Source organism: Streptomyces sp. NPDC038213, from assembly GCF_055600495.1.
In genome coordinates, this window is the sequence record NZ_JBVJYM010000023.1 from 64,543 (window position 1) to 117,867 (window position 53,325).

Consider the following 53,325-nt stretch of genomic DNA (forward strand, 5'->3'; position numbering starts at 1 on the left):
CAGGCCGGAACGAGGGCCTGGTCCCGTGTGGCGGACAGGGCGCGGGCGAAGCGGTCCAGGAAGGCGTCCAGTTCGGCGTCCGCCACGGTCAGCGGCGGGGCGAGCCGGATGACGTCCGGCGTCACGGCGTTCACGAGCAGTCCGTGGTCCTGGGCCGCCTGCTGCACCCGCGCCGCGTGCGGCCCGTCGAGGACCACGCCGAGCAGCAGTCCGGCCCCGCGGACCCCGCGCACCAGCGGGTGGCCGAGGGCCTCCAGGCCGCGGCGCAGCCGCTCGCCCGCCAGGGCGGCGCGGTCGAGGAGCCCGTCCCGCTCGATGGTGTCGAGTACGGCGAGGGCGCCCGCGCAGACCACGGGGTTGCCGCTGAAGGTGGAGCCGTGGGTGCCGGGGGTCAGCAGGTCCGCGGCCGCGCCGAAGGCGAGGGTGGCGCCGATGGGCAGTCCGCCGCCCAGGCCCTTGGCGAGGGTGACCACGTCGGCCTCGACCCCCTCGGCCTCGGCGGCGAACCAGCGGCCGGTGCGCCCGATGCCGGTCTGGATCTCGTCGAGGACCAGGAGGGTGCCCGTGCGCGCGGTGATCTCGCGGGCGGCGCGCAGGTAGCCGGCGGGCGGGACGACCACCCCGTTCTCGCCCTGGACCGGCTCCAGGACCAGCAGGGCGGTGTCCGTGGTGACGGCGGCCCGGAGGGCGGCCTCGTCCCCGTACGGCACGTGGGTGACCCCGCCCGGCAGCGGCAGGAAGGGGCGCTGTTTGGCGGGCTGTCCGGTGAGGGCGAGGGCGCCCATGGTGCGGCCGTGGAAACCGCCGGAGGCGGAGACCGTGTGGGGGCGGCCGGTCAGCCTGCCGATCTTGAACGCGGCCTCGTTGGCCTCCGCCCCGGAGTTGGAGAAGTACACCCTGCCGTCCGGGCGGCCGGAGAGGTGGAGGAGGCGTTCGGCGAGGCGCACGGTGGGCTCGGCGGTGAACAGGTTCGAGACGTGGCCCAGGGAGGCGGCCTGCTCGGACACGGCCCGTACGAGGGCGGGGTGCGCGTGCCCGAGGGAGTTGACGGCGATACCGCCGAGGAAGTCGAGGTACTCGGTGCCCTCCGCGTCCCAGACGCGGGTGCCGCTGCCGCGGACCAGGGGGAGCCGGGGGGTGCCGAAGTTGTCCATCATGACGCCCTGCCAGCGGCGGGTCAGGGCGGTGTTGCCGTTCCCGCCCGCGGGGGCGGGGGCGTGGGTGGCCGTGGTCCGGGCGCCGGGGCCGGGGGCCACGGGCCGGGGCGTCCCGGGGGTGGGGGTCGCGGGTGCGTGCGTCGCGCAGGTGGGCGCCGCGGGGGTGGGGGCCGCGGGGGTGTCCGCGCTGTGGCCCGTGCCTTGGGTCATGCCGTCGCTCCCTCGGGGCCGGCCGGGTGGTCGGGCACGACCTCCGTGCCGGCGCATTCGTCGGTGAAGATCTGCAGCAGGACGGAGTGCTCGACCCGGCCGTCGATGACGCGGGCGGAGGGCACCCCGTGGGTCACGGCGTGCAGGCAGCCCGCCATTTTGGGGATCATTCCGGAGGACAGCCGGGGGATGAGATCGGCCAGTTCGGCGGCGGTCATCCGGGGGATGACCTCCTCGCTGTGCGGCCAGTCCGCGTACACGCCCTCGACGTCGGTGAGGATCAGCAGCGCCTCGGCGCCGAGGGCGGCGGCGAGGGCCGCGGCGGCCGTGTCGGCGTTGACGTTCAGCACCCCGCCGGCGGCGGCGTCCTTGGCGTCCCCGGGCCGGGCGATGGAGGAGATCACGGGGATGCGCCCGTCCTCGATGAGGGCCCGCACCACCCCGGTGTCCACCTCCGTGACCTCGCCGACGCGCCCGATGTCCACGGTCCTGCCGCCGGATTCGGCGTACCGCTTGGCGGCGGTCATCAGGCGGGCGTCCTCGCCGGTCATGCCGACGGCGTGCGGGCCGTGCTCGTTGAGCAGCCCGACGAGTTCGCGCTGCACCTGCCCGGCGAGGACCATGCGGACCACGTCCATGGTCTCGTCGGTGGTGACGCGCAGGCCCGCCTCGAACCGGGACTCCAGGCCGAGCCGTTCGAGCTGGGCGCTGATCTGGGGGCCGCCGCCGTGCACCACGACGGGGTTGATCCCGGCGTGCCGCAGGAAGAGGACGTCCCGGGCGAAGGCGGCCTTGAGCCCGTCGTCGACCATGGCGTTGCCGCCGAACTTGATGACGACGGTCTTGCCGCGGTGGCGGGCGAGCCAGGGCAGCGCCTCGACCAGGGCGCGGACCTTGTGGAGGGCCGGGAGGGCCGGGGGTGCGGCCGCGGGAGCGCTCATGAGGCGTACTCGCTGTTCTCGTGGACGTACTCGGCGGTCAGGTCGTTGGCCCAGATGACGGCGGAGCAGGTGCCCTCGGCGAGGTCCGCGGTGATGCCGACCTCGCGGGGGGTCATGTCGACGAGCTCGCGGTCCTCCCCCACCGACCCGTCCTTGCAGACCCAGATCCCGTTGATGGCCACGTTGAGCCGGTCGGGGTCGAAGGCGGCGGAGGTGGTGCCGATGGCGGACAGGACCCGGCCCCAGTTGGGGTCCTCGCCGTGGACCGCGCACTTGAGGAGGTTGTTGCGGGCGATCGAGCGGCCGACCTCGACGGCGTCCTCCTCGGACGCGGCGTTCACGACCTCGATGCGGATCTCCTTGCTGGCGCCCTCGGCGTCGCCGATGAGCTGCCGGGCGAGGTCCGCGCAGACCGCCTCGACGGCCGCCGCGAACTCGCCGTACTCCGGGACCGTTCCCGAGGCGCCCGAGGCCAGCAGCAGCACGGTGTCGTTGGTGGACATGCAGCCGTCGGAGTCCACCCGGTCGAACGTGACCCGCGTAGCGTCCCGCAGGGCCTTGTCCAGGGCGGCGGAGTCCAGGTCGGCGTCGGTGGTGAGGACCACCAGCATGGTGGCCAGGCCCGGGGCGAGCATCCCCGCGCCCTTGGCCATCCCGCCCACCGTCCAGCCGTCCCCGCCCGCCACCGCCGTCTTGTGCACGGTGTCCGTGGTCTTGATCGCCACCGCCGCCGCCTCACCGCCGTCCTCCGACAGCGCCGCCACGGCCGCACCGATCCCCGGCAGCAGCCTGTCCATCGGCAGCAGTACGCCGATCAGGCCGGTCGACGCCACGGCGACCTGCTCCGGGCCGGTGCCGAGCAGCTGCGCCGCCCGCTGCGCGGTCGCCTCGGTGTCCTGGTGGCCGCGGGGGCCCGTACAGGCGTTGGCCCCGCCGGAGTTGAGGACCACCGCGCGCAGACCGCCGTCCGCGAGGACCTGCCGGGACCAGCGGACCGGGGCGGCCTGCACGCGGTTGGAGGTGAAGACGCCCGCGGCGGCGGAGCGCGGCCCGTTGTTGACGACGAGCGCCAGGTCCGGGCTGCCGTTCTGTTTGATCCCGGCGGCGATGCCCGCCGCCGTGAACCCTCGTGCCTCGGTGACGCTCACTGCAACTCCTCGTTGGCCGTCTTCACGGTGCGACTCCGGTGGTGGGAAGCCCCAGGTCCTCCGGGAGGCCGAGGGCGGCGTTCATGCTCTGGACGGCCCCGCCCGCGGTGCCCTTGGCGAGGTTGTCGATGGCGCTGATCGCGATGATCCGGCCGGCCGACTCGTCGAGGGCCACCTGCACCTGCGCGGAGTTGGACCCGTAGACCGCCCCGGTCGCGGGCCACTGGCCCGCGGGCAGCAGCCGTACGAAGGCCTCGTCGGCGTAGGCCTTCTCGTAGGCGGCCCGCAGCTCCTCGGCCCCGGTGCCCGGCAGGGCCGCGGCGGAGCAGGTGGCGAGGATGCCCCGGGGCATGGGGGCGAGGGTCGGGGTGAAGGAGACGGAGACGGGGCGGCCGGCGACGGCGCCGAGGTGCTGCGCCATCTCGGGCGTGTGCCGGTGGCCGCCGCCGACCCCGTACGGCCGCATGGAGCCCATGACCTCGCTGCCCAGCAGGTCCGCACGGGCGGCCTTGCCGGCGCCCGAGGTGCCGGAGGCCGCGACCACCACCGCCTCCGGCCCGGCCAGTCCGGCCGCGTACGCGGGGAACAGGGCGAGCAGGACGGCGGTGGGGTAGCAGCCGGGCACGGCGATCCGGCGGGTGCCGGCCAGCGCGGCGCGGGCGCCGGGGAGTTCGGGCAGCCCGTACGGCCAGGTGCCGGCGTGCGGGGAGCCGTAGAACCGCTCCCAGTCCGCCGCCCGCGCCAGGCGGAAGTCCGCGCCGCAGTCGACGACGAGCACCTCCTCGCCGAGCTGTTCGGCGACGGCGGCGGACTGGCCGTGCGGCAGCGCGAGGAAGACCACGTCGTGGCCGCGCAGGGCCTCGGCGGTGGTGGCCACCACCTCCCGGCCGGCCAGCGGGGCGAGGTGCGGCTGCAGGGTGCCGAGGCGGCGGCCCGCGCTGGAATGCCCGGTCAGCGTGCCGATCTCCACCCCGGGGTGGCCCAGCAGCAGCCGCAGGATCTCACCCCCCGCGTATCCGCTCGCTCCCGCCACTGCGGCTCGCACCGTCATGAACCCTCCCGTTGACAGACGTGTCGTTCCCGCGCGGCCCGGGGCCCGGCGGCCGGCCGCGCACCCCCTGCGGGGCCCGGCTCAGCGGGCGCGCCGGGTCTCCGCGGCCTCGCAGTACTCGGCGTTGAGGATGGACATGATGTGCTCCACCCCCCAGTCCGAGTTGTAGTTGACGGTCAGCTGGTGCTTGCCGTCCCCGGTGACCGCGACCAGGGAGAACCAGCCCACGGTGCCCCCGTCGCGGTACCAGATGGTGGTGCCGCAGCCCAGGGTCAGCTTCTCGATGCCCAGGCCGTACGAGGAGGCCGGGAAGTCCGGGTTGACCAGGGTGGTCTTCAGGGCCGCCTGCTGGGCGGCCGGCAGCAGCCTGCCGCGCAGCAGGGCGCCGTAGAACTTGTTGATGTCGGCCGCGTTGGAGATGACGTCGGCGTTGCCCCAGGTCTGCGAGCCGTGCACCTCGGTGACGTCGTCGATGCGGTCCGGCTGGGTGAAGTAGAAGAGCTTGGAGTAGGCGCGGCTGGTCGGGCCGGGCAGCTGGGTGCCGTTGCCCGCGTGCGTGGTCGAGGTCAGGCCGAGCGGCACGATGATGCGCTGGCGGACCTCGTCCTCGTACGGGCGGCCCGCGACCTTCTCCAGGACCAGCGCCGCCACGACGTCGTTGGTGTTGGAGAAGCCGTGCCGGACCCCGGGCGTGAACTGCGGGCCCTGGGTGAGCGCCACCTGCACGCGCTGGAGGCGGGGCAGGGCGGTGTACCGGTTCTGGAGGTAGCCGTCGCCCAGGACGTACGTGTTGACGTACGCCGAGTCGGCCAGGTACTCGGGCAGGCCGCTGCTGTGGTTGAGCAGCTGGCGCACGGTGACCGCGCTGCCGCTGTTGCCGTTGCCGGTGATCAGGCCGGGCAGGTGCTGCTCCACCGTGTCGTCGAGGTCGAGCCTGCCCTCGGCCTCCATCTGGAGGAGGACGGTCGCCACGAAGGTGCTGGTGAGGTGGCCGACGCGGAAGCGGTCGTGCTTGCCGCGCGGGGTGTTCGTGACCCGGTTGCCGACGCCCGCGGCGGTCTTCCAGACCCCGCGGTGGTCGCGGGCCTCGGCGGTGATGCCGGGTACGCCTGCGGCGACGGCGGCCGTGATGGCGCTGCGCGTGGCCTGGTGGGTCCACGGCGCGGCCTCGGTCTCCGGGACGGTGTCCCGGACCGCCGCGTGGGCGGGTACCGCGCACAGGGTGGCCGTGAACGCCACGGCCGCCAGCGCTGCCAGCGCGGCTCTCGGTCTCTTCCGCATCGTCATTCCCCGTTCCTGAAGTGGTCTGAAACTGGCTGGGAGCGCGGTCCCCCGGGGTATCCGCAGTGCGCACCGGCCCCGCCGCCGGCGGCGGTACGGCCGCCCGGCCCGGGGCCCGGGTCGCCCGGCTCGGGTGCGGGCAGGACGAGGGGGCCCGCGGGGCAGGGGGGCCGCGCCGCGGCGGGTCGCTCCGGACCCGGGGCGGGGCCCCGGCCGGGTCGTGCGGAGAGGGGTGCGCTCCGTGCACGGCGGCGGCACCCGCGGCCGTACGGCGTCCCGTCGACGGTACACCCGGGCCCGTCGCCCGGACCCCCGGCGGCCCGGCCGCCGCGGTGCGGCGGGACGTCCGGCCGAACGGCTGCCCGGGGTTCACCGATGATGCCACCGGACGGCGCCGCCGAGCAGGGGCCCGCCCGCAGGAAGAGCGCCGCACGATCGCTCGAACGCTCCTCCGGTGTCGTTCCAGCCCCCGCCGCGAGACTCCTCGCCGGATATGTGCACCCTTCTCATGGAGGCATGATGGCGCGTCAGGCCGCTCACACAGCGGGGTCCCCCGGCGGCTCGGCAACCGCTCTCCCGCCGCAGACCCCGCCCCGGCTGCCGCGGACGGCAGCGGGCGCCCCGGCCGCACCGCGCCGGGGCCAGGGCCAGGTGCTGACGACCAAGGTGGGCCTCCAGATGCCGACCGCCATGGCCTACGACGAGTGGGAGCGGGCCGGGCGCCAGCTCGCCGGGGTCCTCGACTCCTCCTGCTGGTGGCTGGGCGACTGGCTGGTCTACGGCAAGGACCACTACACCGACCGCTACCAGCGGGGCATCCGCGCGGTCGGCCTCTCGTACCAGACCCTGCGCAACTACGCCTGGGTCGCACGGCGGTTCGGCCTGGACCGGCGGCGGCCCGCACTGAGCTTCCAGCACCATGCGGAGCTGGCCTCGCTGCCCCCCGAGGAGCAGGACGTCTGGCTCGGGCGCGCCGAACAGCTGCAGTGGACGACCAAGCAGCTGCGCGGCGCCCTGCGCGCGACCCGCCGCAGCGAGGAGCCGGAGCCGGTGTCCGCGGCGGCGCCCAGCCGACGGCTGGAGGTGGCCGGCAGCCGCCTGGAGTGGTGGCACAAGGCCGCCGAGCGGGCCGGTGTCGGCTTCGAGGAGTGGGTGACCAGCGCGCTCGACAGCGCGGCGGCCGATGCCCTGGAGCAGCCGGAGCCGGCGGACGGCCCGGTTCAGGTGCCGGTTCAGATGCCGCTTCAGGTGCCGGAGCTGCCGCTGGCCGTCAGCGCCTGACCGACCGTCAGTCTTGTTTCAGAAGGGCCTCCTTGCGGTGCGCAGGCCCGCGGCTGCTCAGGCTCCGGTCACGGCCGGCTCACGGGCCGGCTCCAGCCGCCCCATCAGTCCGGCGGTCTCGCGCTTGTACGTGCACTCGCTGGCCCCGAAGGTCTCCCGGACCCGCTCGCGCACCTCGCAGGGCTGCTCCTGGCTGAGCTTGAACATCCCCTCCGCGCCGGTCACGGTGAGCCGGAAGGCCCCGGCGGCGGGCACGATCTTGCGGAAGTAGCCGAGGGACTCGGTCATGTCCCAGCCGTTGCCGAACCGCCCCTCGAAGGCGCGGACGGTGGACTCCACCACGCTCAGCGTGTCCTCCTCGGAGCCGAGCTTCTCCACCGTGCCGCGGACGTGCACGGCGGTGAAGTTCCAGGTGGGGGCGGCCGGCGACTTCTGGTAGACGGTCGGCGAGACGTACGAGTGCGGTCCGGTGAAGGTGAGCAGCAGGACGCTGCCCGTCTCCAGGGCCTTCCAGTGCGGGTTCGCCTTGTTCATGTGGCCGAGCAGCGTGGCCCCGGTGAGGTCCCCGGTCCAGTCGGCGGAGGTCTCCGGGTCGAAGATGACCGGCAGGTGGGTGGCGAAGGGGCCGGTCTCGGGGGTGCCGTTGCCGGCGGCCAGGGCGAGCGGGTTGCCGCGGACCACGTCCACCATCCAGGAGCTGTCGGGCTCGCGGTAAAAGCTGGGCACGAACATGCGGATTCACCTTTCGGTCTTTTCCCAGGGCCTGGCTCCGACTCCGGGCTGTACGGGCGCATTCGCCCCCGGCTCCAGAGGGGTTCGAGCCGGACCCGTGGGGTTCTCGAGAATCCGGGCCGACCATACCGACGTCCTGCCGACGGGACAACGATTGCGGATTCCGAGCGCCCCGAGCGGTTCTCAAATGGCCTTCGGGTCGTCTTCATGCCGTCTTCGAGTTGCCTTTGAGACCCTTTCCGCAGCACACTGCAGAGCGGTCTCTCGGGCCACCGGCCGAGTTTTCCAGACGCAATCGGGAGAATTTTCTATGGGCATAACGGGCAGGCGCAGCCAAGAGATCTACGACGTGGTCGGCATCGGGTTCGGCCCGTCCAACCTGTCACTCGCGATCGCTCTGTCGGAGCACGGCGAGAGCACCCCGCAGCATCCGGTCAGGGCCCACTTCTTCGAGAAGCAGGCCTCGTTCGGCTGGCACCGCAACATGCTGCTGCCGTCGACGACGATGCAGATTTCCTTCCTCAAGGACCTGGTGACCTTCAGGAACCCGCTGTCCCGGTTCAGCTTCGTCTCGTTCCTGCACGCCTCCGACCGGCTGGTGCAGTTCGTGAACAACCAGGACTTCTTCCCGACCCGCCAGGAGTTCCACCAGTACCTGGAGTGGGCGGCCGGCGGGCTCTCGGAGCTGGTGTCGTACGGCACCGAGGTGACCGCGATCCGGCCGGTGGCGGAGGACGGCGGGACCGGCGCCCCCGACCTCCTGGAGATCGACGTGCGGTCCGCGGACGGCACGACCAGCACGGTCGCCGCGCGCAACGTGGCCATCTCCACCGGGCTGGTGCCGCGCCTGCCGGAGGGCATGGGCGGCCACGAGCGGGTCTGGCACAGCTCCGAGTTCCTGGCCAAGTTCAACGCCCAGGACCCGGCCGCCCTGAAGAACGTGATGGTGGTGGGCGCCGGCCAGAGCGCGGCGGAGATCACCCGGTTCTTCTACGACTCGCTGCCGCACGCCCAGGTCAGCGCGGTCATCCCCTCGTACGGCTACTCGGTCGCCGACGACACCCCCTTCGCCAACCAGGTCTTCGACCCGGCGGCGGTGGACGAGTACTACTTCGGCACCGAGCGGGCCCGGGACTCCTTCTGGCGCTACCACCGCAACACCAACTACTCGGTGGTCGACGCCGACGTCATCCGGGCCCTGTACCAGCGCCAGTACGAGGAGCAGGTGCGCGGCACGCAGCGGCTGCACTTCCGCAACCTCACGCGCGTCGACGGGGTCAAGAGCGCCGGGGACGAGACCCGCGTGGTGCTGCGCTCGCTGCTCGACGAGACCGTCGAGGAGTCGGCCGTGGACGTCCTGGTGTTCGCCACCGGGTACGACGGCCTGGACCCGGCGCGGCTGCTCGGGGAGTTCGACGCGAACTTCCGGCGCGACGCGGCGGGCAAGCACCAGGTGGAGCGGGACTACCGCCTGGTCAACGCCACCGATATGACCTGCGGGGTCTACCTCCAGGGCGGTACGGAGCACACGCACGGCCTGTCCTCGGCCCTGCTGTCGAACATCGCGGTGCGCAGCGGCGAGATCGCCGACTCGATCGTGCTGCGGCGCACCGGGCGGGAGCTCGGCCGCACCGGCCCCGCGGAGAAGGCCGCCTCGGCCGCCTGAGCCGGCGGCCCGCGGCCGGGCGGCCGCGGGCCGGACGGGGTGGGCCCCGGTGCCGTTCCTCCGGCACCGGGGCCCACCCCGCCGTCATTTCTCATGCGACCTCGGCGGCCGCCCTCCAATTCTGCTGTTCCACGTATCCGACGCAGTTCTCCCTGCTGTCCTCGCCGAATACGATCCGCCAGCCGCCGGGTATCTCGGTGTACGAGGGCCACAGCGAAAGCCGCAGTTCCCCGTCGGCCACCACGTAGAAGTTGACGGAAGTACCGTCGGACGGATTTCTGCCAGTCATCACCACACTCCAATTCAGGCCATCCACTGAAGAAATCCCCTGAAAGAATTCGCCATTTCAAGCGAGTTAACGGGGATCGACTTCCATTGCCCTGCGTCCACGCGCGATGATTGCGGCGCAAGCACAATTGGTCTCCTGCCGGACTCGAGCGCGTGTCCACCGGCCACAGGGGCCCCGGTCCGGCCGGGGCCCTCCACAGAAGGAGTCGTGCCCATGAGCACCAGCTGCCCGATCGGCGGCCCCGTCCCCCGCTCCGCCCCCCGCGGCCTCGTCCGGCTCCGGTTCGCCGACGAAGGCGCACTGGAGCGGGCCGGCGCCGCCTTCGCGGCCGGTCCGGGCGGGGGCCTGGGCGAGTCGTGGACCGATCCCGGGGCGCTGACCCTGCAGATCAGGGGCGAGGCCGGGGTCGAGACCGTGCGCTCGGTGATCGCCGTCCTCGACGCGCAGGCGCTGGCCCCCGAGTCGTTCACGGTCCACTCGAACGAGCTCGACGACGTGTTCGCCTCGTTCAACAGCCTTCCCTGACGGGCCCGTTCGGCCCGGGTACCCGGTCAGGCCAGGTCGTCGCGGGTGATCCGGCGGTGCGCGGCGCGCCAGGTGCCGGCTTCGCGGACCAGGACGTCCTCCATCGCGTACACGTACAGGGCCCGCGGGCCGTCGCCGCCCGCCGGGGCGCAGGCGAGGGCCGAGCAGCGGGTGCGCAGCGTGCCGTCCTCCCGGGGGCGTACGTCGAGCATCCCGACCCAGTGGTCGAGCCGGCCGCCCGTCCGCCGCTGCCGGGCCGCGCCCGCGCGCACGTAGCGGGCGAGCCCGGTGCGGGCGCGCAGCGGGACGGCGGGGCCGGGCGGTTCGAGGAGGGCGTCCTCGGTGAAGGTCTCGGCCCAGCGGGCGGTGTCGTGGGTGTCCAGGATCTCCATCTGGTGCGCGTAGAACCGCTGCACCTCTGCGTACAGGGCGGCGAACTCCGTTCCGCGCAGGGGGCGTTCCGCGGTGCGGACCAGTTCGACGGTCATGCTCTCAGCCTCCGCTTCCGGCCGTGCCCCCGGGGTGGCGGGGCGGCCGAGTGGATCCCGGGGCGCTTGCGGGGACCCCGACTCGGTGCGGACAGTCTCCGGGGGCCGGATCGAGGATCCGTCAAAGACTCCTCAAGCGTTCCTACAGCCGAGCGGCAGGGCAGGTTCCGCTTCCGGTCACGAGGCCCAGGAGCCCGGGGCCCGGAACCGGGGGCGCATCCGCGAGGGGAAGTCCCGGACGCGGGGGGCCGCGGCCTCCCGGGGGGCTGCGGCGGCCTGCTGGGCCTGGTGCAGCCGGGCCGCGAGGAGGACGGCGATGGCGGCCGTCTCCTCCGGCGTGGGGTTGCCCCGGGTGATCCGTACGGTGGCCAGGGACAGCGGCAGCGGGCTGTGCTCGGCGGCGCTCACAGCGGGAGGTTCCCGTGCTTGCGGGCCGGCAGCGGCGCGGCCTTGGCGCGCAGCATGTCGAGGGAGGCGATCAGCTTGGCCCGGGTCTCGGCCGGGTCGATGACGTCGTCCACGAGGCCCCGTTCGGCGGCGTAGTAGGGGTGCATGAGCTCGGCCTGGTACTCCTTGATCTTCTGGGCGCGGGTGGCCTCCGGGTCGTCGGAGGCGGCGATCTCGCGGCGGAAGATGACGTTGGCGGCGCCCTCGGCGCCCATGACGGCCACCTCGTTCGAGGGCCAGGCCAGGGCGATGTCGGCGCCGATGGACCGGGAGTCCATGACGATGTACGCGCCGCCGTAGGCCTTGCGCAGGATCAGGCTGATCCGCGGGACGGTGGCGTTGCAGTACGCGTACAGGAGCTTGGCCCCGTGCCGGATGATGCCGTTGTGCTCCTGGTCCACGCCGGGCAGGAAGCCCGGTACGTCGATCAGGGTGACGAGCGGGATGCCGAAGGCGTCGCAGAACTGCACGAAGCGGGCGGCCTTCTCGGAGGCCTCGATGTTGAGCACGCCGGCGAGGTACGCGGGCTGGTTGGCGACGATGCCGACGACCTGGCCGCCGAGCCGGGCCAGCACGCAGACCACGTTCTGCGCCCAGGCGCCGTGCACCTCGAAGTAGTCGCCGTGGTCGACGACCTCCTCGATGAGGTCGCGGATGTCGTAGCCCTGGGTGGGGCGGGCCGGCACCAGGTCGAGCAGCGCCTCGTTGCGCCGGTCGGCGGGGTCCTCCTCGTCGCCGGCCGGGGGGACCTCCCGGTTGTTGGCGGGGAGCAGGGACAGGAGGTGGCGCACGTCCTCGAGGCAGGTCTCCTCGTCGTCGTACGCGAAGGAGGCCACGCCGGAGGCGGCCGCGTGCGAGTCGGCGCCGCCGAGGTGCTCCATGGTGACGGCCTCGCCGGTGACCGCCTGGACCACGTCGGGCCCGGTGACGAACATCTGGGAGGTGCCGCGGACCATGAACACGAAGTCGGTGAGGGCGGGCGAGTAGGCCGCGCCGCCGGCGCAGGGGCCGAGGATCACGGAGATCTGCGGGATCACGCCGGAGTTGCGGACGTTGCGCTGGAAGATGCCGCCGTACCCGGCGAGGGCGGTGACCCCCTCCTGGATGCGGGCCCCGGCGCCGTCGCACAGGCCGACGATGGGGGCTCCGGCGGCCTCGGCGAGGTCCATCAGCTTGTGGATCTTCTCGGCGTGGGCCTCGCCGAGTGCACCGCCGAAGATCCGGAAGTCGTGCGCGTAGGCGAAGACGGTGCGGCCGTGGACCTTGCCCCAGCCGGTGACGACCCCGTCGGTGTAGGGCTTGCGGTCCTCCAGGCCGAAGCCGCTGGCGCGGTGCCTGCGCAGCCCCTCGACCTCGTTGAACGTGCCCTCGTCGAAGAGGATCGCGATGCGCTCGCGGGCCGTCAGCTTGCCCTTGGCGTGCTGGGCCTCGGTGGCGCGGGCACTGGGTCCGGCCTCGGCCGCCTCGCGGATGGCGGCCAGTTCGGCGGTGCGCTCGCGCAGCGTGGCGCACCGCGTTTCCTCCAGCGGTCGTTCCTCGACGATGGTCATGTGCGGTCCCTTTCGACACAGAGGCACCGGGTCCGGCCGGTGTCGGGGTGCTCAGCATCGGCAGGGCGGCTCAATGCTCGCTGTAGTCCCGCCACTCCTGCCGCTTGAGCCGGTGTCAGCGGATGTCAGCGGGCGTCAGCGGCTCGCGGCGGGGAGCACGAGGCGGCGCGGGGCCGCGCGCCCCCACGGGAAGCCGTGGTGCAGGTGGACGGCGGGCGGCCGTACCCCGTCCACTTCCAGCGCCACCGCGGCCAGCACCTCCGGTACCGGCTCGAACTCCAGGAACCGCCAGCGGGAGGCCTCGTCGTCCTCCGGCGGCTCGAAGCGCAGGACGCCCCGGTCCTCGGCGAGGGTGAAGGAGAAGGAGTCGAAGGGCAGTCCGAGGCCGAGGCCGCGGGCCTTGGAGTAGGCCTCCTTCAGGGTCCACAGCCGCAGGACCCGCTGGTCGCGGGGGCGGCCGGGGGCCAGGCCCGCGATCCAGTCGCGCTCGGCGGGGGCGAAGGTGTTCACGATGGTCGACAGGCCGACGTCGGAGCGGTCGAGGCGCTCCACGTCCACCCCGATCCGGTGCCCGCGGGCGACCCCGAGGAGGTTGTACGTGTTCGAGTGCGAGAGGTTGAAGTCGAGGGCGTCCCCGCCGCGCGGCAGCCCGCCCGCCGGGGTCTGGAGGAAGGGGCGGCCGCGCGAGGAGCGCCAGATGACGGACTCCGCCTCGGGGATTCCGGTCTCCAGGGCGAGGACGCGGCGGACCAGGGCGTGGGCGACGAGGTACTGGCGGCGGTCGCGTTCGAAGAGGAAGCGGCCCGCGATCTCCTGCTCGTTCTCGTCCAGCCAGTGGGTGCACAGGGTGGCGGCGATGGCGGGGGCGAGGTCGTCGTTGGGGCAGAACCACAGGTTCACCGGGGGCGGCCCCTCCCCCACCGGTATCCGCTGCGGCGCGGGCGCCGTGGCCGTCGTGCTCATCCGCCCTCGCCCGTGCCGGGCAGCCACAGGGGCGTGCGCAGGAACACGGAGGGCGGCAGCGGTACGGACACCGCCCCGTGGCCCGGCGCCGCCTCCAGGGCGGCCCAGTCCGCGTCCACCCCGGACAGCCACAGCGCGCGCAGCTGGTGCAGTCTGCGGGCCCCCCAGAGCCCGGCCAGGTAGCCGCGGGTCTCGGGGACCGCGCCCAGGCCGAGCGGGTCGGCGGCGCCGCCGCGCAGGTCGGCGACCCCGCGCATGGCGCCCCCGGCGAGCTCCTCGAGGGAGGCGGCCAGCTCCGCACGGTCGCGGACGACGACCGCGAACCGGCAGTCCATCGGGGCGCGCCCGGTGCGCAGGGCGCGGGCGAGGGCGCCGAGGGGGGCCGCCTCGCGGCCGCCGAGCCAGTCGGCGAGACGGGCGGCGGTGGCGGCCAGGTGGGCGGGGGTGGGCGCGGAGAGCAGGACGAGCTCGCCCTCGGGGGCGGGGGTGGCGGCTGCCGGGGTCGACTCCGGTGCGAAGGGCGGGAGTTGGGTCCCGGCGTGGGCCCGGGCCTGGGCCTGGGTCTGGGTCTGGGTCTGGGTCTGGGCCTGGGTTCGGGGGTGCGGGTCGGCAGGGCGGCGGAGCCCGATGGGGGTGACCTCGGCGAGGCGGAGGCCGTGGTCAGGGGTCTGGGTGGCGGGGGTGGTGGCGGTGCCGGTGGGGTCAGTGGGCCCGGTGAGGTCAGTGGGCCCGGTGGGTCCCGTGGGTCCACCGGACCCCGTGACCGCGGTGGGTCCGGTGGGTCCCGGAGGCGGGAACTCCTCCAGGATCACGTGGGCTTCGACCCCGCCCGCCCCGCGGACGGCCGCCGAGGCCCGCCGGGGGCCCTGCTCCGGGGCCGCCCACGGCTCGGCATCGGGGCGGTCCGCGCCGGGCAGCAGCACGCGGTGGCGCAGCTGGAGGACGGCGCGGGTCAGTACGGCGATGCCGGTGGCCGCTCCGGCCCGCCCGACCGTCGGCTCGGCGTCCGCGGCGCTCTCGCGGAGGGTCACGGTGCCGGGCTCGTACCCGCTGCGCAGCAGCGCGGTCCGCTCGGCGCGGCCGGGCCCGCCGGGTCCGGCCGCCGGGCCGGTGTGGACGGCGGCCGCGCAGACGACGGCGTGCACGGTGTCCCCGTCGGCGAGGGCCCGCCCGAGCGGCTTGAGCAGCAGAGCCCCCGCGCATTCGCCAGCCCCGGGCCGCTGCCCCGCCGGGTGCAGCAGCAGCTGTACGCCGCCCACGAGGGCCGCTTCGCACTCGCCGCGGCGCAGCGCCCCGAGGGCGAGGTCGAGGGCGACCAGCACGGAGGACTCGGCGGTGTCCGCGCTCTGGCTGGGGCCGGTCAGCCCGAGCAGCCCGGAGAGCCGGTTGGGCAGGCTCCAGTGGCCGCGGCGGGGCATGGCGCGGCTGCCGCGGGTCCAGGCCTCGGCGGCCAGCAGGGCGTAGTCCCCCGCGGTGGCGCCGACGAACACGCCGACGCTGCGCGGGGTCCCGTCCGGCGCGGTGAGCGCGTCGAGGCGGCTGCCGGTGCAGCCGGCGTCCTCGAAGGCCTCCCAGGCGGTCTCCAGGAAGATCCGCTCCTGCGGGTCCATCAGGGCGGCCTCGGCGGGCTCGATCCCGAAGAACACCGGGTCGAAGTCCTGTACGCCGTCCAGGTAGTGGCCCGGCTCGCCACCGCCGCCGGGGCGGTCGGCCGGGGGCGGTCCGGCGGTGCCGCGCCCGGCGCGCAGCTGCTGCCACAGGGCCCGCGGGCCGGCGGCCCCGGGGAAGCGGCCGGCGAGCCCGACGACGGCGAAGCGCTCGGACTCCGCGGGGGCGGGCGCGGGCGCGGGTACGGGGGGCCGTACGGACCCGGACGCGGGACCGGACGCGGGACCGGACGGGAGGGCGGGCGGAGACGAGGGCGAGGGCGAGGGGGCCTGCGACCGGCCCCGGAGCGGGGCCGGGCGGCCGCCCGTGCCGCCGCCGCGGGCCGCGAGCAGGGCCGCGGCGCGGTTCCGGTCCAGGGTCCCGTCCTTGAAGCGGGTCAGTATCTCCTTGTCGTCCATCCGGACGCGTTCCTCCCTCGGACGAAAGCGCCGGCGGCGACGGGGTCGCGCGCGGCGCACCACGGCGCGCTCGTAGTAGAAAACAATCGCGGCGGGCCGGGCGGAACGCGGTTCGGCTGAATGCAGAGCATACGCCCAGGAATTCTCCAGCATTTGTCAACCGAAATTCGAGCAGTAATCGAGAATCGGGGCCCGGGGAGGCCGGGCGGGAACGCGCAGGAGCCCGGAGCGGACCCGGCGGAAGGGTCCGCGCACGCGTGCGGATACGCAGAAGAGGGCCGCCGCGATCCCCTGGGCGGGATCGCGGCGGCCCTCTGGAAAAGTGCTGCGGCGGGTCAGCCGGCCTTGCGTCGGAAGCTCCGGTTCTGGTGGTTGGGCCCGTTGGTGCCGTTGATCTTGAGCCGCGCCTCGTGGTGCGCCTGCTGGGACCTGGCGTTGCGGGACTTGCGCTCCAGGGCCTCGCGGAACTTCTGCTTGGCGTCGGTCTCGGCTGCGTTGTTTTCCGGGGTATCAGTCATGCGTTGCCTCCTGAGCATGTTCTAGAGCGGTTTTATTGTGGCATCCGAGCCTCCGCCGTGCGAGCCTCTTTTCCTTCCGGGGGAAAAGATTTCGCCACCGGTCGGCTTTTCCCCCGGACCTGATGAAGTCGACCGGCGCTCTGCCGGTCCACCGCTCCCCCGGCCCTAGGCTCACGGTTCCGTCAGCGGGTGCCATCAGAAGGGAACGACCATGGGCGAGACCAAGGACCGGATCGCGGAGCTCGTCCGTGAATACCACCGCGAACAGGCCCCCGGCCCCTTCCAGCCCGGGATCTCCCCCGTGCAGGTGTCCGGGGCGGTGCTCAGCGAGGAGGACCGGCTGGCCCTGGTCTCCGCGGCGCTGGACATGCGGATCGCCGCCGGCGTCAGCTCGCGGCGCTTCGAGCGGGACTTCGCGCGGTTCATCGGCACCCGCAAGGCGCACCTGACGAACTCGGGCTCCTCCGCCAACCTGCTCGCCCTCAGCTCGCTGACCTCCCCGCAGCTGGAGGAGCAGCGCCTGAAGCCGGGCGACGAGGTCGTCACCGTGGCGGCGGGCTTCCCGACCACGGTCAGCCCGATCCTCCACAACGGCCTGGTGCCGGTCTTCGTGGACGTGGAGCTGGGCACGTACAACACCACGCCCGAGCGGATCGAGGCGGCCATCGGCCCGAAGACCCGCGCGATCATGATCGCGCACTCCCTGGGCAACCCGTTCCAGGTCGAGGAGGTCGCACAGCTCGCCGAGCAGCACGGGCTGTTCTTCGTCGAGGACAACTGCGACGCGGTGGACTCCACGTACCGAGGCAAGCGCACCGGCTCCTTCGGGGACCTGGCGACGACCAGCTTCTACCCGGCGCACCACATCGCGATGGGCGAGGGCGGCTGCGTCCTGACGAGCAACCTGGCGCTGGCCCGGATCGTGGAGTCCTTCCGCGACTGGGGCCGCGACTGCTGGTGCGAGCCCGGCGAGGACAACCGGTGCATGAAGCGCTTCGACCAGCAGATGGGGAAGCTGCCGCACGGCTACGACCACAAGTACATCTTCTCGCACGTGGGTTACAACCTGAAGGCGACCGACCTCCAGGCCGCGCTGGGCCTGAGCCAGCTCCAGCGCGTGGACGAGTTCAGCGCGGCCCGCCGCCGCAACTGGGCCCAGCTGCGGGCCGGCCTCGACGGCCTGCCGGGCCTGATGCTCCCGGAGGCGACCCCGGACAGCGACCCGAGCTGGTTCGGCTTCCTCATCACGGTGGACCCGGAGGCGGCGTACACCCGCGCGGCGCTGGTGGACCACCTGGAGTCCTCGAAGATCAACACCCGCCGCTTCTTCGCAGGCAACCTGACCCGCCACCCCGCGTACGCCGAGAAGCCCCACCGCATCGCCGAACCGCTCATCAACAGCGACCTGATCACGGACCAGACCTTCTGGATCGGCGTCTACCCGGGCCTGACGGAGGAGATGCTCGACTACGTCATCACCACGATCCGCGATTTCACCACGGCCCCCCACTGAGCCGACCACGCCGCGGCCCGCACGCGAACGGCCCCCGGCCGGGTGCGGGCCGCGGCGCGTCCCCGCCGCGGCGGCGCGGCGCCGGGTCACCCCGATCAGCCTCCGATGTGGCCCGTCAGCAGATCCGCGAACCGCGGCAGCCCGGCCTTCGCGAGCCGGGCAACGGCGTCTCCGGTCGCGATCGGCGGGTTGCGCTTCTCCGCGGCAAGCCTGACCACCGTCTGCGCCGTCTCGTGGGGCAACTCGCCGTACAGCTCGCACAAGGAGGAGTCAGGATCGACCACCCGCACTCCGCGTGCGGCCAACGGGGCCGCAGGGAAGTCCGAGATGTTCCACGTCACCAGCACCCCGGCCCCGGCGGCCACGGCAGCAGCCGCGTGGTGGCGGTCGTCGGGATCGCTGCCGGGCATATCGGCGACGAGGTGGGCATAGGACTGCTCCCCGATCTCGCAGTCGGGAAAGAACCGGCGTACAGCCCGCACGACCGCGGCCGCGGATGCCGCCGTACGCCGCTCTTCCCGGACGATGACCCGCTCCCACTCCGCCAGCAACCGCTCGGACCAGACGATCTCGTGCACGGCGTCCTCGGTAAGGGCAAGCATCACGTCCATCACCGAGAACGGGAACAGGACGTTGGTGTCGACGAAAACCCGCGGTGCCCTATTTCGGCCCCTACCCCTCCGCGCCGGCTCGACGGCACTCGCGTCAGTCGGGCCGGCCCGTGTCCGACAGGGCGTCGGCGATCTGGCGCCGTCCCTCCCTGCGACGCTCGCGCCGCTGCTGGAAGGCCAGCACGTCAGTCAGCCGGACCACGCGGTGGGTGCTGCCAGGGAGGTGCGCCGAGGGGATGTCCCCCGAGTCCAGGAGGCGGGAGACGAAGGGGCGGGACAGGCCCAGGAGCTCTGCGGCCTCGGCGGGCGACAGCGTGGCCTCCGAGGCGAGCACGGTCACGGCACGGCCTCGGGCCAGCTCGCCCGCAGCGGCCGCGAGAATCCGCAGCAGCTCGCTCGGAAGCGCTACTTCGCCTCCGTCCGGCGTGTGCACCAGCACTTCGACGGCTTCGGGCACCAGCCGGGCCGCAGCGGCCAGGGCATCCTGGTGCGCCGGGTCCGGTTCAACCTTCTCGGCCCGTGCCAGGACGCTTGAGCGAGCCACGGCGCCTCCCCTCGCAAGGTATGTGAAATAACTGTAACCATGCGCCTCCGCTGTCGGCAACCCGGTGGCACGGCGCCCCGCGCCCCGCCGGTAGGGGCGGGGCGCGGGGCGCTCGGGGTGGCGGGCCGGCCGGGGTCAGGCCGCGTAGGCCGCGAGGTCGGCGGCCAGGGGGGCGTCCACGTTGGCCTTCAGGCGGGTGCCCGTCTCCTCGTGGGATTCGGAGAGGACCTCGCCCGAGGCGTGGATGCGGGCGACCAGGTGGCCCTCCGTGTACGGGATGAGGACGTCCACCTCCGTCTCCGGGTGCGGGAGTTCCTCCGCGATGCGGGCGAGCAGGGCCTCGATGCCCTCGCCGGTGCGGGCGGAGACGGTGAGGGCCGTCGGCTCGGCCGCGGTGAGGCGGGCGAGGGTCTCCGGGGAGGCCGCGTCCGCCTTGTTGACGACCACCAGCTCGGGTACGCCGGCGCCGCCGATCTCGCCGATGACCGTGCGCACGGCCTCGATCTGCGACTCCGGGTCGGGGTGCGAGCCGTCGACCACGTGCAGGATCAGGTCCGCCTCGGCGACCTCCTCCAGCGTGGACCGGAAGGCGTCGACGAGCTGGTGCGGCAGGTGGCGTACAAAGCCGACCGTGTCGGCCAGGGTGTATGCCCGGCCGCCTGCCGTCTCGCTGCGGCGCACGGTCGGGTCCAGGGTCGCGAACAGGGCGTTCTGGACGTGGACCTCGGCGCCGGTGAGGCGGTTGAGGAGGGAGGACTTGCCGGCGTTGGTGTAGCCCGCGAGGGCGACCGACGGGACCTTGTTGCGGCGGCGCTCCTGCCGCTTGAGGTCGCGGGCGGTCTTCATCTCCTCGATGTCCTTGCGCATCTTGGACATCTTGTCGCGCAGCCGGCGCCGGTCCGTCTCGATCTTCGTCTCACCGGGGCCGCGGGTGGCCATGCCGCCGCCCGCGCCTCCGCCGCCGCCCATCTGCCGGGACAGCGAGGCGCCCCAGCCGCGCAGCCGCGGCAGCATGTACTGCATCTGCGCGAGCGCGACCTGCGCCTTGCCCTCCCGGGACGTGGCGCGCTGGGCGAAGATGTCGAGGATCAGGGCGGTCCGGTCGACCACCTTGACCTTGACGAACTCCTCCAGGCGGACGAGCTGGGCGGGGCTCAGCTCGCCGTCGCAGACCACGGTGTCGGCGCCGGTGGCCTCGACCAGGGCGCGCAGTTCCGCGGCCTTGCCCGAGCCGATGTAGGTGGCCGGGTCCGGCTTGTCGCGGCGCTGGATGACCCCGTCGAGCACCAGGGCGCCCGCGGTCTCGGCGAGGGCGGCGAGCTCCGCGAGGGAGCTCTCGGCCTCCGCCACCGTGCCGGAGGTCCACACGCCGACGAGCACCACGCGCTCCAGGCGCACCTTGCGCTGCTCGACCTCCACGACGTCCCGGAGTTCGGTGGAGAGGGCCGCGACGTGGCGCAGGCCGGTCTCCTGGGTGGTGTCGATGGCGTCGGCGGCGGCGATCCGGCTGCCGGCGGCGGTGCCGGGTTCGGCGGCGGTCACGGTGTCGTGGTCCGTAGCGGTCATGTGCTTCCTTCCACTGGGGTGGGGGTCGGTCGGGCGGCGGGGAGGGCGGGTCAGGGGGCGAGGCGGCCGGTGAGGCGGATGTCCGCCGAGGAGGAGCCGACCTTGACGGTGCGGGCGCCGGGGGCGTCCTGCCAGGCGTGCCGCGCGGTGTCCCAGTACTGGAGCTGGCGGGCGTCGACGGCGACGGTGACCCGCTTCTCCTGGCCGGGCGCCAGGGCGACCTTGGTGTAGCCGGCGAGCTTCTTGGCGGCCTGCGGGGCGGTGATCTGGCCGCTGGGGCCGAGGTAGACCTGGACGACCTCCTTGCCCGCGGAGTAGCCGCTGTTGCGGACGGTCACGCGGACGGCGGCGCCGGTCGCGGTCCGCTCGACGGCGAGGTCGCGGTAGGTGAAGGAGGTGTACGAGAGGCCGTGCCCGAAGGGGAACAGCGGGGCCACGCCCTGCTGCTCGTACCAGCGGTACCCGACGTGGATGCCCTCGCTGTACTCCTGCTTGCCGCCGACCCCGGGGAAGCGCTCGGGCTTTCCGGCCATCGGGTGGGCGGTCTCGGAGGCGGGGAAGGTCTGGGTGAGCTTGCCGCTGGGGTTGGCGTCGCCGTAGAGGAGCGCGGCGGTGGCCTGGGCGCCCTCCTGGCCGGGGTACCACATCTGGAGGACGGCGCCCGTGGAGTGGAGCCAGGGCATCAGCACGGAGGAGCCGGTGTTGAGGACCACGACCGTGTTGGGGTTGGCCCGGGTGACGGCGGCGATCAGGGCGTCCTGGCCGTCGGGCAGGGACAGCGACGGGCGGTCGTAGCCCTCGGAGCCCTCGTCCTGGGCGAAGACCACGGCGGTGCGCGCGGCGGAGGCGGCGGCGACGGCCCGCTCGATGTTGCGGGCGGCCTGCTCGGGGGTGACCCAGGTCAGGTCCACGGACAGCGGGCGGTCGGGCCAGGCCCAGCCGCTCATGGTCAGCTTGTGGGTGCCCTTGGTGAGCTTGAGGACGATGCTGGTGGTCTCACTGAAGGAGTCGGCGGCGTAGACGGGGTTCTGGCCCTCGATCTGGAGGATCGCGAGGCCGCCGTCGACGCGGACGCCGATGCGGTAGTCGCCGTCCGCGGGGACGGTCAGGGTGCCGTCGTAGAACTGGCGGTCGCCGCCCGCGTCGAGCTGCCTGCCGTTCTGGAAGGCGGGGCTCAGGTTCGCCTCGGGCAGCGGGGTGCCGAGCCGGTCGATGCCGGGCTCGTACGCGATCGAGGCCTGGGAGCCGGCGCGCTCGCGCAGGGCGTCCAGCGGGGACTTCGCCGCGTCGGGGACGACGTGCGCGCTGCCGAGGCCGGAGACCTTGGGGTGCTTGGCGCTGTCGCCGATGACGGCGAGGGAGGTGGCGGCGGTCCCGGTGAGCGGGAGGGCGCGGCGGCCGCCGGTGTTGGTGTTGCGCAGCAGGACGGCGCCGTTCTCGGCGATCTCGCGGGCGGCTTCCCGGCCGGCCTGGGCGTCGCGTACGGGGCGCGGGGCGCCGCCTGCGGGGTCGAGGAGGCCGAAGCGCTCCATCTGGCCGAGGATGCGGACCACGGAGCGGTCGAGGGCGGCCTCGGGGACGGTGCCGGCTGCGATGGCCGTCTTGAGGGCGGCGCCGAAGTGCTTGGAGTCGGGGACCGGGTCGGTGGGCTTGCCCATCTCCAGGCCGAGTTCCTGGTCGAGGCCCTTGGTGATGTCGGTGGTGGACTTGGTGGCGAGCCAGTCGGACATCACCCAGCCCTTGAAGCCCCACTGCTCGCGCAGGACCTTCGTCAGGAGCTCGTCGCTGCTGCACGCCGGGGTGCCGTTGACCCCGTTGTAGGCGCACATCACGGAGGCCGCTCCGGCCTCGACGGCGCTGCGGAAGCCGGGCAGCTCGGTCTCGTGGAGGGTCTGCTCGTCGATCTTCGCGTCGACGGTGAAGCGGTCGGTCTCCTGGTTGTTGCCCGCGAAGTGCTTGACCGTGGCCATCAGGCCCTGGGACTGGATGCCCTTGATCTCGGCGGCGGCGGTGCGGGAGGTGACCAGCGGGTCTTCGCTGAAGGTCTCGAAGTTGCGGCCGCCGTGCGGCACGCGGATGTTGTTGACCATCGGGGCGAGGACCACGTCCTGGCCCAGTGCGCGGCCCTCGTGCCCGAGGACCCTGCCGTAGGCGGTGGCGAGGGAGTCGTCGAAGGTGGCGGCGAGGGCGGTGGGGGTGGGCATCGCGGTGGCGCGGCTGCCGTTGATGCGCAGCCCGACCGGGCCGTCGGCGGCCTGGAGCGGGGGTATGCCGAGGCGCGGTACGCCGGGCAGGTAGCCGACTCCCTTGGCGAGGGGGCCGTTCTGCGGTCCGGCGGTCCAGTGGACGAAGGTCAGCTTCTCGTCGAGGGTCATCTGCGCGACGAGGTCGCGGACCCGCTGGGTGCCCTCCTGGGCCGGTGCGGACGCGGCGGCCGGGGCGGCGGTGCCGGTGGCGGGGGCGAGTACGCCGCCCGTGCAGAAGAGGGCCACGGTCAGGGCGAGCAGTCGCGGCGTGCGGGCCGGGCGGCGGCGCCCGGGGGTCCCGGGCGCGGTCTGGAGGGGGGTGCGGTGGCGGGGTGTTCGCTCCGCCGGCCTGCGGGACAGCATGCGGTCTCCTGGTGTCTTCGGTGCGTTGGTGCGCGCGCGTGGTGCGCGTCCCTCCACGCTCACGGAGTGGTCCGCAGGAGACGAGGTCGGCCCGTCACACTCTACGGAGTTCGGGGCCTTTGCCCCGTGTTACCTGGGATCGGGTGCTTGAGGATCGCTTGAGGACTGCGGATCGGAGGCCCGGCGGGACCGGTGGGGGCCCGGGCGGGCGGCGGGGCGGTGGCCGGGCCACCACTCGGGCCGGGGTCCGGCCGGCCGGCGGGCGGCCCGCCCGTCCGGGGCGGCCGCGGAGGGGAGTTGGCCGGGAAGTGTGTTTCCGGCGGACCTGGGCCGGGGCGGGGCGGCCGGGGACGGTGGAGGGGTCCCAGCAGTGCGGCCCCGGCCCGGCAGGTTCCGGGGCGCCGAGACCCCGAGGAGCGTCATGAGGTCCACTCTCCAGGCGGTGGAAGCCCCGAGCCTGCTGCCCGAACCGGAGTTCGCTCCGGACTCCGGCCCGGTGTCCGGCCCGGTGCGCGCAGCCGCGTACGGGCCCGGGTACGGAACGGCGTTCGGAGCCGCGTACGGACCGGCGCACGGGGCCTTCGGGACCGGCCGCGGTCCGGTCCCCGGGCCGCTGTCCGGTTCCGGGTACGGCGCGCCGTACGAGCGGGCGGCGGCGCAGGGCGCGGCGCGTGCGCTGTGCGCCTCGGTGCTGTCCCCGCTGCGCCGCCGCGACCAGCGGCACAAGGGCGAGCTGTACGTGAACGGGCTGCTGCACGCCCCCGGCCGCAAGACCATGCGCAATCTGGCCGCGAGCACGGACGAGCGCTCGGCGGAGCAGAGCCTGCACCACTTCATCAGCTGCTCCACCTGGGACTGGTCCCCGCTGCGGGCGGAGCTGGCGGCCCGGCTGGACCGGCTGCTGGCGCCGAAGGCCTGGGTGGTGCGCCCGCTGGTGATCCCGAAGACGGGCCGTCACTCGGTGGGCGTGGGGCGGCGGTTCGTGCCGCAGCTGGGGCAGGTGGTCAACAGCCAGCACGGGTACGGGCTGTGGCTGGCCTCCGCCTCGGCGGCGGCCCCGGTGAACTGGCGGCTGTCGCTGTCGGGCGACTGGCTCGAGGACGCGGAGCGGCGCCAGCGGGCCGCGATCCCGGACTCGGTGGACGCCGGTTCGGCGGAGGACCTGGCGCGGGACATGGTGCTGGAGACGGCGGGCTGGGGGCTGACGCGGCTGCCGGTGGTGGCGGACGTCCGCGAGGAGGCCGTGCTGCCGATGGTGGAGGCCTTCTCGCAGGCCGGGCTGTCCTTCCTGCTGCGGGTGGGCGGTGGTACGAGCCTGCTGGCGCCGGCGCTGTCGGCGGGCGGGACCCGGGCCGTCGCGGCCTCCGCGGAGCAGCTGGCGGAGCTGGCGCGCTCGCAGCGGCGGCCGGTGGAGTGGTTCGACCCGGCGGGTCCGGGGCTGCCGAAGACCTCGCTGGTGTCGCTGCTGCCCGTGCGGCTGCCGGGGCTCGCGGGGCCGCGGGCGCGTCAGGGGGCCGCCGGGGGGCGGCCCGCGGCGGACGCCCCGCTGACGCTGGTGGGCGTGTGGTCGCCGAACAGCCGCGAGGTCTCGGAGCTGTGGCTGACGAACCTGGGCGGCGCCGGGCGGGGCGCGCTGCTGGGGCTGGGCAAGCTGATCGGCCGGGCGGACGCCGACTTCACCGGGACGAGCCTGCCGGTGGGGGCGCTGGATTTCGAGGGGCGCTCGTTCCACGGCTGGCACCGGCACGTGACGCTGGTGTCGCTGGCGCACGCGGTGCGGCTGCTGGACTCGGGGGCGCACCGCGGCCGCGGCACGGTCACGTCGATTCCCATGACCGGGGGGCGGCGGGTACGGGGCCGTGGAAGACGCGCGCCCGCTGCAGCCGCAGGGCGAGTTGGAGCTCCAGGGAGCGCTCCGGCTGCTGCCAGTCCGGACCGAGCAGCTGGCTGATGCGCTCCAGGCGGCGCGAGACCGTGTTGGGGTGGACGTAGAGGAGTTCGGCGGCGCGGGTGGGGCTGCCGGCGGCGGTGAACCAGCCGTCGAGGGTCTCGACCAGGTTGCTGAACCGCTCGGCGTCGTGGTCGAGGAGGGGCCCGAGGGTCCGCTCGACGAAGCCGGCGGCGTCGTGGTCCTCGGCGAGCAGCATCCCGATGAAGCCCAGGTCGCGGGCGGCGGCGGAGCGGCCTGCGCCGCCGAGCGCGGTGAGCGCCTCCAGGCAGCGCACGGCCTCCTGGTGGGCGCGCCGGACCCCGTCGGCGCCCTCGGCCACGGGGGCCGCACCGGCGGTGGCGGGGGCGCCGGTGGCCTGGGCGAGCCCGGCGCGGACCTGTTCGGCGCAGGCGGCCGGGTCCTCGCCGGGCAGCAGCAGGACGATGCGCTCGCCCTGCACGGTCTTCATGCCGCGGTGGCGGCGGGCGTGCCCGGCGGCCCAGCCCTCGGCGAGGTCGGCGGCCGCGGTCCGGGGGTGGGCGACGACCAGCACGTGCGGGCGCTCCAGCCGGGCGGCGAACCGCCGGGCCCGGCGCCGCAGGCCCTCGGCGGGGCCGTCCCAGGTGACGAGGTCTTCGAGGAGGTCGTCGTCGGCCTGTCCCCCGGCGTCGGTGGAGCGCTGCATGACCAGCAGGAGGGACACGGTGCGCGCGTAGGAGAGCAGGACCTGCTCGCTGGGCGCGCCGGGGGCGGGGAGGGGACCGCCGGCCGCCTGCGGATCTGCCGGCCCCGGCGGCTGTCCGTGCTCTCCCGGCGCTTCGGGGCGCTCGGGTCCGCCGGGGTGCAGGAGCAGCGAGCCCACGTCCTCGGAGCGGACCGAGAGCGGGACGACCAGGGTGCCGTCGGCCATGGGGCAGGCGATGCCGGTGGCGGCCGCGGTGAGCCGTACGCGCTCCAGCTCCGCGGGGTCGGGGCGGCCGGTGCGGCCGTGCCCGGCGAGGCGTTCGCCGCCCTGCCCCCAGACGGAGAGGCCGCCGCCGAGTTCGGCGCAGGCGCGGGCGAGGAGCTCGTCCATGCCGATGCCGTCGAGGACGAGCCGGACCAGGTCGTCCTGGAGGTGCTTGGCGCGCAGGGCGTCGCTGAGCCCGGCCCGGGCCCGGGTCCCGGCGTCCTCCAGTGCGGTGTTGGCGGCCCGGACGGTCTCCAGCAGGCGGGCCGTCTTGATGGCGACGGCGGACAGGTCGGCGAGGGAGCACATGAGCGCGACCTCGTCGGGGCTGAAGTGCCGTATCCCGCGGTCGGCGGCGTAGAGGAAGCCGAGGCAGCGGTCCCCGTCCCGCAGGGGTACGCCGAGCACGGCGTGGAGGGACTCGGCCTCCAGGAGCCCCTCGAGGGCGCCCGTGTGCCCGGCGCGGTCCCCGGCGGGGTGGTCGGCGAGGTGGTCGGAGGTCCAGAAGGGGCCGGGGAGTTCGCCGGGGGCGGCGCCCGCGGACAGGGCGGCGGCGGGGATGCGGTGGCCGGCGGTACGGGCGCTGACGGCCCCGTCGGCGGTGCCGACCGCCAGGTCGCCGGTGTGCTCGTCGGCGAGGGCGGTCCAGGCGAGGTCGGTCTTGAGGAGCAGCCGGGCGCGGCGGGTGATCAGGCGCAGGGTGGCGTCGAGGCGGCGGGGCTCGGTGAGGTCGAGGGCGGTGTCGACGAGCGCGGCGAGTTCGGCCTCGCGCTGGCGGCGCCGGTCGAAGAGGGAGTTGACCTCGTGGGCGAGCCCCTTGGCGCGGCCGAGCCGGTCGAGCAGGCGGGGGTCGGCCCCCGCGCGGCGGGCCCGGGCGACGAGCTGCTCGTACGCGTGGGCGGGCGCCTCGGCCGCGAGGAGTTCGAGGACCTCCAGGAGTTCGGCGCCGCTGCCGGTGCCTGCGCTGCCGCCCGTACCGCCCGTACCGCCGCCCGCGCCGCTCCCGGCGCTGCCGGGCCCCGGCCCGGCGTACGCGTCCTCCCCTGTCATCGCAGCCCCCCAGCGGACGAATCGGCCTGATCTTGACGGTCCGGGGACCGTAACCACCCGTCCGACGGAGCGTCAACCGGCTTCCCGCGCCCCCGGGCGGGCGGGGCGGCGGCGGCTCGCAGCGCGGGGCGGTGGCCCGGCCACCACCGGGGGGCGGGTGCGGGGCGGCACGGTGTGTTCCGGGCACCTTGAGGCCAACGGGGCCCGTCCTTAGCCTGGTTGGTTCGCTTCCGGGGGGTTTGGCAGGGGCCGGTGCGGGTCGGCGGGCAGCTGCCGGGCGAGGGCGGCGAGCAGGTTGTCCCAGGAGCGGCGCAGAGCGGTCCTCTGCCGGTGCACGAGCCGTTCTGCCTCGCAGCCCAGGCAGGTCCCGAGGGCGGCGAGCACCGCCTCCTCCCCGCCGCCGGGGCGTCCCGGGCGGGCGCCGAGGTTCTCGGGGCCGAGCTCCCCGGATCCGAGGAAGGCGGCGAGCCCCTCGGCACCGGCGGCGAGCGCGAGGCCGGGGGCGACGAGGTCGGGGCGGGGCGCGGCGCCGGTGCGCAGGGCTCCGGAGCGCAGGGTGTACGCCGCCGAGCAGGTGATCCGGAACGGGCGGGCCCCGTCGGCGACCAGGGAGCGCCAGCGCGGGTCGTCGAGGGTGCGCTCGTACTCCTGGTAGCAGAGCCGGGCGCAGGCGCGGGCGGCCAGCCGGCCGGCGGCGGGCGGGGCACCGGGGCGGCGGGCCAGGCGGGCGTCGACGGATCCGGCGAGCAGGCCGAGGGGCAGGGTGAGGGCGGCGCCGGTGCGGGAGAGGTCGCGGCCGGCGGCGCGGGCCCGCTCGTACCCGGTGAGGAGGGCCTGGAGCACCTCGCGGCAGGCGGCGGGGTCGAGGACGAGCTGCGCGTGCACGCCGATGCCCTCGGCGAGGCAGTCGGCGAGGGTACGGGCGGCAGTGCGCGATCCGGGCCCGGTGCCGTCCGCGGGGGCGGTCCAGGGGCTGATCCCGACCAGGAGGCCCGGCCGGTCCACGGCCCAGTGCAGGGCCCGGGCCTCGGCGAGGGGGGTGCCGGCGGGGGCGGCGGGGCCGGCGGGCGGCAGCGGGAGGGTGGCGTGGCCGTCGCGGCCGCCGGAGCGTTCGGCGGCGGGCCGCAGGGCCGCGCACAGCAGCCGGCCGTCGTGGGCGAGCAGCGCCCGCAGGGCGGGGGCGGCGGGGGTGCCGAGGAGGGCGAGGTCGTGGAGCTGGGCCCGGTAGGCGCGGCCCCCGGCAAGGGCGGCGGCGGCCGCGGCGGGATGCCAGGAGGCACCGGTGACGGCCCCGCCGCCGAGGAGCCCGGCCAGGGCTCCGGAGGCGGTCATGCCGCGTTCGTAGCCGTCCAGGTGGAGGGCGACCTGCTCCCCGGCGAGCCGCCGGACGAAGGCGGCGGACCCCAAGGGTGCGGCGGGGGTGCCGGGGGTGCGGGGCGCGCCTGGTGCGGTGGACGCGCCGTACGTAGCAGACATGGCCTGTCCCTGGGAGGTGGGGTCAGAGGGGTGCCGGGGGCGGCGCGGGCGGGGCGGGCGGGATGGCCACGGCGGTCAGGAGGAGGCCGTTCGTGACCGTCCAGCGGCCGGTGAGGCGGGTGAGGGCGCGGCCGTCCTGCACCGGGCCGGGGGTGCGCAGCCGGGCGGTGAAGGAGCGGGAGGCCGGGTCGAGTTCGAGCTCGGCGGAGTCGAAGTCGAGGGTCCGGTGGGTGACCGGGGACCAGGCCTTGAACAGGGACTCCTTGGCGCTGAACAGCAGCCGGTCCCAGCGGGTGCCGGGGTGGCGGCGGGCCAGCTCGCGCAGCTGCTCCCGCTCGCCGGCGGAGGCGATCCCGCGGGTCACCCCCGGCGGCAGCGCGAGGTGCGGTTCGGCGTCGATGCCGAGCGAGCGCCACCGGCCGGCGGGGGCCAGGGCGGCGCCGCGGTAGCCCTCGCAGTGGGTCAGGGAGCCGACCGTGCCCGCCGGCCACAGCGGTTCGCCGCGGCGGCCGGAGAGCACCGGTTCGGCGGCCCGCCCGAGGGCGGCGAGCGCCCGGTGGGCGCAGACGCGGACCGTGGCGAACTCGCGGCGCCGCTCTTCTACGGCGTCGCGGACCAGGGCCCGCTCCCCCGCGAAGAGCAGCTCCTGCGGGAACTCCCCGGCCGTGTCGACCGAGACCGCCCCGGGCGGGAGGATCCCCTCGATCATGCGGGGCTCACGCCGCCCGGGTGCCGATGAACAGGCCGCGCCCGGAGGGGCCGCCCTCCTGGAACTCGACGGTGAGGCCGGCGCGGACGAAGGCCTGCTCGTAGGCCTCGCGCGTGAAGAGGGTGATGAGGTGGGTCTCGGCGAGGTGGGCGATCTCGCGGCCGGGCTCGGCGATGAGGTAGTGCACGTCGATGCGGGTGGCGCTGCCCTCGGTCTGCGAGTGGGAGACGCGGGAGATGGTCTTGCCCTCGGCCTCGGTGATGGAGGCGCCGACGAAGCCGGGGGTGAAGGTGGCGGGGGTCCACCAGGGTTCGACGACGACCACGCCGCCGGGTTCGAGGTGGGCCGCGAACCGGGCCAGGGCGGCGTCGAGTTCGGCCTGGTCGGCCATGTGGCCGATGGAGCTGAACATGCAGGTGACGGCGGAGAAGGTGGTGCCGAGGTCGAAGTCGCGCATATCGCCGAGGTGGACGGGGACGCCCGGGTTGCGGCGGACGGCGATGTCCCGCATGTCGGCGGAGATCTCCACGCCCTCGACGGTGGCGAAGGCGGCGGTCAGGTGCTCCAGGTGCAGGCCGGTGCCGCAGGCCACGTCGAGGAGGCTGGTGGCGCCGGGCGCGCGGGAGGTGATCAGGGCGGCCAGGTCGGCGGCCTCGCGGGCGTAGTCCTTGCCCTTGCCCTGGTGGACCAGGTCGTAGAGGCGGGCTATGCCGTCGGCGTAGCCGCTGCCCGCGGGGGCTGCGGTGGTGGTCACGTCGTCTCTCCTTGGCTGGGGTGTGCGGGCTGCGGGCGGCCCCGCCGGGCCGCGAGTTCTTCGAGGGCCGGGACCAGCCCGGCGGGGGTGGGCTCGGCCAGGGCCTCCGCGCGCAGCCGCTGGGCGGCCGCGGCGACGGAGGGGTCGGTCAGGGCCCGCAGGACGGCCTCGCGCAGGGAGGCGGCGTCGAGCTTCTCGGGCGGCAGGTCGATGCCGGCACCCGCGGCCTCGTGGAGGCGGGCCTTGAGCGGGGCGTCCCAGAGGGAGGCCACGATGATCTGGGGTACGCCGTGCAGGGTGGCGGTGTAGCCGGTGCCGGCGCCGCCGTGGTGGACGATCGCCGCGCAGGTGGGCAGCAGGGCGTCCATGGGGACGAAGTCCACGACCCGGATGTTGGCGGGGAGGGCCTCGCGGTCCTGGAGCTGGCTGGCGTCGAAGGTGGCGACGATCTCGGCGTCGATGTCTCCGAGGGCGTGCAGCAGCTCCTCGAAGGGGACGGCGTCGCGGCCGAAGGTCTCGCGGGCGGAGACGCCGAGGGTGACGCAGACCCGCGGCCGGGCGGGCGGGGTGTGCAGCCACCCGGGTATGACGGACGGCCCGTTGTAGGGGACGTACCGCATGGGCAGCAGTTCGCCGGGGACGGGGATGCGCAGGCTCGCGGGGGCCGGGTCGACGGTGGCCTGGCCGCAGGTGATCTCCTCGATGTCCGCGGCGGTGGGGGAGGTGCCGAAGCGCTCCAGGGTCCACGTGAGCCATTCGGCCATGGGGTCCTCGCGGCGCTCGGCGGGCTGCCCGGCGAGGAGTTCGAGGAACTGCCGGCGGGCGTTGAGGACCACGTCGGGGCCCCACAGGAGCCGGGCGTGGGCCGCGCCGGTCACGTGGGCGGCGATCGGGCCGGCGTACGTGAACGGCTCCCACAGGACGAGGTCGGGCTGCCAGGCGCGGGCGAAGTCCACGATGGCGTCGATGGTCGTGTCCCCGTTGAGGGGGGCGAACGACATGGCCGTCATCATGGTCTGCTGGCCGAGGGCGTGCTCCCAGCCGAGCGGCTCGGTGACGGTGTCGGCGAAGTCGAAGCCCTGCTGGTACGGGGTGGGGTCGCCGCCGATCTGCGTCATCAGCTCGACGATGGAGTCGAAGTCGCCGACGGGTACGGCGGTCAGCCCGGAGCCGTTGATCACCTCGGTGAGCGCGGGCTGGCTGGCCACCCGTACCTCGTGTCCGGCGGCGCGCAGCGCCCAGGCCAGCGGCACCAGGTTGTAGTAGTGCGTGTTGTGCGCGAAGCACGTGATCAGGACGCGCATGGCATCGTCCGCCCTCGTCTGGCTCGTTGCGGTCGGGGTCGTGGTCTTCGGTGGCCGGGCCCCGCTGCGGGCCCGGCCGGCGGGCCCGTCAGTCGCTCTTGGCGACGGGGAAGGATGCGGGGGCGCCCAGGACGGGCGAGCGCAGCCGGGTGACCTCCTCGCCCGCGGTGCGCAGGCCGGGGAGGGCTTCGGCGAGCGCGCCGAGGGCGGCCCGCGCGATGACGGTGACGAGCCGGCCGGAGAGCGCGAAGTGCAGGTCGGCGGGGAGCCCGAAGGGGGCGGCGTCCGCGGGGGCCTGCGGATCGCGGTTCACGGCGGCGACGAGCACGGTGACGCGGCTGCCCGCGGGCAGCTCCGTACCGGCGAGCGCGGTGTCCCGGGTGGCGGTACGGGTCTCCAGCCGGACCGGCGGGGCCTGCCGCAGGGTGTCCGCGACCGCCTCGGCGGCGAGGGCGGGGTCGGCCGCGAGCTTCTGCCAGGCCCCGGGCTCGGCGAGCAGCCTGCGCACGGAGTTGGTGAGGAGCACGGCCGTGGTCTCGCTGGCGCTGACGGCGAGGATCCGGGCGGCCTGCACGGTGTCGGCCCCGGCCTCGTGGAGCCCGTCGGCGAGCAGGGCGCCGAGGGTGGCCTCGGCGGCCTCGGCGGCGCGGGCCACGGCGTACGGCTGGGGGGACAGCAGTCCGTCGAGGGCGTGGCGGCAGTCGGGCAGGACCTCCGCGAACCGCGCGTGGGCGGCCTCGGGCAGGCCGAGCTGCTCGGCGAGCACCTGGCCGACGAGCCGGCGGGCGAACTCCTCGGTGAGGTCGAAGCGGTGGCCGAGCCCGGCGAGCAGCGCGCGGGCGAACGTGACCGTCCGCTTCTCCAGGCACTCGTCCTCCTCGGCCCACAGCAGGGGGCCGCCCAGGACGGTGAGGGGGGCGAGCCGGGCCGCGGTGTCCCGGTCCACGGACAGGACGGCGCTGCGGTACGGGAGCCCGTCCGCGGCGGCGGCCTCGGGACCGGCGCCGGGCCCGTCGAAGGCGCCGCCGGAGACGACCTCCTCGGCGACGGCGCGGTCGGCCGTCACCCAGGTGTCGAGGGGGGCGCTGTGGAAGAGCGGGCCGGCGGCGCGGATCCGCTCCTCGTGGGCGCGGGGGTCCTCGGTCCCGGAGCGCAGGATCAGGCCGTACGGGTCGTTCTGGATGCCCGCGAACCACTGGGCGGCGCGGGTGAGCTGGTTCCTGCGGGCCCGGCGGGCGCCCGCCAGGGCCGTCTCGCGGCCCGGGTCGTCGGTCAGCAGCTCGGAGGTCATGGTGCGACTCCTCGTCATCGGTCACCGCCGGGCAGCGCGTCGAGCCAGGCGTCGACGGTGCGGGCCGTGGTCGGGGCGTGCTCGGTCATCATCGTGAAGTGGTTGCCGGGTACGTCGGTGACGGTGCGGGCGCCGTCCCAGACGGACTTCCAGTCCGTCGCGGGATCGGTCCACGCGGCCATGGGTTCGGCGGCGCGCAGGTGGAGGACCGGCGCGCGGGTGGGCTGGGGGGTCCAGTCCAGCAGGAGCCGGTGGTACGCGCCCATAGCGGTGAGCCGCGTGTCGTCGAGCGGCACCACCGTGCGGTCCATCGCCCAGCGGAGCATGACGTCCCGCCAGACCCCCATGGCCCCGGGGGCGCTGGGGGTGTAGACGTCCGCGAGGACCAGGGCGGCGGGCCCGGTGCCGCGGGCTTCCAGGTACCGGGTGAGGGCGTGGGCGACGTTGGCCCCGGCGGAGTGGCCGACCAGGGCGTACGGGCGGCCGCCGGCGTACCGGTCGACGGCCTCGGCGTGGGCCGCGCACAGGGCGTCCAGGCTGCCGGGCAGCAGCTCCCCGGACCGGAAGCCGGGCTGGGGCAGGGCGGCCACGGTGCGGCGTCCGGCCAGGGCGGCGGCGAAGGCGGCGAACTCGGCCGGGCCGGAGACGGCCGCGGTGCCGGTGACGCCGATCAGGAGCAGCCCGTCCGCGTCCGCGGGGCCGTCGGCCAGCCGGACGGGGGTGACGGGCTGGTCCGCGGGCGCGGTGAACACCGGGCGGAGGGCGGCGACGGCGCCCAGGGCGCCGACGGCCTCGGCGACCCGGCTCTGCGCCACCGCGGAGCGGTAGACCGCGACCAGGGTGGTGTCGGCGCCGGGTCCGGCGGCCGGGGCGGCCTCGGCGGGCCCGCTCAGGAGCGCGTCGAGATGGGCGGTCAGGGCGTCGGGGGTGTCGTGGTCGTAGAGGGCCTCGGGGGGCAGGTCGGTGCCGGTGGCGGCGGCCAGCCTGCGCCGGAACTCGGTGAGGGCGAGGGAGTCGAAGCCGGCCAGGGTGAACGGCCCGTCGGCGGCGACCTCTTCGGGGTCCTCGTACCCGAGGACGGCGGCGGCCTCGGTGCGGACCAGGGCCAGGACGGCCGCGGTGCGGGCGGCGGGGGCCAGTGCGGCGAGCTCGGCGCGCAGGTCGCGCGGGCGGGCGCCGGCGGCCGGGGCGGCCCCGGCCGGGGCGCCGGGGGCGGCGGCCGGGGCGGCGAGCAGGGAGATCAGCGGGCTGGGGCGGCGGGAGGTGAACCCGAGGGCGAACCGCTCCCAGTCGGTGTCGGTGACGGTGACCTGGGCCTCGCCCGCGGAGACGGCGCGGAAGAGCTGGGTGAGGGCCTCCTGCGGGTCCATGGGGCGCACGCCCCGGCGCAGGAGGTACGCGGCGCCCTCCCCCTCGCCCATGCCGCCGCCGCCCCACAGGCCCCAGGCCACGGAGGTGGCGGGCAGCCCGTCGGCGCGGCGCTGCTCGGCGAGGGCGTCGAGCGCGGCGTTCGCGGCGGCGTAGGCGCACTGGCCGGCGCTGCCCCAGACGCCCGCGCCGGAGGAGTAGAGGACGAAGGCGTCGAGCGCGAGGCCGCGGGTGAGCTCGTGCAGGTGGTGCGCGCCGGCGACCTTGCCCGCGTACACCTCCTCGACCAGCTCGGGGCCGGTCCCGGTCAGCGGGCTGACCTGGGGCACCCCGGCGGCGTGGAAGACGGCGGTCAGGGGGGCGTCGGCGGGCACCGCGGCGAGGAGCGCGGCGAGGGCGTCCCGGTCGGCGACGTCGCAGGCGGCGAAGGTGGTCTTCGCGCCGAGGGCGAGGAGTTCGGCCTCCAGTGCGGCGGCGCCGGGGGCGTGGGCTCCGCGGCGGCCGACGAGCAGGAGGTGCGCGGCGCCCTCGCGGGCGAGGCGGCGGGCGAGGTGGCCGCCGAGGGCGCCGGTGCCGCCGGTGACCAGGACGGTGCCGCGGGGGCGGTACGGGGCTGCGGACCGGGGGGCGGGGGCCGCGGTGAGGCGGCGGCCGAGAGTACCGGCGAGGGCTCCGGTGCCGCGGACGGCGACCTGGTCCTCGGGGCCGCCGAGGGCCTCGGCGAGGAGCCGCCAGGCGGTCTCGTCGGCGCTGTCACCGTCGTCGGCGTCGGCGGGAGCGGTGTCGGGGAGGTCCACCATTCCGCCCCACAGGGCGGGGAGTTCGAGGGCGGCCACGCGGCCGAGCCCCCAGATCTGGGCCGCCGCAGCCCGCGGCCGCTCGCCGGGTGCCGTGGCCACGGCTCCCCGGGTCGCGCACCAGAGGCGTGCGGACATGGACGTCTCCTCCATCGCCTGGACAAGGGACAGGGTGGCCCGGACGGCGGCCGGCACCAGCCCGGATCCGGGCTGCTCCCGATCATCCGCGCCGAGGAGGGAAAGCACCCCCTCGACGGGTGCGGCTGTGTCACCTTGCGCGCCCGCGTCGGCGCGGAGCAGGGCCGCGAGCGAGGCGCGGTCGGCTTGCGCGGGGTGCACGCGGAGCCTGCGGACCGCGGCGCCGCGGGCGCGCAGGGCCCGTTCGGCGCGGTCGGCGGCCGGGGCGAGCGGGTCCGGGGCCGCTCCGGCGGGCTCGACCAGGAGCCAGGTGCCGGTGAGGGGGGCGCCGGAGCCGTCGGGCAGCGGGGTCCACGTGACGTGGTGGCGGCGGGCGCCGCCGGCCGGGGCGGCGCCGGAGCGGCCGCGGGGGCTCGGGGCGATCCAGTACCGGCGGTGCTGCCAGGCGTAGACGGGGAGCGGGAGCGGGCGGGCCGGGCCGCCGGGGAAGAGCCGGCCGCGGTCGAGGGCGGCGCCGCGGGTGGCGGCGGCGGCCACCGCCCGCAGCAGGGTGGCGGCTGCGGGGCGGCCGCGGCGCAGTACGGGCACCAGGACGGGTGCGTCGGCCGGGTCGCCGCCGGCCTCCTGCGCGGCCAGGACCTCGGTGGCCATCCCGCACAGCACCGGGTCGGGGCCGAGCTCGACGAAGGTGGCGGCGCCCAGCCCGCGGGCGGTGCGGACGCCGTCGGCGAAGCGGACGGCGCCGCGGACGTGCGCGGCCCAGTAGGCGCCGGTGCGCAGGTCCCGGCCGGTGGCGCGGCGGCCGGTGACGTTGGAGATTACGGGGATGCGGGGGGCGCGGTAGTCGAGCCCGTCCGCGACGGCGCGGAACTCCGCCAGCATCGGGTCCATGAGCGGCGAGTGGAAGGCGTGACTGACCGTCAACTGCTTGGTCTTGCAGCCGCGTTCGGCGAGAACGGCCCGGGCGTCCGCGACGGCTTCGGCGGTGCCGGACAGGACCAGGGAGCGGGGTCCGTTGACGGCGGCCACGGCGAGGACGTCCTCGCGGCCGGCCAGCAGGTCCCGTACGTCGTCCTCGGCGGCCCGTACGGACAGCATGGCGCCGCCGGGCGGCAGGGCCTGCATGAGGCGGCCGCGGGCGGCGACCAGGGCGCACGCGTCGTCGAGGCCGAGGACCCCGGCCGCGTGGGCGGCGGCGATCTCGCCCACGGAGTGGCCGAGGAGCACGTCGGGGCGCATCCCCCAGTGCTCCAGGAGCCGGAAGAGGGCGGTCTCGACGGCGAAGAGGGCGGCCTGCGCGTACTGGGTCTGGTGCAGGAGGGCTTCCCCGGGGCTGCCGGGGGCCGCGTCGAGGACCTCGGTGAGCGGGCGCCCGAGGTGCGGGTCGAGCCGTTCGGCCACGGCGTCGAGGGCCTGGGCGAACACCGGCTGGGCGGCGCGCAGTTCGCGGACCATGCCGGGGCGCTGGCTGCCCTGGCCGGTGAACAGGAAGGCGGTCTTGGCCTCGCGGCGGCGGACCCCGGTCAGCACCGCGGGCGAGGCGGTCCCGTCGGCGAGGGCGGCGAGGCCGCGGGTCAGCTCTGCGTACGTGGCGCCGAGGACCACGGCGCGGTGCTCGAAGGCGGTCCGGGAGGTGGCCAGGGCGTGCCCGACGCGCTCGGCGGTCGGCTGCTCCCCGGCGGGTCCGGCGAGGTGGGTGCGCAGCCGGTCCGCCTGGGCGCGGAGGGCCTCGGGCGTGCGGCCCGACAGGAACCAGGGCACGGGCGGGGCGGGTGGGGCCTCCGGGGCGGGTGGGGCGTTAACGGCGTTAACGCCGTTAACGGGGGCGGCGGAACGCGCCTCCCCCGGGGGCGTGTTGGCGCCCCGGGGCACCGCGGCGGCGTTAACGCCGTTAACGCCTTCGGCCGGACCGGTCGGGGCTGCCGGGGCTGCCTGGGCCGACGCCGTGCCGGTCCGGGACTCCGTACCGGCCGGGGACCCCGTACCGTCCGGGCCCGGTGCGGGCTCCGGGGGTGCCTCCTCCACGATGACGTGGGCGTTCGTGCCGCCGACGCCGAAGGCGGAGACCCCGGCGCGGCGGGGGTGCGGGCCGGCGGGCCAGGCGACCGGGTCGGCGAGGAGGCGGACGCCGCCGGAGGACCAGTCGGCGTGCGGGGTGGGGGTGTCGGCGTGCAGGGTCTTGGGGAGCAGGCCGTGGCGCAGGGACTGGACGGTCTTGATGACCCCGCCGACCCCGGCGGCGGCCTGCGAGTGGCCGATGTTGGACTTGAGGGAGCCCAGCCACAGCGGCCGTCCCGGCTCGCGGTCCTGCCCGTACACGTCCAGCAGGGCCTGGGCCTCGATGGGGTCGCCGAGCCGGGTGCCGGTGCCGTGCGCCTCGACGGCGTCCACGGACCGGGCCTCGATCCCGGCGTCGGCGAGCGCGGCGCGGATGACGCGCTGCTGGGAGGGGCCGTTGGGGGCGGTGAGCCCGTTGCTGGCGCCGTCCTGGTTGACGGCGGTGCCGCGGATGACGGCGAGGACCTCGCGGCCGGCCCGGCGCGCGTCGGAGAGGCGCTCCAGGACGACCATGCCGGCGCCCTCGGCCCAGCCGGTGCCGTCCGCGTCGGCGGAGAAGGCCTTGCAGCGGCCGTCCGGGGCCAGGCCCTTCTGCCGGGAGAACTCGACGAAGGCGGCCGCGTCGGGCATGACGGCCGCGCCGCCCGCCAGGGCGAGCGCGCATTCGCCGCGGCGCAGGGCGGCGACGGCGAGGTGGAGGGCGACCAGGGAGGAGGAGCAGGCCGTCTCCACGGTCATGGCGGGGCCTTCGAGCCCCAGGACGTAGCTGATGCGGCCGGACAGCACGGCGTCGGCGCTGCCGGTGAGCAGGTAGCCCTCGGAGCCGGCCGGGACCCGGTCCAGGTCGGTGGCGTACTCGGCGTGGGCGGCGCCGACGTAGACGCCCGTACCGGAGCCGCGCAGGGTGCGCGGGTCCAGTCCGGTGCGTTCGAGGGCCTCCCAGGAGACCTCCAGCAGCAGCCGCTGCTGGGGGTCCATGACCACGGCCTCGCGGGGCGAGATCCCGAAGAACGCGGCGTCGAAGTCCGCGGCGCCGGAGAGGAATCCGCCCTGGTTGCAGTAGGTGGTGCCCGGGGACTCGGGGTCCGGGTCGTAGAGGCCCTCCAGGTCCCAGCCGCGGTCCTCCGGGAAGGGCGCGACGGCGTCCGTCCCGGAGGCGACGAGCTCCCACAGGGCCTCGGGCGAGTCGACCCCGCCCGGGTAGCGGCAGGCCATCCCGACGACCGCGATGGGCTCGTGGGCGGCCGCGACCAGCTCCCGGTTGCGCCTGCGCAGCCGCTCGGCCTCCTTCAGGGAGGTCCGTAGCGCCTCCATGAGCTTTTCGGAGGACATGGCCATCGGTGGTCCCTCTCTGGGCGGGGCGGGCGGGCCGGCGGCCTTGCGGCCGCCGGTTTCCGGCGCGGTCAGGCGGCGTCGCGCAGGGCGAGCTCGATCAGCGCGTCCCCGTCGAGCTCGTCGAGGTCGTCGAGCCCGTCCAGGTCCGCGGGGCCGAACCCGCCGTGTTCCTCGCGGCCTGCGGCGGGGTCGAGCCGGTCCGGCCCATCAAACCCGGCGCCGCCTGAGAACTGCTCGGGCGCCGCCGTGCCGGCCCCGGCGGGGGCCAGGGCGAGGAGGGTGTCCAGCAGTCCGGCCTCCCGCAGTGCGGACAGCGGGACCGCGGCCAGGGCGGCCCGGATCCGCTGCTCCTCGGGGGACGCGGCGCCCGCCGCTCCGGCGGCCGCGGCAGCCGGGCGCAGGAGTTCGGTGAGGTAGCCGGCCATGGCGGCGGCCGTCGGGTGGTCGAAGACCAGGGTCGGGGGCAGTTTGCGGCCGCAGGCGCGGCTGAGCCGGCCGGCGAGCTCGCCCGCGGTGAGGGAGCTGAACCCGAGGTCCTTGAAGGCCTCTTCGGGGTCCACCTCTTCGGGGCCGCCGTGGCCGAGTACGGCCGCGACGCCGGAGCGGACCTCGTCGAGCACGAGCTCGTACTGCTCGGCGGGGCCCGCGGCGGCGAGCAGGGCGGTGAGCCCGGCCCCGTCCGCGCCGGCCCCGGAGTCCTGCGCGGCGACGGACCCGGCGGGGTCCAGGGACTCGCGCACGCCGGGCAGGCCGCCGATCAGCGGGCTGGGCCGGAAGGTGGTGAACCCCTTGGCGAAGAGCGGCCAGTCCATGTCGGCGAGGGCGACGCAGCCGTCCTCGCGGTCCAGGGCCCGGGCGAGGGCCGCCACGGCCCGTACCGGGTCCATGGCGCGCAGGCCGCGGCTGCTGAGGAACTCCTCGCCCGCGCCCTCGCCCATGCCGCCGCCGCCCCACAGGCCCCAGGCCACGGAGGTGGCGGGCAGCCCGTCGGCGCGGCGCTGCTCGGCGAGGGCGTCGAGGGCGGCGTTCGCCGCCCCGTAGGCACTCTGGCCGCCGCTGCCCCAGACGCCCGCGCCGGAGGAGTAGAGGACGAAGGCGTCGAGCGCGAGGCCGCGGGTGAGCTCGTGCAGGTGGTGCGCGCCGGCGACCTTGCCCGCGTAGACCTCGGCGAGGGACGCGGTGTCGGTGTCGAGGAGGGCCGCCGAGTGCGGGACGCCCGCGGTGTGGAAGACGGCGGTCGGCGGGTGGGCATCCAGGAGCGCGGCCACGGCCTGCCGGTCGGAGACGTCGCAGGCGGCGACGGTGACCTCGGCGCCCAGGGCGCGCAGTTCCGCGGCCAGTTCGGCGGCGCCGGGGGCCTCGGGGCCCCGGCGGCCGGTGAGGACCAGGTGGGCGGCTCCGGCCCCGGCGAGCCAGCGGGCCACGTGGGCGCCGAGGGCGCCGGTGCCGCCGGTGACCAGGACGGTGCCGCGGGGCGTGTAGCTGCGGCGGGCGGGGGCGCCGCCGGCCGGGACGAGCCGGCGGCCGTAGCTGCCGGAGGCGCGGACGGCGATCTGGTCCTCGTCTCCCGCGGCGGGGTCCGCGCCGCCGAGGGCGGCGGCGAGCCGCTGCCAGGCGCGCTCGTCGGGGTCCGCGGGCAGGTCGACCAGGCCGCCCCACAGGGTGGGGTGCTCCAGGGCGATACCGCGGCCGAGGCCCCAGACCTGGGCGCCTTCGGAGCCGGGCCGCTCGGCGGGCGAGACGGCGACGGCGCCGCGGGTGACGGCCCACAGCCGGGCGGTGAGCCCGGCGTCGGCGGCGGCCTGGGCGAGGAGGGTGGTGCCGGGCACGGAGAGCGCGAGCCCGGGGTGGCCGGGGTGCGGGCGGGTGTCGGTGCCGAGCAGGGAGAGGACCCCGTCGAAGGCGCCGTCGAAGGTCCCGCCGGGGGCCTGGGCGGTCTCGTACGCGGCCAGTTGCGCGGCCAGCGCCCCGCGGGTCGCGGTGGCGGTGTCGAGGACCAGGCGCTCGGTGCGGGCCCCGTACCGGGTGAGGGCGGCTTCGGCGGCCTCCGCGAAGGCGCCCTGCGCCGGGTCGGCCTCGGCGGCCCCCGCGGACAGGACGAGCAGCCAGCGGCCGGAGAGCGCGGGCGCGGCGGCCGGCTCGGGCAGGCCCTGCCAGGTGGTGCGGTAGCGCCAGCCGTCGGTGCCGGTCGGGTCGGTGTCCGCCGGGGCGGACCGTACGGAGGGTTCGAGCCAGTAGCTCTTGTGCTGGAAGGCGTACGTGGGCAGGTCGACGGTACGGGCGCCGGTGCCCTCGAAGAGGGCGGCCCAGTCCACGTCGACCCCGCGGACGAACAGCTCGGCGGCGGAGGTCAGGAACCGCTCCGGCCCGCCCTTGTCGCGGCGCAGCGAGCCGCCGGTGAGCACCTCGTGGCCGGCCGCGTCGGCGGTCTCCTGGATGCCCATGACGAGCACGGGGTGGGCACTGGACTCCACGAAGGTGCCGAATCCCTTCGACAGGAGCACCCGGACGGTGTCCTCGAAGCGGACGGTCTGGCGGAGGTTGCGGTACCAGTACGAGGCGTCGAGGACGGTGGTGTCGGTGAGGAGGCGGCCCTCGACGGTGGAGTAGAAGGGGATCTCGGAGCGGCGCGGGGCGATCGGGGCGAGGACGTCCAGCAGCTCGGCCTCGATGCGCTCCACGTGCGCGGAGTGCGAGGCGTAGTCCACCGGGACCTGCCGGGCGCGGACGTCCTCGGCCTGGCAGGCCGCGACGAAGGCCGTGATGGCGTCGGCGTCACCGGCGACGACCGTGCTGGACGGCCCGTTGACGGCGGCCACACCGAGCCGGCCCGTCCACTCGGGAGCCGAGAGGCGCTCCTCAACTGCCGTACGGGGAAGGGGAATCGAGGCCATGCCGCCGAGACCGGCGAGCTCGCGGCCGATCACGGCGGCGCGGAGCGCGACGACCCGGGCCGCGTCCTCGAGGGACAGCGCACCGGACACCGCAGCAGCCGCGATCTCGCCCTGCGAGTGACCGACCACCGCATCGGGGACCACCCCGAGGGAGCGCCACAGCTCGGCCAGCGAAACCATCACGGCCCAGGTCACCGGCTGGACCACGTCCACACGGTCCAGCGAGTGGCCCTCCCGTACGACCTCGACCGCGTCGAAGTCCACGAACGGCGCCAGCGCGTCGGCGCACTCGCGCAGACGGGCGGCGAAGACCGGCGAGGACTCCAGCAGACCGGCACCCATCCCGACCCACTGCGTCCCCTGCCCCGGGAACACCAGCGCGCGGCGACCCGTGGGACCCGCGAGGTCCTCCACGACGGTGGTGCCGAGGGTGACCTGCCGGTGTTCGAAGACCGAACGCGTGGCCGCAAGGGAGTACGCCAGGTCCAGTTCGCGCGGCTCCGCGCCGCGCTCCCGGTCCCGGTCGAGCCGGGCCCGCAGCCGCTCGGCCTGGGCCCTGAGGGCGGTCTTGGAGCGGGCGGTGAGGATCCGCGGTACGACGGGCAGCGCGCGGGCCGGGGTCTCCTCCGGGGTCTCGGGCGCGGGGGCCTGCTCCAGGATCACGTGGGCGTTCGTACCGCTCACGCCGAAGGAGGAGACGCCCGCGCGGCGGGCGCGGCCGGTCTCGGGCCAGGCACGGGACTCGGTCAGCAGCTCCACGGCGCCGCCGTCCCAGAGGATCTCGGAGGAGGGGGCGTCGATGTGCAGGGTCTGCGGCAGCAGGCCCGAGCGCAGGGCCATCACCATCTTGATGACCCCGCCCACCCCGGCGGCGGCCTGGGTGTGGCCGATGTTCGACTTCAACGAGCCGAGCCACAGCGGCCGTTCGGCGGTGTGCGCACTGCCGTAGGTGTCGATGAGGGCGTGCACCTCGATGGGGTCGCCGAGCTTGGTGCCCGTACCGTGCGCCTCGACGGCGTCGACGTCGGCGGCGGTGACCTGGGCGTCCGCGAGGGCCTGGCGGATGACGCGCTGCTGGGCGGCGCCGCTGGGGGCGGTGAGCCCGTTGCTCGCGCCGTCCTGGTTGACGGCGGAGCCGCGGAGCACGGCGAGGACGGGGTGCCCCTTGCGGACCGCGTCGGAGAGCCGCTCCACGAGGAGGATGCCGGCGCCCTCGCCGGGGCCGAACCCGTCGGCGGAGTCGGCGAAGGCCTTGCAGCGGCCGTCGGCGGCCACGCCGCGCTGGCGGGAGAACTGGACGAAGACGGCGGGGGTGGACATGACGGTGACGCCGCCGGCCAGGGCGAGGTCGCATTCGCCCTGGCGCAGCGACTGCGCGGCCTGGTGGAGGGCCACCAGGGAGGAGGAGCAGGCGGTGTCGACGGTGACGGACGGGCCTTCGAGGCCCAGGGTGTAGGAGATGCGGCCGGAGGTGAAGCTGACCACCCCGCCGGTGAGGAGGTCGCCCTCGAGCTGGGCGGAGGGCTCGTGGACCCCTTCGGTGTAGCCGCCGTTCCAGGCGCCGACGAACACCCCGGTGCGGGAGCCCTTGAGCGAGCGCGGGTCGACCCCGGCGCGCTCCAGGGCCTCCCAGGAGGTCTCCAGCAGCAGCCGCTGCTGGGGGTCCATCGCGACCGCCTCGCGGGGGGAGATCCCGAAGAAGGCGGGGTCGAAGGCCCCGGCCGACTGGAGGAAGCCGCCCTCACGGCAGTACGAGCGGCCGGCCGCGTCCGGGTCGGGGTCGTAGAGCCCCTGGACGTCCCAGCCGCGGTCGCCCGGGAAGGGCGAGACCGCGTCGGTGCCCGTGGAGACCAGCTCCCACAGGGCCTCCGGGGTGCTGACGCCCCCCGGGAAGCGGCAGGCCATGCCGACGATCGCGATCGGCTCGTGGGCGCGGGCCTCCAGTTCCTTGAGGCGCTCGCTGGTGCGGTGCAGTTCGGTGGTGGCCCGCTTCAGGTACTCGCGGAGCTTCTCTTCGTTCGCCATGTCTCGTCACCCGTCACGTGCTGTGCGGTTCAGAACCGCTCGTCGATGAATGCGAAGATCTCGTCGTCGTCGGCGTCCTCGATGGACTCGGCCACCGATTCGCCCGTCGAGTCCGCGGGATGTGTGCCGCCGGAGCCGCCGCCGAGGCCGCCCCACAGGCCGGTGAGGGCCGCGAGCCGGTTGGCGATCTCCTTGTGCGCCGTTTCGTCGGGGCCGCTGCCGCCCTCCCCCTGTCCGGCGAGGGCCCCGAAGAGGGCCTCCAGCCGGTCGAGTTCGGCCATGACGGAGGTGCCGCGGGCGTCCGGGGCGGCGGGGGCCGCGGAGCCGGCGGGGGCGGGGCCCGCTCCGGCGGCCGGTGCCATCTCGCGGTGCAGGTGCGCGGCGAGGGCGGCCGGGGTCGGGTGGTCGAAGACCAGGGTGGCGGCGAGGCGCAGCCCGGTGGCCGCGGCCAGCCTGTTGCGCATCTCCACGGCGGTCAGGGAGTCGAAGCCGAGTTCCTTGAAGGCCCGGTCGACGGTGATGCCCTCGGGTCCGCCGTGGCCGAGCACGGCCGCGGCGTGGGCCCGTACGGCCTCCAGGACCAGTTCCTCCTGCTCCTCGGGGGCGGTGGCGGCGAGCCGGTCGGCGAGGGTCTCGGGGGCCGCGGCCTGCCGGCGCCGGTCGTGCTGTCCGTCCCCGCCGCCGACGAGGGAGCTGAGGAAGGCGGGGACGGGTCCGGCGGCGCGCAGGGCCGCGTGGTTGAGCCGGATCGGGACCTGGAGGGGGCTGTCGGCGGCCTGGGCGGCGTCGAAGAGCGCGAGGCCCTCGGCGTCGGTGAGCGGCATGACGCCGCCCCGGGCGAGCCGGCGGTGCATTCCGCTCTGGTCGAGGTGTCCGGCCATGCGGCTGCTGCTGGACCACAGGCCCCAGGCGAGGGAGACGGCCGGCAGGCCGAGGGAGCGGCGGTAGCCGGCGAAGGCGTCGAGGAAGGCGTTGGCCGCCGCGTACCCCCCCTGGCCGGGGCTGCCGAAGAGGGCGGACGAGGAGGAGTAGAGGACGAAGGCGGACAGGTCGAGGTCGCGGGTCAGGTCGTGCAGGTTGAGGACGGCGTCGACCTTGGGGCGCAGGACGGTGTCGAGTCCCGCGGGGGTGAGGGTGGGCAGGGTGCCGTCGGCGAGGACGCCGGCGGTGTGGACGACTCCGGTGAGGGGCTGGTCCTGCGGGATGGCGGCGAGGAGCGCGGCGAGCTGTTCGCGGTCGGCCGCGTCGCAGGCCCGGATGTCCACCCGGGCGCCGAGGGCGGTGAGTTCGGCGGCGAGTTCGGCCGCGCCCTCGGCTTCGGGGCCCTGGCGGCCTGCGAGCACGAGGTGGCGCACGCCGTGCTCGGCGACCAGGTGGCGGGCGACGGCGCTGCCGAGGGTGCCGGTGCCGCCGGTGACCAGGACGGTGCCGTACGGCCCGAAGGACGGCGGCAGGGTCAGGACCAGCTTGCCGGTGTGGCGGGCCTGGCTGAGGGTGCGGAAGGCCTCGCGGGCGTGCCGGATCTCGTAGGCGGTCATCGGGAGGGGTTCGAGGACCCCGGCCTCGAAGAGCGCGAGGAGTTCGTGCAGCATCTCGCCGACGGTCTCCGGGCCGGCCTGCACCAGGTCGAAGGCCTGGTAGGAGGTGCCGGGGTGGTCGGCGGCGATCTGCTGCGGGTCGCGGACGTCGGCCTTGCCGAGTTCGAGGAAGTGGCCGCCGCGCGGCAGCAGCCGCAGGCCGGCGTCGACGAACTCGCCGGCGAGGGAGTTGAGGACGATGTCCACGCCCCGGCCGCCGGTCTCCGCGAGGAACTCGTCGGCGAACTGCACGGTGCGGGAGTTGGAGATCGCCTCGTCGCCCAGGCCGAGGCGGCGCAGGGTGTCCCACTTGCCGGTGCTGGCGGTGGCGTACACGGTCAGGCCGTGGTGGCGGGCGAGCTGGAGGGCTGCCATGCCGACGCCGCCCGCGGCGGCGTGCACGAGCACGCTCTGGCCGGGCTGCGCCTTCGCGAGTCGGGTCAGGGCGTACTGGGCGGTGAGGAACACGGCGGGTACGGAGGCCGCTTCGGCGTAGGTCCAGCCGGTGGGGACGGGCGCGACCATGCGGTGGTCGGCGACGGCGTACGGGCCGAACCCGCCGGTCCACATGCCGAGGACGCGGTCGCCGGGGGCGAGTCCGGTCACGCCGGGCCCGACCTCGGTGACGACGCCGGCGCCTTCGGCCCCCATGACGGCCGCCTCGCCCGGGTACATGCCGAGGGCGATGAGGGTGTCGCGGAAGTTGAGGCCGGCGGCGCGCACGGAGATGCGGACCTGGCCGTCCTGGAGTTCGGCGACGGTGTCGGGGGCCTCGGCGAGGCGCAGCCCCTCCATGGTGCCGGTGCCGCTGGTGGCGAGGCGCCAGGCGGTGCTGTCGGCGGGCGGGACGAGCAGGTCGCCGCGGGCGGCGTCGGCGCCGGGCAGGGCGAGCCGGGGGACGCGGACGGAGGCGCCGCGGACGGCCGCCTGGGGTTCGCCGGAGGCCAGGGCGGCGGCCAGGGCGGCGGGGTTGGCGGCGGCGGGGTCGAGGTCGAGCAGGGCGAAGCGGTCGGGCTCCTCGGACTGCGCGGAGCGGACCAGGCCCCAGACGGTGGCGGCGGCGGGGTCGGTGAGCTCTTCGCCGGCGCCGGCGGCCACGGCCCCGCGGGTGGCGAGGACGAGGGTGGTGCCGGTGAGCCCGGCGCCGTGCTCCAGCCAGCCCTGGGCGAGGTCGAGGGCCCGGTGGGCGTTCTCGTGGGCGAACCCGGCCTCGGGGCGGGGGGCTTCGGGGAAGGAGGCGACGACGGTGTCGGGGGCGGGTGCCCGGCCGGCGGCCGCGTCGGCGGCGAGGGCCGCCAGGTCGGCGTACCAGTCGCAGACGGTGCCGGTCTGCTCCAGGGCGGCGCCGATCTTGGCGTGGTCCTCGCCGACGACGGCGATGCGGCGTACGGGCAGGGCCTGGGCGGGGGGCAGCGGCTGCCACTCGACCTCGTACAGCGAGCCGTTGCGCTTGCTGCCGCCCGCGGGGCCGGCGGCGGCGAGCTGCTCGTCGGAGACGGTGCGCACGACGAGCTCGTCGATGTCGAGGACGGCGCGGCCGGTGTCGTCGGTGCAGCGCAGCCGGACGGACTCCTCGCCGAGCGGCGAGATGCTGACGCGCAGCCGGCCGGCGCCCTCGGCGTACAGGCGGACGCCGCGGACCGCGAAGGGCATGCGGGCCTGCCCGTCCTCCGGGAAGAAGGAGCCGAGGCTCATGGCCTGGAGGGCGGCGTCGAGGAGTGCGGGGTGGAGTCCGAAGCCCGCGGCGGCGGCCCCGGCCTGCGGCGGGAGGGCGACCTCGGCGTGGACGGTCGCGTCCTCGTTCCAGCCGGCGCCGAAGCCCCGGAAGAACGGGCCGTAGTCGTAGCCGCGGCTGGTGAACTGCTCGTAGAACGCCTCGGGTCCGGTGGTCGGGGCGGGGACGGCGGCGGCCGGGGGCCAGGCGGTGACGGGGGCGGGGGCGTCCCCGTCCCCGGCGGGGGCGAGGACGGCCTCGGCGTGCCGGCGCCAGGGGGTGCCCGGTTCGGCGCCGGCCTCGCGGGAGTGGACGGTGAGGGTGCGCCTGCCGTCCTCGGCGGCGGCGGTGACGAGCAGGCTGAGCTCGACGGCGCCGTTGTCGGGGAGGACCACGGGGGCCTGGAGGATCAGCTCGTCGAGGCGGCCGGTGCCGGACTGGCGGCCCGCCCACAGGGCGAGGTCGACGAGGGCGGCGCCGGGCAGCAGGACGGTGCCCATGAGGGCGTGGTCGGCCAGCCAGGGCTGGGTGTCGGCGCCGAGGCGGGCGGTGTAGACGAGGGAGCCGGACTCGGGGAGTTCGACCCCGCCGCCGAGCAGCGGGTGGCCGGCCTCGCGGACGCCGATGCCGGAGGCGTCGCCGCGGCGGGCGGGGGCGTTGTACCAGTACCGCTCGCGCTGGAAGGGGTACGTGGGCAGGTCGACGCGGCGGGAGCCCTTGCCGAAGAGGGCGTCGGCGTCGATCTCCACTCCGCTGATGTGGGCCATGCCGAGGGCCGCGCCGAACCAGCGGGCGCCGCCCTTCTCGCGGCGCAGGGTGCCGAGGACGGCGGCGCGGCCGCCGGCGGCGGCGACGGTCTCCTGGAGGGAGGTGGCCAGCATGGGGTGCGGGCTGGGCTCCAGGAAGACCTCGAAGCCGTCGGCGATCAGGGCGCTGGTGGCCTGCTCGAACTCGACGGGCTCGCGCATGTTGCGGTACCAGTACGCGCTGTCGAGCCCGGCGGTGTCGAGGAGTCCGCCGGTGACGGTGGAGTAGAAGGGGATCTGCCCGGTCCGCGGGGACACGGGGGCGAGGACGGCGAGGAGGTGGTCCTTGAGGGCGTCGACCTGGGCGGAGTGCCCGGCGGTGTCCACACCGGGGATGGCGCGGGCGTGGATGCCCTCGGCGGTGAGCTCGTCGAGGAGTTCGCGCAGGGCCTCGGGCTCGCCGGCGACGGCGGCCGTGCCGGGGCTGTTGACGGCGGCGACGGACAGCCGGTCGCCGAAGCGCTCCAGGCGGGCGCGGAGCTGCCCGGCGGACAGGGAGGCGGCGATCATGCCGCCCTTGCCGGCCAGGGTCAGCCAGGCCTGGCTGCGCAGGGCCACGATGCGGGCGGCGTCGTCGAGGGAGAGGCCGCCGGAGACGTACGCGGCGGCGATCTCGCCCTGGGAGTGGCCGACGACGGCGTCGGGGTGGACGCCGATGGCCTTCCAGGCCTCGGCGAGGGAGACCATCATCGTGAACAGCACGGGCTGGACCACGTCCACGCGGCTGAGCGAGGGCGCGCCGGGGACCTTGCGCAGCACGTCCATGACGGACCAGTCGAGGTAGCTGCGCAGGGCGGCGTCGCAGGCCTGTGCGGACTCGCGGAAGGCGGGCGAGCGGTCGAGCAGCCCGTCGGCCATGTCGGCCCACTGGGAGCCCTGGCCGGGGAAGACGAAGGCGATGCGGTCGCCGGGTCCGGCGGTGCCGCGGAGCACGGCGAGGTGCGGCCGGTCCTGGGCGAGGGAGTTGAGGGCGTCGAGGAGCTCCTCGCGGCTCTCTCCGATGACGGCGGCCCGGTGCTCGAAGCGGGAGCGGGCGGTCATCAGGGTGTAGCCGGCGTCGGCGGGGTGCATCCCGGGGTGCTCGACCAGTCCGGAGCGCAGCCGGGCGGCCTGGGCGCGCAGGGCCGACTCGCTGCGGGCGGAGAGCAGCAGCGGGACGGTGACCTCCTCCCACCAGTCGCCGGCCTCGTCGGTGTCCTGGCCGGGGGCGTCGCCGGTGGCGGCGGTGGCGGCGCGGGGGGCCTCCTCGACGATGACGTGGGCGTTGGTGCCGCTGATGCCGAAGGCGGAGACGGCGGCGCGGCGCGGGGTGGCGCGCTCGGGCCAGGCCACGTCGTCGGTGAGCAGGGAGACGGCTCCGGCGGTCCAGTCGACGCGCGGGGTGGGCTCGTCGACGTGGAGGGTGCGGGGCAGGGTGCCGCCGCGCAGGGCGAGGACCATCTTGATGACGCCGGCGACGCCGGCCGCGGCCTGGGTGTGCCCGATGTTGGACTTGACGGAGCCGAGCCACAGCGGGTCCCCGGCGGCGCGGGCCTCGCCGTAGGTGGCGAGTACGGCCTGGGCCTCGATGGGGTCGCCGAGCTCGGTGCCGGTGCCGTGGGCCTCGACGGCGTCGACGTCCTCGGGGCGCAGTCCGGCGTCGGCGAGGGCCTGGCGGATGACGCGCTGCTGGGAGGGCCCGTTGGGGGCGGTGAGGCCGTTGCTGGCGCCGTCCTGGTTGACGGCGGAGCCGCGGATGACGGCGAGGACGGGGTGCCCGTTGCGCTCGGCGTCGGAGAGCCGCTCGACGAGGAGCATGCCGGCCCCCTCGCCGAGGGCGACCCCGTCGGCTCCGGCGGCGAAGGCGCGGGAGCGGCCGGAGGGGGACATGACGCGCTGGCGGGAGAACTCGACCAGCATCTCGGGGGTGGACATGACGGTGGCGCCGCCGACCAGGGCCATGCCGCACTCGCCGCGGCGCAGCGACTGGACGGCCAGGTGGAGGGCGACCAGGGAGGCGGAGCAGGCGGTGTCGACGGTGACGGCGGGGCCTTCGAGCCCGAAGACGTACGAGAGGCGGCCGGACATGACGCTGGCGGAGTTGCCGGTGCCGAGGTAGCCGTCGAAGTCCTCCTCGCCGTTCTGGAGGAGCGGCATGTAGTGCTGGCCGTTGGTGCCGACGAACACGCCGGTGCGGGTGCCGCGCAGCAGGTTGGGGTCGAAGCCGGCGCGCTCGCAGGCCTCCCAGGAGGTCTCCAGCAGGAGCCGCTGCTGCGGGTCCATGGCGAGGGCCTCGCGCGGGGAGATCCCGAAGAACTCGGGGTCGAAGTCGGGGGCCTCGTGGAGGAACCCGCCCTCGCGGACGTAGGTGCGGCCCTGGGCCTCGGGGTCGGGGTCGTACAGGCCCTCGAGGTCCCAGCCGCGGTTGGTGGGGAAGGTGGTGATGGCGTCGCCGCCCCGGGTGACGAGCTGCCACAGCTCGTCGGGGGTGTTGATGCCGCCGGGGAAGCGGCAGGCCATGGCGACGATGGCGATGGGCTCGCCGTCCCCGCCGGCGGGGGCGGTGACGAACGGGGCCGCGGTGTCGGGCTCGTGCTCCCCGCTGGACAGCTCCCGCAGGTGCCGGGCGACGGCCGCGGTGGTGGGGTGGTCGAAGACCAGGGAGGGGGCGAGGCTGAGGCCGGTGGCCTCGCGGAGCCGGTTGCGCAGTTCGACCGCGGTGACGGAGTTGAAGCCGAGCTCCTTGAAGGCCCGGTCGGGGGCGATGCCGTCGGAGTTGGCGTGGCCGAGGACGGCGGCGACGTGGGTGCGCACGAGGCGGACCAGTTCGCGCTGCTGGTCCTGCTCGGACTTGCCGCGCAGGACGGCGGCGATACCGGTGCCGCCGGCGTCGCGGTCCTCGGCGGCGGCCCGCTCGGCGGCGCGCAGCCGCCGGACGGCGGGCAGTTCGTCGAGGAGGGCGGAGGGCCGGGCGGCGGTGTACGCGGGCTCGAAGCGCTCCCAGTCGATGTCGGCGACGGCGATGCCGGTCTCGCCGCCGCCGACGATCCCGTCGAGGACGTCGAGGGCGCGCTCCGGATCGAGGAAGGACAGGCCGGTGCGGAACAGCTGCTCGGCGGCGGGGCCCGCGGCCACGCTCTGCCAGGGGGTCCAGGCCACGGAGGCGGCGGGCAGCCCGCGGCCGCGGCGGCCCTCGGCGAGGGCGTCGAGGTACGCCGTACCGGCCGCGTACCCGCCCTGGCCGGCGCCGCCCCAGACCCCGGCGACGGAGGAGAACACGACGAACGCGTCGAGTGCGGTGTCCGCGAGCAGGGCGTCGAGGCGGGTGGCGAGCCCGGTCTTGGCTTCGACGGAGGCGGCGAAGCCCTCCATCGTGGTCTCGGTGAGGGTGGTGAGGGGGGCGGTGGGCGGGGCGACGTAGACGGCGGCCGGGGCGTGCGCGTCGAGGAGCCCGCGCAGGGCGTCCTGGTCGTCGAGTGCGCAGGGCACGACGGTGGTGCGGTCGGCGATGTCGGCGAGCAGGCCGCCGGGGGCGGCGATCTCCTCCCGGAGGCCGCCGGTGGTGCCGGCGAGGACGATCCGCTCGGCGCCGCCGGTCAGCAGGCGGCGGGCGAGGGGCCCGGCGACGGCGGCGATGTCGCCGATGACGAGGACGGTGCCGCGGGGGCCGGTGCGCCCGGTGGCGGGCACGGCGGGCGCGGCGGCCTGCACGAGGCGGCGGCCGTAGGTGCCGGAGCCGCGGACGGCGACCTGGTCGTCGGTGCCGGGGGCGGCGAGGGCCGCGGCGAGCTGCTGGAAGGCGCGGGCGCCGGCCCCGGCCGGCAGGTCCGCGAGGCCGCCCCAGCAGACGGGCAGTTCGAGGGCGGCGACCCGCCCGAGGCCCCAGATCTGGGCCTGTACGGGGCAGGGGGTCTCGCCCGGGGAGACGGCCACGGCGCCGGCGGTGACGGCCCACAGGCGGGCCTCGGTGCCGGCGTCGGCGGCGCCCTGGGCGAGGGTGAGGGTGCTGGCGAGGCCGAGCGGGACGGCCGGGTGGTCGGGGTGCGTGCCCTCGGCGAGGGCCAGCAGGGAGAGGATGCCGGTGAGCGGACCGGCCTCGGCCCGGTCGGCGGCCTCGGCGAGGCGGGCGCGCAGCAGGGAGCGGTCGGCGGCGGCCGGGTTGAGGAGGAACGGCTCGACGGCGGCGCCGCGCCCGGTCAGGGCCTCCTGGGCGAGGACGGCCGTCTCGGAGCCGGCCAGGGCCTCGGGCAGGACGAGCAGCCAGCGGCCGGAGAGGCGGGCGGCGGGGTCCTCGGCGGGCAGGCCCTTCCAGGTGGTGCGGTAGCGCCAGGCGTCGGTGCCGGAGACCGCGGCCGCGGTGGCGGCGGGCGTCTGCGCGGTCTTCTCCAGCCAGTAGTGCTCGTGCTGGAAGGCGTACGTGGGCAGGTCGACGGTACGGGCGCCGGTGCCCTCGAAGAGGGCGGCCCAGTCCACGTCGGTGCCGCGGACGAACAGCTCGGCGGCGGAGGTCAGGAAGCGCTGGAGCCCGCCCTCGCCGCGGCGCAGGGAGCCGCCGGTGAGCACGTCGAGCCCGGCGGTCTCGGCGGCCTCCTGGATGCCCATGGTCAGCACGGGGTGGGCACTGGACTCCACGAAGGTGCCGAAGCCGCGGTCGAGGAGCAGCCGGACGGTGTCCTCGAAGCGGACGGTCTGGCGGAGGTTGCGGTACCAGTACGAGGCGTCGAGCGTGGTGGTGTCGGTGAGGAGGACGCCCTCGACGGTGGAGTAGAAGGGGATCTCGGAGCGGCGCGGGGTGATCGGGCCGAGGACTTCGAGGAGTTCGGCCTCGATGCGCTCGACGTGCGCGGAGTGGGAGGCGTAGTCCACGGGCACCTGGCGGGCCCGGACGTCCTCGGCCTGGTAGGCGGCCACGATCTCCACGATCGCGTCCGCGTCACCCGCGACGACCGTGCTGGACGGCCCGTTGACGGCGGCCACACCGAGCCGGCCGGTCCACTCGGGAGCCGAGAGGCGCTCCTCAACTGCCTTACGGGGAAGGGGAATCGATGCCATCCCGCCGAGACCGGCGAGCTCGCGGCCGATGACGGCGGCGCGGAGCGCGACGACCCGGGCCGCGTCCTCGAGGGACAGCGCACCGGACACCGCAGCAGCCGCGATCTCACCCTGCGAGTGACCGACCACCGCATCGGGGACCACCCCGAGGGAGCGCCACAGCTCCGCAAGGGAGACCATGACCGCCCACGTGACCGGCTGGACCACGTCCACGCGGTCCAGCGAGGCACCCGTACGCACGACCTCGACCGCGTCGAAGTCCACGAACGGCGCCAGCGCGTCGGCGCACTCGCGCAGACGGGCGGCGAAGACCGGCGAGGACTCCAGGAGCCCCGCGCCCATCCCGACCCACTGCGTGCCCTGCCCCGGGAAGACCAGCGCGCGGCGGCCCGTGGGACCGGCGACGCCCTCGGTCTTCAGCTGCCCGAGGGTGACGGAGCGGTGGTCGAGGTGGGAGCGGCCGGTGGCGAGGCTGAAGGCCACGTCGAGCTGGCGCAGCTGCGGGTCGGGGTCGATGCGGGCGAGCAGCCGGGCGGTCTGCGCTTCCAGCGCGGCGGCCGACCTGGCGCTCAGCACCAGCGGGAGGACGGGCAGTTCGCGGACGGGGGCGTCGTCCGCCTCGGCCGGCTCGGGTTCCGGGGCCTGCTCCAGGATCACGTGGGCGTTGGTGCCGCTGACGCCGAAGGAGGAGACGCCCGCGCGGCGGGCGCGCCCGGTCTCGGGCCAGGCACGCGACTCGGCCAGCAGCTCGACCTCGCCCGCCTCCCAGTCCACCTGCGAGGACGGCGCATCCACGTGCAGGGTCTTGGGCAGCACGCCCTCCTGCATCGCCATGACCATCTTGATCACACCACCGACACCCGCCGCGGCCTGCGCGTGCCCGATGTTCGACTTCAGCGAGCCCAGCCACAACGGCTCACCCGCCGGACGCTGACCGTACGTCGCGAGGAGTGCCTGCGCCTC

At 75.6% G+C, this 53,325-nt stretch carries 30 protein-coding genes and 1 pseudogene; 5 read left to right on the top strand and 26 right to left on the bottom strand.

All coding sequences use genetic code 11. From position 1 onward, the window contains the following. The 5 genes from ACZ7JZ_RS26220 to ACZ7JZ_RS26240 all read right to left on the bottom strand — a co-directional run. Positions 1-1,157, bottom strand: a 1,157-nt coding sequence (locus ACZ7JZ_RS26220) for an acetylornithine transaminase (RefSeq protein ID WP_470943411.1), incomplete at its 3' end; no start/stop codon positions are given. Between the two features lie 206 nt (positions 1,158-1,363). Beyond that, positions 1,364-2,308, bottom strand: coding sequence for an acetylglutamate kinase (gene argB, locus ACZ7JZ_RS26225; RefSeq protein ID WP_470943367.1), 945 nt, complete (start codon positions 2,306-2,308; stop codon positions 1,364-1,366). Next, on the bottom strand, positions 2,305-3,456 hold the full coding sequence (argJ, locus tag ACZ7JZ_RS26230) for a bifunctional glutamate N-acetyltransferase/amino-acid acetyltransferase ArgJ (protein WP_470943369.1): 1,152 nt from the start codon (positions 3,454-3,456) through the stop codon (positions 2,305-2,307). Before argJ ends, argB begins: the two co-directional genes overlap by 4 nt. A 22-nt stretch (positions 3,457-3,478) precedes the next feature. After that, a complete protein-coding gene (gene argC / locus ACZ7JZ_RS26235) occupies positions 3,479-4,507 on the bottom strand; it encodes an N-acetyl-gamma-glutamyl-phosphate reductase (protein ID WP_470943371.1) in 1,029 nt (342 codons plus the stop codon). A gap of 81 nt (positions 4,508-4,588) precedes the next feature. Next, positions 4,589-5,794, bottom strand: coding sequence for a serine hydrolase domain-containing protein (locus tag ACZ7JZ_RS26240; RefSeq protein WP_470943373.1), 1,206 nt, complete (start codon positions 5,792-5,794; stop codon positions 4,589-4,591). 645 nt (positions 5,795-6,439) lie between these two features. Here ACZ7JZ_RS26240 and ACZ7JZ_RS26245 point away from each other — a divergent pair. Then, entirely contained in the window at positions 6,440-7,069 is a 630-nt protein-coding gene (locus ACZ7JZ_RS26245) for an LmbU family transcriptional regulator (protein ID WP_470943374.1), read from the top strand. Positions 7,070-7,126: 57 nt separating this feature from the next. Here the strand turns inward: ACZ7JZ_RS26245 and ACZ7JZ_RS26250 are convergent, their stop codons facing one another. Beyond that, entirely contained in the window at positions 7,127-7,801 is a 675-nt protein-coding gene (locus ACZ7JZ_RS26250) for an FMN-binding negative transcriptional regulator (RefSeq protein WP_470943376.1), read from the bottom strand. Between the two features lie 310 nt (positions 7,802-8,111). Here ACZ7JZ_RS26250 and ACZ7JZ_RS26255 point away from each other — a divergent pair, with 310 nt between their 5' ends. Next, positions 8,112-9,467: a lysine N(6)-hydroxylase/L-ornithine N(5)-oxygenase family protein gene (locus ACZ7JZ_RS26255; RefSeq protein ID WP_470943378.1), complete on the top strand. Its 1,356-nt coding sequence runs from the start codon at positions 8,112-8,114 to the stop codon at positions 9,465-9,467. A 91-nt stretch (positions 9,468-9,558) separates the two neighbouring features. On the opposite strand, the gene ACZ7JZ_RS26260 is transcribed toward ACZ7JZ_RS26255, so the two are convergent. Continuing rightward, entirely contained in the window at positions 9,559-9,756 is a 198-nt protein-coding gene (locus ACZ7JZ_RS26260) for an MbtH family NRPS accessory protein (RefSeq protein ID WP_470943379.1), read from the bottom strand. Positions 9,757-9,969: 213 nt separating this feature from the next. Here ACZ7JZ_RS26260 and ACZ7JZ_RS26265 point away from each other — a divergent pair, with 213 nt between their 5' ends. Then, the gene (locus ACZ7JZ_RS26265) at positions 9,970-10,281 is read left to right on the top strand and encodes a hypothetical protein (protein WP_470943381.1); all 312 of its coding nucleotides are present in this window, start codon (positions 9,970-9,972) and stop codon (positions 10,279-10,281) included. A 26-nt stretch (positions 10,282-10,307) separates the two neighbouring features. Here the strand turns inward: ACZ7JZ_RS26265 and ACZ7JZ_RS26270 are convergent, their stop codons facing one another. The 6 genes from ACZ7JZ_RS26270 to ACZ7JZ_RS26295 form a co-directional block, all read right to left on the bottom strand. Beyond that, positions 10,308-10,769, bottom strand: a complete 462-nt coding sequence (locus ACZ7JZ_RS26270; protein WP_470943383.1) for a nuclear transport factor 2 family protein — start codon at positions 10,767-10,769, stop codon at positions 10,308-10,310. A 177-nt stretch (positions 10,770-10,946) separates the two neighbouring features. Then, positions 10,947-11,177: an acyl-CoA carboxylase epsilon subunit gene (locus tag ACZ7JZ_RS26275; RefSeq protein ID WP_470943384.1), complete on the bottom strand. Its 231-nt coding sequence runs from the start codon at positions 11,175-11,177 to the stop codon at positions 10,947-10,949. Beyond that, a complete protein-coding gene (locus tag ACZ7JZ_RS26280; RefSeq protein WP_470943386.1) occupies positions 11,174-12,766 on the bottom strand; it encodes an acyl-CoA carboxylase subunit beta in 1,593 nt (530 codons plus the stop codon). The genes ACZ7JZ_RS26275 and ACZ7JZ_RS26280 overlap by 4 nt, the downstream gene beginning before the upstream one ends. A 135-nt stretch (positions 12,767-12,901) precedes the next feature. Next, a complete protein-coding gene (locus ACZ7JZ_RS26285) occupies positions 12,902-13,729 on the bottom strand; it encodes a 4'-phosphopantetheinyl transferase family protein (RefSeq protein ID WP_470943387.1) in 828 nt (275 codons plus the stop codon). After that, positions 13,726-15,795 carry a beta-ketoacyl [acyl carrier protein] synthase domain-containing protein gene (locus ACZ7JZ_RS26290; RefSeq protein ID WP_470943389.1) on the bottom strand — a complete coding sequence of 690 codons (2,070 nt, stop codon included), beginning with the start codon at positions 15,793-15,795 and terminating at the stop codon, positions 13,726-13,728. The genes ACZ7JZ_RS26285 and ACZ7JZ_RS26290 overlap by 4 nt, the downstream gene beginning before the upstream one ends. Before the next feature lie 335 nt (positions 15,796-16,130). Continuing rightward, the gene (locus ACZ7JZ_RS26295; protein WP_470943390.1) at positions 16,131-16,313 is read right to left on the bottom strand and encodes a DUF5302 domain-containing protein; all 183 of its coding nucleotides are present in this window, start codon (positions 16,311-16,313) and stop codon (positions 16,131-16,133) included. Positions 16,314-16,524: 211 nt separating this feature from the next. Here ACZ7JZ_RS26295 and rfbH point away from each other — a divergent pair, with 211 nt between their 5' ends. Continuing rightward, positions 16,525-17,826, top strand: a complete 1,302-nt coding sequence (gene rfbH, locus ACZ7JZ_RS26300; protein ID WP_470943391.1) for a lipopolysaccharide biosynthesis protein RfbH — start codon at positions 16,525-16,527, stop codon at positions 17,824-17,826. A 95-nt stretch (positions 17,827-17,921) separates the two neighbouring features. Here rfbH and ACZ7JZ_RS26305 read toward each other — a convergent pair whose 3' ends face one another. The 4 genes from ACZ7JZ_RS26305 to ACZ7JZ_RS26320 all read right to left on the bottom strand — a co-directional run bounded on the left by ACZ7JZ_RS26305 (position 17,922) and on the right by ACZ7JZ_RS26320 (position 23,156). Beyond that, positions 17,922-18,626, bottom strand: coding sequence for a VapC50 family PIN domain-containing toxin (locus ACZ7JZ_RS26305; protein ID WP_470943412.1), 705 nt, complete (start codon positions 18,624-18,626; stop codon positions 17,922-17,924). Continuing rightward, a complete protein-coding gene (locus ACZ7JZ_RS26310; RefSeq protein WP_470943392.1) occupies positions 18,532-18,981 on the bottom strand; it encodes a helix-turn-helix domain-containing protein in 450 nt (149 codons plus the stop codon). Before ACZ7JZ_RS26310 ends, ACZ7JZ_RS26305 begins: the two co-directional genes overlap by 95 nt. A 135-nt stretch (positions 18,982-19,116) precedes the next feature. Further along, positions 19,117-20,547 carry a GTPase HflX gene (hflX, locus tag ACZ7JZ_RS26315; RefSeq protein ID WP_470943394.1) on the bottom strand — a complete coding sequence of 477 codons (1,431 nt, stop codon included), beginning with the start codon at positions 20,545-20,547 and terminating at the stop codon, positions 19,117-19,119. A 50-nt stretch (positions 20,548-20,597) separates the two neighbouring features. Next, positions 20,598-23,156: a beta-glucosidase H gene (locus ACZ7JZ_RS26320; RefSeq protein ID WP_470943395.1), complete on the bottom strand. Its 2,559-nt coding sequence runs from the start codon at positions 23,154-23,156 to the stop codon at positions 20,598-20,600. Positions 23,157-23,577: 421 nt separating this feature from the next. Here ACZ7JZ_RS26320 and ACZ7JZ_RS26325 point away from each other — a divergent pair, with 421 nt between their 5' ends. Continuing rightward, positions 23,578-25,107 (top strand): IS701 family transposase, encoded by a 1,530-nt coding sequence (locus tag ACZ7JZ_RS26325; RefSeq protein ID WP_470943397.1) that lies wholly within the window; start codon positions 23,578-23,580, stop codon positions 25,105-25,107. Here the strand turns inward: ACZ7JZ_RS26325 and ACZ7JZ_RS26330 are convergent. The 9 genes and pseudogenes from ACZ7JZ_RS26330 to ACZ7JZ_RS26370 form a co-directional block, all read right to left on the bottom strand. Beyond that, positions 25,097-27,085: pseudogene (locus tag ACZ7JZ_RS26330) on the bottom strand (helix-turn-helix domain-containing protein); the annotation flags it as partial. The gene ACZ7JZ_RS26325 and the pseudogene ACZ7JZ_RS26330 overlap by 11 nt on opposite strands. Positions 27,086-27,295: 210 nt before the next feature. Beyond that, positions 27,296-28,561, bottom strand: coding sequence for a beta/alpha barrel domain-containing protein (locus tag ACZ7JZ_RS26335; protein ID WP_470943399.1), 1,266 nt, complete (start codon positions 28,559-28,561; stop codon positions 27,296-27,298). Between the two features lie 22 nt (positions 28,562-28,583). After that, positions 28,584-29,270 carry a 4'-phosphopantetheinyl transferase family protein gene (locus tag ACZ7JZ_RS26340; protein WP_470943400.1) on the bottom strand — a complete coding sequence of 229 codons (687 nt, stop codon included), beginning with the start codon at positions 29,268-29,270 and terminating at the stop codon, positions 28,584-28,586. Positions 29,271-29,277: 7 nt separating this feature from the next. After that, positions 29,278-30,024: a class I SAM-dependent methyltransferase gene (locus ACZ7JZ_RS26345; protein ID WP_470943401.1), complete on the bottom strand. Its 747-nt coding sequence runs from the start codon at positions 30,022-30,024 to the stop codon at positions 29,278-29,280. Continuing rightward, entirely contained in the window at positions 30,021-31,328 is a 1,308-nt protein-coding gene (locus ACZ7JZ_RS26350; protein WP_470943403.1) for an activator-dependent family glycosyltransferase, read from the bottom strand. Before ACZ7JZ_RS26350 ends, ACZ7JZ_RS26345 begins: the two co-directional genes overlap by 4 nt. An 88-nt stretch (positions 31,329-31,416) precedes the next feature. Continuing rightward, a complete protein-coding gene (locus tag ACZ7JZ_RS26355; RefSeq protein WP_470943404.1) occupies positions 31,417-32,619 on the bottom strand; it encodes a cytochrome P450 family protein in 1,203 nt (400 codons plus the stop codon). A 14-nt stretch (positions 32,620-32,633) separates the two neighbouring features. After that, complete coding sequence (locus ACZ7JZ_RS26360; protein ID WP_470943405.1) at positions 32,634-38,312, bottom strand: SDR family NAD(P)-dependent oxidoreductase; 5,679 nt, start codon at positions 38,310-38,312, stop codon at positions 32,634-32,636. A gap of 71 nt (positions 38,313-38,383) precedes the next feature. Next, entirely contained in the window at positions 38,384-43,234 is a 4,851-nt protein-coding gene (locus tag ACZ7JZ_RS26365) for a type I polyketide synthase (RefSeq protein WP_470943407.1), read from the bottom strand. Positions 43,235-43,263: 29 nt separating this feature from the next. Then, on the bottom strand, positions 43,264-53,325 hold a 10,062-nt coding region (locus ACZ7JZ_RS26370; protein ID WP_470943409.1), incomplete at its 5' end, for an SDR family NAD(P)-dependent oxidoreductase.

What these genes read in the sequence shown, in the direction of transcription:
- argB (WP_470943367.1), bottom strand. Translation starts at nt 2,308, where the DNA reads ATGAGCGCTCCCGCGGCCGCACCCCCGGCCCTCCCGGCCCTCCACAAG.
- argC (WP_470943371.1), bottom strand. Translation starts at nt 4,507, where the DNA reads ATGACGGTGCGAGCCGCAGTGGCGGGAGCGAGCGGATACGCGGGGGGT.
- ACZ7JZ_RS26240 (WP_470943373.1), bottom strand. Translation starts at nt 5,794, where the DNA reads ATGACGATGCGGAAGAGACCGAGAGCCGCGCTGGCAGCGCTGGCGGCC.
- ACZ7JZ_RS26250 (WP_470943376.1), bottom strand. Translation starts at nt 7,801, where the DNA reads ATGTTCGTGCCCAGCTTTTACCGCGAGCCCGACAGCTCCTGGATGGTG.
- ACZ7JZ_RS26255 (WP_470943378.1), top strand. Translation starts at nt 8,112, where the DNA reads ATGGGCATAACGGGCAGGCGCAGCCAAGAGATCTACGACGTGGTCGGC.
- ACZ7JZ_RS26260 (WP_470943379.1), bottom strand. Translation starts at nt 9,756, where the DNA reads ATGACTGGCAGAAATCCGTCCGACGGTACTTCCGTCAACTTCTACGTG.
- ACZ7JZ_RS26265 (WP_470943381.1), top strand. Translation starts at nt 9,970, where the DNA reads ATGAGCACCAGCTGCCCGATCGGCGGCCCCGTCCCCCGCTCCGCCCCC.
- ACZ7JZ_RS26270 (WP_470943383.1), bottom strand. Translation starts at nt 10,769, where the DNA reads ATGACCGTCGAACTGGTCCGCACCGCGGAACGCCCCCTGCGCGGAACG.
- ACZ7JZ_RS26280 (WP_470943386.1), bottom strand. Translation starts at nt 12,766, where the DNA reads ATGACCATCGTCGAGGAACGACCGCTGGAGGAAACGCGGTGCGCCACG.
- ACZ7JZ_RS26285 (WP_470943387.1), bottom strand. Translation starts at nt 13,729, where the DNA reads ATGAGCACGACGGCCACGGCGCCCGCGCCGCAGCGGATACCGGTGGGG.
- ACZ7JZ_RS26290 (WP_470943389.1), bottom strand. Translation starts at nt 15,795, where the DNA reads ATGGACGACAAGGAGATACTGACCCGCTTCAAGGACGGGACCCTGGAC.
- ACZ7JZ_RS26295 (WP_470943390.1), bottom strand. Translation starts at nt 16,313, where the DNA reads ATGACTGATACCCCGGAAAACAACGCAGCCGAGACCGACGCCAAGCAG.
- rfbH (WP_470943391.1), top strand. Translation starts at nt 16,525, where the DNA reads ATGGGCGAGACCAAGGACCGGATCGCGGAGCTCGTCCGTGAATACCAC.
- hflX (WP_470943394.1), bottom strand. Translation starts at nt 20,547, where the DNA reads ATGACCGCTACGGACCACGACACCGTGACCGCCGCCGAACCCGGCACC.
- ACZ7JZ_RS26320 (WP_470943395.1), bottom strand. Translation starts at nt 23,156, where the DNA reads ATGCTGTCCCGCAGGCCGGCGGAGCGAACACCCCGCCACCGCACCCCC.
- ACZ7JZ_RS26325 (WP_470943397.1), top strand. Translation starts at nt 23,578, where the DNA reads ATGAGGTCCACTCTCCAGGCGGTGGAAGCCCCGAGCCTGCTGCCCGAA.
- ACZ7JZ_RS26335 (WP_470943399.1), bottom strand. Translation starts at nt 28,561, where the DNA reads ATGTCTGCTACGTACGGCGCGTCCACCGCACCAGGCGCGCCCCGCACC.
- ACZ7JZ_RS26340 (WP_470943400.1), bottom strand. Translation starts at nt 29,270, where the DNA reads ATGATCGAGGGGATCCTCCCGCCCGGGGCGGTCTCGGTCGACACGGCC.
- ACZ7JZ_RS26350 (WP_470943403.1), bottom strand. Translation starts at nt 31,328, where the DNA reads ATGCGCGTCCTGATCACGTGCTTCGCGCACAACACGCACTACTACAAC.
- ACZ7JZ_RS26355 (WP_470943404.1), bottom strand. Translation starts at nt 32,619, where the DNA reads ATGACCTCCGAGCTGCTGACCGACGACCCGGGCCGCGAGACGGCCCTG.
- ACZ7JZ_RS26360 (WP_470943405.1), bottom strand. Translation starts at nt 38,312, where the DNA reads ATGTCCTCCGAAAAGCTCATGGAGGCGCTACGGACCTCCCTGAAGGAG.
- ACZ7JZ_RS26365 (WP_470943407.1), bottom strand. Translation starts at nt 43,234, where the DNA reads ATGGCGAACGAAGAGAAGCTCCGCGAGTACCTGAAGCGGGCCACCACC.